Raw genomic sequence first — 57,671 nt, 5'->3', positions numbered from 1 at the left:
TAGAGTTATAAGCTGTTTTGCATACATGTATTCCAGCACAGACTGACTAATTATCGTCAAACTATCAGGCTAATAATATTTGTCAGCCATAACGTGATTGTATAGGAATAAAAACCCAAAAACGGTAAAAAAATTTGTCTAAATATCGCTAGGTGAATGTAGTCACATTTAAAAATATAGCTGTATATATCGCTGCTACGACAGTATTACTCGCGTAACTTATAATGAACTTGCACTGACTTATACCAAGGGTTTGTTATAATACGCAGCACTCAGGCAGCATTCAGACCGCGCTTACGCTCATGCCAATCCCTATAATGACAGTCAGCTGTATACAGAAATTGGACGCTTAGGAACAGATATTATGACCGATTTATCTCAAAATACGCATAACACCTCTGCGTCACCTCATGATGATCAGGTGCTGCTGCAACTGACTGGTCTAAAAAAAACCTATGATCAAACCGAAGTCCTAAAAGACATCAACCTTGATATCAAACATGGTGAGTTTTTGACGCTGCTTGGCCCATCAGGCTGTGGTAAGACGACATTACTACGCTTGATTGCAGGCTTTGAGCAGCCTAATGCTGGAGCGATATATTTGGATGGTGTACAGATGGCAGGCTTATCCGCTGATAAACGTCCGGTCAATACCGTATTTCAGCAATATGCATTGTTCCCTCATATGAGCGTCGCCCAAAACGTGGCTTATGGCCTAAAGCTAAAAAAAGTACCAAAAGATGAAATCCAAAGACGTGTTAGCGAGATGCTAGCGATGGTACAGCTAGAGCATTTGGCCAACCGCAAGCCGCAAGATTTGTCTGGTGGTCAGCAGCAGCGAGTTGCGATTGCACGCGCAGTGATTAACCGCCCTAAACTGCTATTACTTGATGAGCCATTATCCGCGCTCGATCATAAACTGCGCCTGCAAATGCAATCTGAACTCAAGCGTCTGCAACGTGAACTTGGCATTACCTTTGTTTTCGTGACTCATGACCAAGAAGAAGCGCTCTCGATGTCAGACCGTATTGCCGTGATGAAAGACGGCACGTTCCAACAAATCGGTACGCCTATCGGGATTTATGAAACCCCTGCCAACCTATTTACTGCAAAATTTATCGGCGAAACCAATCTGTTCAAAGCTGAGGTCAAAGGTGTCCATCCAGACCAGCCAGATCGCGATGGCAAAGTGACTAACGGACGCATCGAGGTCGAAGTCTGTGAAGCGCAAGCGCAAGAAGGGCCAACCACATTACGCAACTTACGTCGTCCCAATTTTGCCAATGATGTGCAAGTGGGCGATATCGTCAATTTACTACTTCGCCCCGAAGATTTACGAATATACGATCCAAAAGACAATGAGCATAGCGGACTGTTAGGCCGTGTCATCGAAAGTAACTATAAAGGTAGCACCTTAGATTCGATTATCGAACTGGCAAATGGTCATATCATTAAGGCTTCTGAGTTCTTTGACGAGGACGACCCAAGCTTCGATTACAAACTAAACGAAGGCGTCAAAGTCTCATGGGTAGATGGCTGGGAATGGGTATTGCCAGAAGACTCTGAAGCTACGTCAGACATAACTGCACAAAAGGATGGTAGCTGATGGCTCGCAACCACTTAGGCAGTAAAAGTCCATTTCGTACCGCCACGCTTTGGCTAATCTGGGGTTGGCTACTGATATTCGCACTATTGCCAAATATTCTAGTCATCGCTGTCAGTTTTTTGACCCGTGATAGCAGTGCCTTTATTAGCTTACCTGTCAGCATCGACAGTTATGTGCGGATGATTGACCCGTTGTATTTTGAGGTATTTGTCCACTCATTATGGATGGCAGGTATCACAACGGTTATCTGCCTACTGCTTGGCTATCCTTTTGCATGGCTGATTTCCAAAGCAAAAGTACGTTGGCAGCCGTTACTGATGCTACTACTGATACTGCCATTTTGGACCAACTCTTTGGTACGGACTTATGCACTAAAATTGCTATTTGCCAATAACGGTTTGATTAATAAAACCCTACTAGCGATAGGCGTCATCGATGCCCCTATTGATATTTTATACACTCAAGGCGCGGTGATAGCCGGCTTAACGTATTTGTTATTCCCGTTTATGGTGCTACCGCTATATGCAGTATTTACCGACTTACGCAATGATATGCTATTGGCCTCGCAAGATTTGGGCGCATCCAGAACACAAACCTTTTGGCATGTGGTATTGCCATTAACGACACCAGGGATTATCTCTGGTGTACTGCTCGTGCTATTGCCTGCGATGGGCATGTTTTATGTGGCAGACATCTTGGGTGGTTCTCGTAATTTATTGGTCGGTAATATTATTAAAAACCAATTTCTGGATGCGCGTGATTGGCCATTCGGTGCAGCAGCCAGCGTATTATTGACCCTTGCGATGGCCGTACTATTAATCGCCTATCGTGCCAGTAGCCGCCGTATTGGCAAGACCGACTTTAATGAGGTGGCCTAATGTCTTATAGTGCACCGACAAAAAAAGCTCGTACGCTTAAGATTGGCAGTATCGCCGCCAAAGGCTATCTTGGCCTGATTTATGCCCTACTGTATTTGCCCATCATCGTCTTGGTAGTGATGTCCTTTAACAAATCAAAAATTGGCTATAACTGGGGCGGTTTTAGCTTAAAGTGGTACGAATCATTATTCAATAACCAAGCGATGCTCGATGCATTTTGGCATTCTATTGTCTTGGGATTGGTGGCGGCCACTGTCTCGACTTTGATAGGTACACTCACTGCCCTAGCCTTACATCGTTATAATTTTCGTGGTAAAGGCTTATTAAATGGATTGCTATTTGTCCTGATGATGTCGCCTGAGATTGTACTCGCTATCTCATTATTAGCATTATTCTTACTGATTGGTTTGCAGCTGGGCTTCGTCTCGCTGCTATTGGCGCACATTACTTTTTGCCTACCCTTTGTTGTCATTACCGTCTTTGCACGATTGAGTAGTTTAGATGAACGTTTAATGGAAGCGGCACGCGACTTGGGTGCTAACGAATCAACCATGGTGCGTACAGTATTGATCCCAGTTATCTTGCCAGCAGTCATGGCGGGTTGGTTGCTTGCCTTTACCCTATCGCTAGATGATGTAGTGGTTTCGACCTTTGTCACAGGGCCTAGCTATGAGATTTTACCGCTGCGCATTTACTCTATGGTGCGCGTCGGTCTAAAACCAGAGGTCAATGCGATTGGTACGTTATTGTTGGTTGCTTCACTAGTATTGGTGGTTATCTCACAGCTGTTATTACGTAAGCGCTAAATGTTGATTGCTTATTAATTGCTCATTAATAATGGGCTGTGAGTGAAAGTCAGCGCTATATTGATTATAATGAATTTTTCTCACGATAGCGGTTGGGTAATATCATGCTTGAGTTGCGTCATCTTAATACATTAACCGCGCTGCGTGCGCATGGTTCACTTGCGGCAGCAGCAGACGAGCTACATGTCACCGCCTCTGCCGTTTCGCATCAGCTAAAAGAGCTTGAGAACTATTACGATATCAGCTTGGTCAATCGCCGAACTCGTCCGCTTAGCTTTACGCCAGCGGGCAAGGCGGTTTTATCATTAGCAGACAGTATTTTACCGCAAGTGACTCGCACCAAATCCAACCTCAAGCGCTTAGCACACGGTCAAGCAGGCAGGTTGCGACTGGCATCAGAGTGTCACAGTTGCTTTGATTGGCTCATGCCGATACTCAATCACTATCGCCGTGAGTGGTCGGATGTCGAGCTCGACTTTGCCACAGGGTTTGAGCCAGAGCCGCACCATTTGCTAATGGAAGGTGATATTGATCTACTCATTACGACCAGCGATTTGCCGCTCGATGGTATCAGCTATCAGCCATTGTTTGAGTACGAGAGTCGTTTGGTACTTTCACCAACACATGATTTAGCTACTCAAAAATTTATTGACCCCAATGATTTGATTAACGAGACATTGATTGCCTATCCCGTAGAGGCCAAGCGTCTCGACATCATTGCCAATTTTATGACGCCAGCACAAGTAAGCTTTGAAAGTGTTCGTACGACAGAGCTGACCGCGATGCTAATTCAGTTGGTCGCCAGTGAACGCGGCGTAGCAGCATTGCCTGATTGGGTGGTTGCTGAATATGAGAAAAAAGGCTGGGTCGTCTCGCGACCATTAGGTGATGGCGTACATTGTCAGTTGTATGCGGCGACGCGTACTTCTAGTCAAGACATTGCTTATATGCAGGGTTTTGCGAGTTTGTTAGAAGGGATTGTGAAGCCGGTTTAGAGCTTTATTTGTCATAACACTCGTTGTACGAACAAAGCATGGTTCCCTAGTGAGTGCTTGAAAATTTGGAAGTAGCCAATTAACTTCAATGCATGTGGGATTTTAGGTTGAATTAATGTCCATCTGAATGCGCTTAATTATCGGGTCAATTCACCGCTAATTAACCAGGATATTTTTTGCTGTCGTCAATCCAATAAAGACTCTAATTTACATTTGCATTGAAATGAAGTAGCATCTTATTTGCCCTATCATAGTTAGCTATGGCATGATCTTGGCGTAGACGTTTCGTCCGCTTAAAACTTGGATCATGCAGGTACTTGGAAAAACTCTAATCTACCTGCGGCAGATTGGAGATACGTAACTTCGATAGGGTTTTACATTATTTCGGTGGTATGAAATTTGAGGTGTAAATTTTGGCTAAAAAAGAAAAGGTTTATACTTATCGAAAAATAAAGTTATCTAAAAAAAATGGTAAGTTCAGAGACATATATATTCCTGATGAATCTTTTAAAAGACATCTTAATACTTTATTAAAACCTCTCGCATATATATATGAAAAAAAACATATTTATGACTGTGATCATGCTTTTTTTAAGGGTAGAAACTGTGTCACGAATGCTTCTTGTCACCTTAAAAACCGCTATATCTTAAGTTTAGATATCAAAGACTTCTTTGATAATATTACCTCAAAGCATCTAGAAAAATATATTTCAGAAGATATTTTATATTTTATTCTAATTAAGAGTAGGCTACCTCAAGGCTACCCTACAAGTCCCTATGCCGCTAACATTGCAGTAATAGAACTGGATCGCATGATTGTTGAAAACCTGAGATCTTTCGATAGTAATATTATTTACAGCCGATATGCAGATGACTTAACTTTTAGCTTTGATGAAAAAGAAAAAGTTCATTTTATAATCAGCGAGGTTATTAAAATATGCAACTACTTCAATTTTAAACTTAATACCAATAAAATCAGGCTGCAAGATAAAAATAATGGTCGCGCTGTTATTACAGGTGTAGGTGTATCATATTATAATGTACACCCAACTCGTAAAACGTTAAAAAGACTTAGAGCAGCAAGGCATCAAGGAAACGAAGCACAGGCTAGTGGATTAGCAGAGTGGGCAAGTTGCAAGCTGCCAAACACGTCTGGCACTAAATAGACAATCCACCATCTAGTCCCAATTCTTTGTTACGTCCCCCAGTAACACCCATTACTATCGTAGTCTGTTGGTACATATGGATCTGTAATTGCTCTTAGCCTCTCTTCTTCCTTTCGAGAAAAATAACCGTCAACGTCATAGCCCAACGGCTTTAGGTCATCGTATGAGGCACACCCGATTTTCTTTCTTAGTGCTTCAATACTATATATATTTCTAAGTGGTCTATCTTCTTTTTTAACCGTTTTTTGCTCAGTTATAAGTGGTCTATTTTTCATAACTAATCCTTGAATTACTTATTATTAAATGGAGAAACCCAAGTGGAGTCCCAGTTTAAACTTTCTGATAAATAATAAATATATTCATACTCCTTAAGATACTGTAATGCTATGGTTTCATTATCTATTAAAATAGCATTTTCTAAAGAGTACATTGACATTTCTGTTAAATTCGCTGATCCACTCCAAACTTTTTTAGGCTTTATTTTATTTGTATTAGTATCAAATTCGCAAAATATTAAGAATTTATTATGCATTTTCGGAGAGCAATGTTTCATTTTTTCAGTAAGAAGACCAAAACACCTTACAGGTTCAATATCAAAAATCTCATCATAGGATAATTCAAAGATTTTATTAGAAAAGCTTACAGATGTATATTCGAATGAAAGATTATTATAGGCTTCTCTTAACTTTAATTTCGAACTACGGCTTAATATTACTTCCATATCTGGTCGTAAAAAATCCTCTTTTTGCAGTACTATTTGACAAGGTTTTTTAGACATAGCTTCTAATAAATCATAATCCGTGAGCCATGCTACTGCGCCAAGAACCATCTCTGAATTGTTAATCTCAGATATTAACCTATCTTTTAACCCTCTAAAATAGACTGAAACATCACCGTCTTTAAAAGAGTGATTTGTTCCTATTAGTTCATTGAAATTGGCGATATTTTCAAGATCTATTTCATTGTAACTACTTTTATCAGCCACCTAAAAACCTCTACAATCGTCTTAAATTTGTTATGGATGCTATTAGATTTACCTTGCCTTAATGACGTAGCATCTGGTTTACCCAATCATACCCCAGCGGAACCAGTCATTATGCCCTCTAGACTCATTAACAGACCATTTAAAACAGACTGTATTTCGGTAACCACTTAAATCAGACCACTCATTAAGCAGGTGATATCGATACAAGCTCAAAGTACGCACTTAAAGAAATAAAAGCCAAGCGCGGTTGCTAATAATGTCAGTCCAACATGCAAGCCGATGAGCGCTAAGCCTGCCAGCAGCCGCCCGTCATGAATAAAGCCAAATACCTCTGCACTAAACGTACTAAAGGTAGTTAACCCGCCCAAAAAGCCAGTAATCACAAAGACACGCACATGATCAGATAAGTTGCTACCCATGCGCTCAAACCATACTAGCGCAAGCCCAATTAATAGTCCGCCAAGGATGTTTGCGCTCAAAGTACCGAGTGGCACCCAACCGTGCAAGGCATTAAAACGCGATAGCCAAGCTCGAAGACAAGCACCGAATGCTGCTCCCAGACCAATAGCAAGCCACTGCATAGACTGTCCTTAGTTCAAATAGGTTTGGTGGACAAAAGGCTCAATTATACGGCTGGTAATTCTGTCATTGGCCAGCGCGGAATACAGCTAACGGCCAGATCATCAGACTGTCCTGCTTGCAAGCGCTCAAAACCTGCATAAGCAATCATCGCGCCATTATCCGTACATAGCGCAGGCGGTGCATAATGAACCGTTGCATTGATCTTAGCCAGTTCAGCCTCTAACATCTCGCGCAGATGCGTGTTGGCACTGACGCCGCCTGCAATAACCAGACGGCTCATACCTACTTGCTTGAGTGCTTTGACACATTTTTTCACTAAGGTATCGACCACCGCATGCTGGAAGCTCGCGGCGATATCCGCGCGAACTTGCGGATCACTATCAGAGCCAGCAGTGTCTTTAATCAGGTTATGTACCGCTGTTTTCATACCGCTGAATGAAAAGTCCAAACCTCGATGAAGCATCGGTCTTGGCAGTGCGTAAGCATCAGGATTGCCAGCTTCTGCCAGTTTGGCAACATTAGGCCCACCGGGATAAGGTAAGCCTAGCATCTTAGCCGCTTTATCAAAGCACTCACCCGCCGCGTCATCGATCGACTCACCCAAGATTTCATACTGTCCCACACCGTGAGCAGCAATCAGTAGCGTGTGCCCACCAGATACTAGTAGCGAGACAAAAGGAAACGCCGGAGGGTTTGCACCCATAAGCGGTGCCAAAAGATGCCCTTCCATATGATGAATACCAATCGCTGGAATATCCAAACCATAAGCTAAGCTACGACCAAATAGTGCGCCTGTCATCAATGCACCAATAAGACCAGGCCCCTTGGTATAGGCAATCGCATCGATCTCGCTTTTCTTCATATCGCATTGTTCTAGCAGCTCGTTGAGTAATGGCACTAGCTTGCGAATATGATCGCGACTGGCAAGCTCAGGCACAACGCCACCATAGAGCGCATGCAGCTCAATCTGAGAGTACAGTACTTGCCCGACCAAACCTTGGTTGTCGCTATTTATTTGCTCACTATCAAAAATCGCCAGCCCCGTCTCATCACAAGAAGTCTCTAAGCCCAATACTTTCATACTTTTGCCTTTATACTTTCGTTTTCGTGCTATTTTTATCGCACTTTTATCTTACATCATTTTGAGAAATTGGATAACTATAGTCAAAGAACTCTAAAATGAGTACAAGGCAGCCGACTGCAGATTGTACAAGTAGTACATCTAAGGAGGGTAACGCCGTAGCGGTTTAGTAGTTCACCGACTATAATACAGTCAGCCACACACTATCTCGAATTCGCTTGATACAGCTGTATATTCTCAGACTGGCATGACAAAAAACGTGCATAAAAAAACCGTCATTGTCAGTCACAATGACGGCCAGTTTAGCAAATTTCAATAGCTGACATACTCTAATATAGCGTATCAGCTTACCGACGCTAGCATATAATCAACCGCTGCTTTAACTTGTGCTTCGGTCACACCATTCACCGCTTGTGCTGGCATTTTATTAAAGCCTTTAGCCGAGTGCATATATAGCGTCTCTTTATCTTTGGTTAGACGAGCTGACCAAGCCGCTGTATCACCATATTTTGGCGCATCGAGCAAACCTGCAGCATGACAAACCTGACAGTTTGATTCATACAGTTTAGCACCTGCATCTGCTGCCAACATTTCAGGCTCAGAATCAGTTTCAGGTGTTGCCACTGCGTCATCTACTATGTCAGCAGATTCTGTTGCTACTTTTGACTCTGTATCTGTTTCTGGATCAACCACAGACTCAGGTATCGTGCCTTCGGTTTCTGCTACAGCTGTTTCTTCTACAGCGGTAGCTGGTTCATTGGCTGCTGTCGACTCTTCCGTAGCTGTGTTATCACCGCTACAAGCACTCACTGCAAATACCACGCTCATGCTGATTACAGACAATTTCAGTTTGTTCATATACGGTTGTATATCAATCATGGTTTTACCCTTACTTAGTCAGTCTGCAATCAATTAGTGATACGTTATATCAGCTTAAATTACTTACATATACGACCAACGACTGTTTAATAGTCCATTGAGTTAATAGTCCATTAACCACTAAATTATTCAGCAATGGCTGCAGCTGTATCGTCAGTAGCCGCCATATCAGCGCTGTCAGTAGGAGCAGCGGTAGTATCCGCATTATCGGTAGCTGCTGCTTCTGCAGTATCAGCGTCAGCCGTTCCTGCTTCAGCAGTAGCTGTACCGTCAGCTTCTGTACCCGCTGCATCAGCCGCTGGCATTAGTGCTGTCTCTGGGAATTCCATTTCTTCAGCTGGTGGCGCATTTTTGATGGCAAGTTCAGCAGCTTCGTCAACGCGATCGATTGCCATTACTTCTTCATGCTCTTCGCCGCCACTACAAGCGCTCACGCTCACACCTAAAGCTACGATAAGTGCGGTGCTTAATGCCGTGTTAAATACTGTTTTTTTCATTCCAACATCCTCAATAAAATACACACAAAACGGTTCATAGGCTTACTAGGGTCTATTGAACTTTCAAATGGGGTGCTGGCAGTCACTATTTTTTAGACAAAATGCAGTAAAATTGTTGAAGCCTAGTCATTCTAGGTCAAACTATTTCGCCATATATTGACAAAAAAGAGTACTGCCCTGAAAGGCTGATGCTAAAATTACCCCAACCGTTGTTGAAAACCTAGCTAAGGTCTCGACATTATCGTCGGTTTTCGCCTAGTTTGGTGTAACTTTAGCCATCAGCAGTCCTAATATTTGAATGTTCAATAGACCCTATAATATGGGAATTATCATAGCATAAACTCCAATCAAACCGTTATAGACGGTAGGGATTTTTTATTGATAAAGCGTTGTATATATGTCGAATTCATAGTTTGAGAGCCAAATTCAAATAGCTATCTAATTGAATACCTTATCGGCAATAAACGCTTAAAATCATTGACTTTGTTGGTATTTTTTATTAAAATACCTGCCCTTACGCTAATGCGTGAGAATTGTCCTAGTTTGAGCTGATGCCTGTAATCTTGAGATATTACGGCTAAATACTAATACACAGCCAAACTAATGCCCTTATATCTCATCCTAATCGAGGAGTCTTCATGCCTGCAGTTAAGGTTAAAGAAAACGAACCAGTTGATATCGCTATCCGTCGTTTCAAACGTGCTTGTGAAAAAGCTGGTGTATTATCAGACGTACGTAAGCGTGAGTTTTATGAAAAACCAACGCAAGTACGTAAGCGTAAAAAAGCTGCTGCCGTAAAGCGTTATAAGAAGAAGTTACAACGCGAAACTATTCGTACCACTCGTATGTACTAATCAGTAATCTGATTAGCTAAGTACAAGCGCTACACTAACGCCACTGTTATCAATCGATATCAGTGGCGTTTTTTATGCTACAATTTTTGTTATTACTGCTGACATAATTTTTTATTAAAACCACTATCAGCAGGTTTTGTTCTAAAAATTTAACAAACGACCTCTAACGAATAGCATTTAACAGATCGATAAGGATAATAGCAGTGAGCCAACTTAAACAGACGTTATCAGATAATATCAAAGTTTCAATGAAAGCTCGTGAGCTTGAGCGCGTCAAAGTACTGCGCAACGTACAGTCAGTAGTGAAACAAATCGAGATTGACCGTCAAACAGAACTTGATGATGCCCAAGTATTAGAAGTTTTGCAAAAACAGCTAAAGCAGCGCCAAGAGTCACTAACTATTTTTACAGAAAATGGCCGTGATGACTTAGCCACCAAAGAGCAGTTTGAGATTGATATCATCAACGAGTTTATGCCGCAGCAAATGAATCAAGACGAGATCATGGCATTGGTAAATGCTGAAATCGCTGAGCAAGGTGCGACGTCTATGCGCGATATGGGCAGCGTCATGGGTGTGTTGAAGAATAAAACAGCTGGCCGTGCTGATCCTGCTTTGATTTCTAAAATGGTCAAAGAAGCGCTACAAGGCTAGCACTTGCTATTGATTGGCAGGCTAATCTGTACAAATAACCGTCTAAGGCTTAAAGTCTTGGGCGGTTTTTATTGCTTTGAGTTCTGCATTAATATTGGCCAATAACGGACGCGCACTATTGGCCTGATCTGTGGTTTGCAGATTTTCCGTCAATTGTTTGGCTTGCGTCAAAGAGGTCAGCGCACTCTCATAGCGTCCATTCCATAGCTGATCATAACTGCGATAGCGCAATGCATTAATCGTCGCGATATTGGCTAACTGTGGTGAGGTGGTTGTCTTAGCAAGTTTTTCATTGGCGAGTTGCAAGCTTTGCCATGCATAACGGTCGCTTGGCTGCTGTTCTGTTAGTGGCTTCAACAGCGCTTGTGCTTTTATCGGTTGATTACTATTAGTCAGCGCTTCGGCCAGATAAAGACGTAAATCACGGCGCTCAGGATATAGGCGCTGTTGGCTCTCCAATACATCTACGGTTTGTTGCCATTTACCTTGTTCACTCAATAGCTGACTGTGGGTAATCGACAATAAAGGTTCTAAATTTTGACGCTGCGTGCTTGATAACGCATTTATCTCGGCCAATACCTTGTTGGCATCTGTAAAACGCTGCTGCTCTCCATACCAATGCATTAGCGCAAGTTTGGCCCCAAGACTGTTTTTGGCGGCCGTTGTCAACGTCACTTCGGATGCGTGTTTACCAGTCACTTGCACACGCCAATACAGTAAATCAAACAATGCTTGATGGCGCTGCTGCTGGCTCAATGAGAGCGCTGGATGCTGCTGGGCGCGACTTTGTGACTCGCTCAACCTCTCGTTACTCAGAGGATGTGAGCGTACAAAACTCGGTAAGAATTGATTCTCAACTTGATTTAACTGACTCTGTTGATTCATCGTGGCAAAGAACCGTGGCATCGCCCGAGGATCATAACCCGCTTGGGTCATAATCTGCATCCCTACTCGGTCAGCCTCGCGTTCGTTACTACGGCTAAACGCCATGCTGCTATTCATAGAGGCTGTCTGACTGCCCATCATCACAGCCGCAGCGGCATCACCATCGACAGCTGAGGCAGCAATCGCAGCTAGCATACCGCCTAGCTGCATCAGCAAGGCTTTTTTACGTTCGTCAGCGCCGCTTTCGTAATGCCGTTGACTGATATGCGCAACTTCATGCGCGACAACGCTTGCCAGCTCATCCATGCTACTAGCTGACAGTATCGTCCCAGTATTGATACCGATTACGCCACCAGGCGCTGCAAAGGCATTAATACTAGGATTATCAATGATAACAACGCCAAGCGGTGCTTGCTGACGAGCTTGGGCATTGAGACGCCATGTCATGTCTTTTATCGTTTCTTGTACCCAAGGATCATGCTCCATTCTGACGCGGCCATTGATATTCTGTAATGACCATTCGCCAAGCATTTTATTCTGATATTGCTCAGCAAAGCTCAAGCCTTGCCCGCGCAGATTTGGTAGCTCTAGTGTTTGCGGATCTGTGACTTGCCACGAGCTATCAGCCAATGGCAGCATTTGGCTCTCACGACTATATGCACCGCTGGCCATGGCTAGCAGCATCATTGATAGTCCTACCTTGATACTATTTGGCAAAGCTAAACTCATGAAATGACGTTTACCTTTTTGCTTAGACAGCATAAGTGGCAAGCCTACAGATTTTTTGGCTACTAAAGAGCTGTTGCTGTTAGGTCGCTTCGTTCTATGAGCGTGGTACAAGTGCATATCCTATAAGATGGTTAACGACGTCTTTTCGACTATACGAGCTTGTTTATACAAGGTCAATTCTACAATGAACTTAACTACCAATAACTTAGCCACCCGTCACGATTGCGCAACATGGCTGTGTAATTATTCATTGGGCCATTATTTATGCAGTAAGTCTCAATCGTATAACTACTAATAGGCCAATTGCTAATCGTGCAACTCTTGGTTATATGATTCTAGTGAACCGAACACAGCGTTGATTATATTCAACTGCAACTATACATTATCTATTTGGTATAATAAGCAACAATGATAGTAGGTTTAGATGACTGTGATACCGACCTCCTAAGTTATGATTGATAGATTATGTTCGTACTCAGTATCAGAGCCTATTGCTAATAAAACAAATTAAAATATAGATATCTACAAGGTTTAAGTTATGCCCGCTGCTAGTAAATTAGTTATCGAACGTGTATCGCATTCTATACAGTTATCAGCGAATTTAACTGCTGCACAGCAGAACGATATTGCGGGTTTACTAGAGCTGCTACCGATTGAAAGTCATAACTCAGATAATGTAGCTACAGCGCAATCTGAACTAAATATAAAAGGTTTCGTTGATGGACGCGGTCTTGCATGCCCGATGCCATTGTTAAAAACTAAGGTCGCATTACGTGACGTAACAGTTGGCGAATCACTGTATGTGGTTGCAACTGACCCTAACTCGCAAGCTGATATCACAGCGTTCTGTCGACAAAGTCAGCAATCACAGTCGGCAGATTATTTAAAGCTAGTGGTCAATGAAGTTACTGACCACTCGTCAGTTGATGGCACATCATTACAGCGTTTCGCTACAATATATCACTTCATCATTACCAAAACTGATAGCAACTAAGCGCTGCTATCCTTTACAATTAAATCATAAAGATTTTTATCTGACTATTTGCTTAACTATTTAACCAAGGTCAAGAATATGGCTAATACTTCTACTGATGCTGTAAATACAAATAAAAAAGATGGCTCAGCTCCTACAAAAAATGATGCACGCGATGCTGCATTAAAGGCCGCTGCTCAGCGACCACCTTATGACGCGAGTACATTGGGCAATACCAGTACGCGCGATTTAGTACCAGCTATGCCAACTCACTTGTCAGCGCCAGGGGTCAACTTGGGTGCGTATATCAATACTGTCCATCAAATTCCTATTTTGACGCCGGTACAAGAGCAAGAGTTGGCGCATCGCTATTATGATGAAGGTGATGTTGAAGCCGCTCGTCTACTGGTGATGTCGCATTTACGTTTTGTGATTCATATCGCACGTAGTTACTCGGGCTATGGATTGCCGCAAGCAGATTTAATCCAAGAAGGTAACTTAGGATTGATGAAAGCCGTCAAACGTTTTGACCCGAATAAAGGCGTACGTCTAGTATCCTTTGCCGTACATTGGATTAAAGCTGAAATTCATGAGTTTGTGATTCGCAACTGGCGTATTGTGAAAGTTGCGACTACCAAGGCTCATCGTAAACTGTTCTTTAACTTGCGTAGCCTTAAGAAGACCAATAATCAGCTGACACTAGAAGAAGCGGACGCTATTGCTAATGACTTGAATGTTACGCGCAAGCAAGTGTTAGAGATGGAATCACGTCTGACTTCTTATGATGCTTCGTTTGAGGCGCAGTCAAGCGACGATGATGATGGCCGCTATGCCCCTCAGCTATTTTTGGAAGATGGGATTGATCCAGCTGAGCAGTTAGAGGAAGCGGATTGGGAAGAAAACAACTCATCAGCACTCATTGCGGCTATGGGCACTTTAGATGATCGTTCACGCGATATCGTCGAGCAGCGTTGGTTATCTGAGCAAAAATCCACCTTGCATGAGTTAGCTGCGGTTTACTCTATCTCAGCTGAGCGAGTCCGTCAGATTGAGAAAAATGCCATGGACAAGATTCGTGATGCGATGACTATTGATAGTGTGATTTTGCCAGATGATATTCAGTAGCCTTAAGATGATACGAGTTGTTCAATGTTAAATTGGATCGGTATTGCAGCAATTAATATGGCTATTGCTGTTGCTCTGGGCGCGTTTGGTGCGCATGGTTTAGAAGGCCGTGTCAGCATGCAGCAGATTGAATGGTGGCATACGGCAACGCTGTATTTGTTCGTACATGCGCTAGGATTATTGCTTGTTGGCTTACTGATTCGTTTGAAATATATTACTCAGACAACCGCCTGGTTACTACAAATTGGCATTGTCATTTTTGCTGGTAGCTTATATGCAATGACGCTTGGTGCACCGCGTTGGTTCGGTGCGATTACGCCTATTGGCGGCGTTCTTATGATTGCAGGTTGGCTATGGTTGGCCGTTTCCGCTTTTCGATTGAAGGACTCAGTTAACTGAGCTGTTCAATAGTCATTGTGGTTTTTAGCTCTTTGCATCAGCTGCAACGAACTATCAGTAATAAAGCAAAAGATACGTAGCGAATGAACAGGAATTTTAATTTAGTAGGGAGTATTTAATATGAGCACCATTACTGTCAATGGTAAAAGCTTGCAAACCACTCATCAGACTGTACAACTGGTTATCAATGAGCTTGGTCTTAGTCAGGGTCGTTACGCTGTAGAAGTCGACGGCGATCTGATGCCAAAAAGCGAGCTTGCTCAACTACGTATTGTAGAAGGTATGAATATAGAAGTAGTACAAGCCGTCGGCGGTGGTTAATAATGTTTAGACGGATAAGCTTGAGCTGACAGCTAGTTCATTTTCGTTCTAAGTTTACTAACTAAGTTTACTAATGATAAAAAAGACCTAAACGTATTACACGTTAAGGTCTTTTTTTACGTCAATTACAAACTAATGCAGTAGCTACTTATAAATTTTTTATTCTCTTAGTCTACTTTCACTAGATTGTAACGATAATGTTCAAAGTTTAGACTCGAACTATGCTGCTGGTACTGCTTCTGCAGGGGTTAGATCCTGATAGCGACTATCGCGTCCTGCACCCTGAGTCTTTTTGCGCTCTTGACGGGTTTTATATTTACGTACTTGTCTATCTAGCTTGTCTGCCATCTCGTTAATGGCTTTATACATATCATCTTCATACGCTTGGACAAACATTTCTTGACCCGAGACACGCATAATTGCTTCAGCTTTATGGCTCTTTTTACCGCCGTCGCTAGCACCGCTATTGTCTAACGATAAAATCACTTGAATACTTTGTATCTGATCGAAGTGACGCTCTACTTTTTCAAGCTTCTCGCGTACTGCTGTGTCCATAGCTTCTGTAACGCTGATATGATGACCACTGATAGAAACATTCATATTGTTGTCCTTTTATTTGTAACTTACAATCAACAGATGAGATAGCATTCTTGCTCTTGTCATCCTGCCTTACCACTAACTATCCCAACGCCTCTAGTAATGTGTCGACGTATCCTTTTATCGTCTCCTTTATTAGTTGTAAATAAATACTATAAATCGGCGTTTGGTGTTCGTTGTTGGTATGACTCTAATTTGTCATGAAAATCGCTCAGTAGCAAGCTGTTAAATTGTAATTAAGTGTAACAATACCTATTATTTCTACTTGGTTTCTATATAATCAAAAAATTTTATTTTTTATATCTGGTTTACACTATACAGACAGGTAGCCATTAACCTTGTAGAAAGATGATCTTAGATAATTAATATTTCTGTTTGCGCTGAGTAGACGAGCCAATATTCATTGCTTCACGATATTTGGCGACGGTTCTTCTGGCTATATCGATACCATCTGCTAACAGCTCATCTTTGATACGACTGTCTGATAATGGCTTTTTGGGGTCTTCGTCAGCGATGAGCTTTTTGATCATGGCACTGATAGCGGTCGATGAGATATCTCCATCAGCACTACTTACGTGAGAGGAGAAAAAGTGTTTCAAAGAAAACAATCCTTGCGGCGTCAAGATGGTTTTACTGGTGGTAAGGCGTGAGACTGTCGACTCATGCAAGTCAACTTCTTCAGCAATTGCCTTTAATATTAGGGGTTGCATGGCGGTTGCACCATGCTGCAGGAACTCTTGTTGATAGCGTACAATGCTAGTCGCTACTTTGAGTAAGTTTTGATTGCGCTCTTCGATACTACGAATAAACAGTCGAGCATCGGTGAGGTTTTCGCGCAGATATTGATTGTCAGGGCTGTCATCGCCGCGCTTGACTAGATTGGCATATTCTTGGTTTACGCGTAGCTTTGGTAGGGTGTCTGGATTGAGGCGTACATACCAACCATCTTCTTCTGCTTCAGAGTTACTTGTCGCCTTATTGTTTCTAATAGGTGTGACCAACACATCTGGAATATCATAGCTCTCAGGCGGCTGAGCATAGTCAGGCTGGCTAGACTGAAACAGCAGCCCTGGCGAAGCGTTCAAGGTACGTAGTAGCGTAAGTGCAGGTGTGATGTATTCTGGTACAAGCCCTGTGCGTTCAGTCAGTGCTTTAATATTATTACTGACTAAATGCTCGCTCGCTGATAGCAGCGCTTGGGCTTCTTGTAGGTATTCGGTGCGGGCATCTAGCTTAGATAGCTGAATCGATAAGCACTCGCTTAAATGACGCGCCCCTACGCCAACTGGATCACAGGACTGGATAATACGTAATACCGTCAAGACTTCTTCTTTTTCAACGCGCTCATCCCATTGATAGAAACTTGCCATCGTATCAAAGCTCTGTAGCAGCTCATCTATATCAATTCGAATAAAGCCCATGTCATCCATGGAGTCTATTAAATACTCTGCAATCAGCGTATCGGCCTCTGATAGACGCTTAAAGTTCAGCTGCCAGCGCACATGATCTTGAATGGTGGACGAAGTACCGCCTTGGTAACTATCAAAATCTTCATCACCCCTACTATTGCCAGAGCCCGTGGCGGTGGAGGCATAGTTACCCGTGTCAAAGCTACCTATATCAAAGCTATCGGCATCAGAACTGCTATAGCTATCTACATCTATTGCACTATCATCGATATTAGGCTGTTGTAACTTATCCAAACTATCACTGAAGCTATCGCTACTATCGCCGCTGTACTCTGTACTGGTAGTAGGTACTGAGTCAAATGAGTCACTGCTACTTTGATTCCAGCTATCAAGCGTCAACGGCTCGCTCCACTCCTCTATTTCATCGTCACCACTGTCGTATTCGTCATCGTTTTCGATACGTTCAAGTAATGGATTACTATCTAGCTTTGCCTGAACCTCTTGTGCGAGCTCAAGACTAGAGAGCTGCAGCAATTTTATGGCTTGCTGCATTTGCGGTGTTAGCTTTTGTGAGTTGCTCAGCGTGGTCGCCAATCCGAACGACATACTCATGGGCGGCTTATTGCACTCCGATCTTAGTGATATTGTGTTTATTCTGTCAGTAAAGGTAACGACATAAATCTTATCAGGACATGACGATAGCATTTTTTGCCACAATTTTGCTATGATAATTTATGTTTTGTCCGGATACGTTTGGTTTGCTATCGCTAGTAGACTACCATCTTGACAAGGATGAGCAATCCATAAATACGAGCAGTCTGTTCATTACCGCGAAAATATTATAATAAATAAATTACGGCAAATGACCAATACAGCTCATACCCAATAGGAATATTGTCATGAATTCAAGTAACCATCAACTTAACGTCGCTGCTATTCAAATGAACAGCCAGCAGAATGTTGAGGATAATTTAGCAGATATCAAAGCCGCTATCATAGATGCACAAGGCCGAGGGGCTGAGCTTGTTGTATTGCCTGAGAACTGCTGCAGCATGGGGCAGCAATCTGCTACTGCTGAGCGTTTTGACGACTTATCAGCGACGATAGCAGACTACGCCCGCACCGCTGGTATCCATGTACTAGCAGGCTCGTTACCCTGCCATTATCGCCCTAATGGTACTGTCGTTCCTGATGGTAGATTGCGCCAAGTGAGCCAGCTGTTTGCACCAGATGGTACCCGTGTCGCACGCTACGACAAGATTCATCTGTTTACCGCAACTGTGGCCGATAAGCATGGCAGCTATAACGAAGCGGCGACCTTTGAGCCGGGTACGCAGACCGTAATTGCGCCACTAGCAGTAGGCGATACAGTCTATCAACTCGGCATGATGGTATGTTTTGATTTGCGCTTCCCAGCATTGGCGCAGCGTCTGCGACAAGCAGGTGCTGAACTATTGAGTGCCCCTTCTGCCTTTACTTACTTAACTGGGCAAGCGCACTGGTCGCTGCTGTTACGAGCGCGTGCTCTAGATAGTCAATGTATGGTCATTGGCGCAGCGCAAGGTGGTGATCATCTCTATAAAGATGGTAGTACGCGTCAGACATGGGGACATGCAGCTATTACAGCGTTTGATAGTAGTGTTATCGCAAGCTATGACGATAGTGGACTGGATAAACAATATGCCGTCATCATGGCGTCATTAGACAAACAAGCGCAAGAGCAAGGCCGCCAAAAACTACCTATTTTTGATTGCCATCGTTTGGCATAGATTATGGAATTCAGTGGATTTCGTGCCTAATTGCTAGAGCGAGTCTTCATTTTGAGCATGAGTTGCTCGTGGATGGGCACGATCATAAACCTGCGTTAATTTTGCAAAGTCAACGTGGGTATAAATTTGCGTGGTGCTAATATCACTATGCCCGAGCATCTCTTGTACGGCGCGCAAGTCACCACTGCCTGACAGCATATGTGATGCAAAACAATGACGCAATAGATGGGGATACATATTCTGTGCGATACCTGCACGAGTGGCAGCGACTTTTAAACGCTGCTGCACTGCCCGTGTTGATAATCTGGTGCCAAGCTTTTCACTGATGAATAATGCGCTATCCATCTGCTCTACCCACAGGTTACGATGCGGTAGGTAGCGACTAATCGCTTCTGCAGCCTTTATCCCTAATGGCACTAGGCGTGTTTTATTTCCTTTACCCGTGACTCGTACCCGTAACTCAGACAAATCTACATCTGCCATATCGAGTGCGACCAATTCCCCAACACGCAAGCCGCTACTGTAAAGCAATTCAAACATGGCCTTGTCACGCAACCATAAGCGCGCTTGCTCTGGCGTATCAGGAATCTCTTGATCGAGTAGTTGAGTCAGTAAATCGACATCAGCGATAGAAGGCAGCGGTCTAGGACTACGTTTAAGTTGATAGCCAGTGGTTGGGTTGATACGTGCTAACTCTTCTTCAATCATCCAACCATAAAAATGCCGAATCGCAGACAACTCTTGCTGGACACTGGCAAGCGCTAACTTGTCTTCATCAAGACGTTGACTGATGTGCTGGGCAAGTTGCCGTTTATCACAGCGCGTCCATGTCAAACGCTTACCACGCAAAAATAACGCCAGTTGATTCAAACCAGCAAAATAAGCGGTCAGAGTATGCGGCGAATGGTTGCGCACAGACAATGTATTGAGCCAACGATGCACAGGTGCGAGTAGCTCTCGTAAGGCAGCGTCTGACTCTATATTGGCGGCCAGCTCAGTAGATAGCCAAGGTGCTGAGTTCGCTGCCTGATTGCCTTTATTATTAGACATAGCCATACTAGAACCATCCTTGGCATTTATACGATTGGCCTAACAACAGTTATCAGCCTTCAGCATTGGGTTTAAGTCCCGCTTGTGCCATCAGGCCATCTGGACTAAATACACCTTCATAGACGAAAGCGGTCGGACCCGTCATCGTGACTGAATAGCCTGGCTGCCATTTGATAATCATACTGCCACCATAGAGCTGCGCGCGAACTTCCTCACCCTCATCGAGCCAGCCTTCACGTATACCAACGGCTACTGCTGCACACGCGCCCGTTCCACAAGCTTGCGTCTCACCCACACCGCGCTCGTACACACGCAAACGAATATGGCGCTGATTCATCACTTGCATAAAGCCCACATTGACGCGCTCTGGAAATGCCGGATGCGACTCAATTGCCTTGCCTAGAGTCTCGACCTCAGCATCGAGTACGTCATCGACTTTTATCACAGCGTGCGGATTGCCCATATTGGCAACGTACAGCTGCACAGGCGTACCATTTACATCAAGATGATAGGTGTTTTGGATTTTGGTCGTCGCTCTTGGGCTAAATGGAATCTCATCTGGCTCAAATTTAGGTTTGCCCATATCGACATCTACCCAACCGTAACGATCAGTGGTCAGAGAAATAATACCGCTGGCCGTCTCAACGCGTAGACGCTGCTTAAATGACAGTTTACGTGCTTGCACAAAGCGTGCGAAACAACGCGCGCCATTGCCGCATTGTTCGACTTCGGTGCCATCAGTATTAAAGATACGATAACTGAAATCGACATCAGGGCGCATGGGTGGCTCAACCACGAGCAATTGATCAAAACCAATGCCTAGGTGACGATCGCCCAATAACTGCACCAAATCCTTGGTCAAATCTAAGCGCTGGGTCACTAAATCAATGACCATGAAATCATTACCCAACCCATGCATTTTAGTAAACTCTATTAGCATATCTTTGATGTCCTATCCTATTTTTATGTATGCCTTATATTAGCACGCTGTCAGATACAATCATAATAATACCAATCCCCAAAAATACGATTAGCGGTGTCAAACTTGTTTAGTCTACAGTGAGTAGTACTTGCACTCGTTTTCCTTGCTACTCTAATTTTTGGGATTGGTGTTGCCTTCAATTAAGAATCAGCTTTAATTAAAAAACACTTTCCTCAAAATCCAGTCATAAAAAAACCCATTGTCATTATCACAATAGGTTCTCTTCAATCAATAAAGCTATGAGCAAAAAGCTATTTAATTAAAACAGCCATCGATGACCATATCAACATCCATCAAAGCTTCTTATAATACTATTTACCCTGCCACAATGCTTCATCTGCATATAATGCTTCAATCGTTTCGCGCTTGCGAATAAGCTGATGACTATCGCCAGACACCATCACTTCGCTAGCACGTGGGCGTGAGTTATAGTTACTACTCATGGTAAAGCCGTAAGCACCTGCACCTGTGATGGCCAGTACATCGCCTGTAGCCAATGACAGTAGGCGGTCTTTTGCCAAGAAATCACCCGTCTCGCAAATCGCGCCAACGATATCCCACGGCTGTGTACCATCTGTATCGATACCGGCACTAGGTAGTACACTTGGAATCACCGCCATCTCAGCTTGATATAAAGCAGGACGAATCAAGTCATTCATAGCGGCATCAACGATAGCAAAGTTTTTATGCTCAGTCGGCTTGAGTACGTCAACTTGAGTCAATAGCACGCCAGCATTGGCAACGATACTACGACCTGGCTCAAAGAACACAGTCAAACCAAGCTCGCTAAGTTTTGGCAATAATGCTTGGGCAAACTCATCGATAGACACAGGCGTCTCATCAATATAGCGCACACCTAAACCACCACCCAAATCAACATGCTGCAACTCAATACCAGCGTCACGCAGGCTATGTATCAGCTCAATAACTTTATCTAACGCTGCAACAAATGGCTCTACCTCAGTCAACTGCGAGCCAATATGACAATCAATACCAACGATATCTATATGTGATAAATCGGCCGCTTGCTGATAGACCGCTAGTGCGTCTTCGTGAGTGATGCCGAACTTGTTGTCTTTAAGACCTGTTGAAATATATGGATGGGTTTTGGCATCGACGTTAGGGTTGACGCGTAACGAGATTGGCGCAGGCTTATCAAGTGACTTTGCCACTTCATTGATTAAAGTCAGCTCGCTAATAGACTCAACATTAAAACAGCCGATACCTTGAGTCAGCGCATACTCGATATCACTGTATGTTTTGCCAACGCCTGAGAATACCACACGTGATGCTGCGCCACCTGCCGCTAACACACGCATAAGCTCACCGCGAGAGACAATGTCAAACCCAGCGCCTGCCTGTGCCAAGACACCAAGCACGGCAAGGTTAGAGTTTGCTTTTACGGCATAGCATACTTGATGATTCAGACTGGCGAAGCTATCAGTATAAGCTTGATAAACATCCAATATTGCTTGCTTTGAATACACGTAGCATGGTGTGCCATATTGTTTTGCTAGCTCATCAATACTGACCTGCTCCATATACAATGCATCGCCGCGATAGCTTAGCGCTGGCAAGTGAGCACTCAACGCTTTCGGGTCAACATATAGCCCTTGCTCAGTTTGGATAGTAACGGATTCGCCAGTAGTAGAATCGGTTAAGTCAGCAGGTAGTTCAGAATGACTCATATAAACATCTCTAATATAATCAGATTAACAAGGGTGAAATTTAAATTTAGGTAGCAAAGCTGCTTAGCCAATTCAGTAGTAAATAATCGACCATTAGTTAAATTGTTAATTAACAAGCATCTAACCGCTAACTATTGGCTTAGCTTAGCAATTAATAGTCGTTGGGATCAGTACTAGGCTCAGGTAGCACCATTTGCTCTTCTAGGTAGCGGTTTTTTTGATAATTGTCATCGTCGATACCTGCAAAGGCTGCATCCTGTGGGTGGCTAGTACTATCAAGCACAGACGCACTGCCCTCTATCGTTTGATTACTAGCATCTGCCAGATATAGATCGCCTTTTTGCCCGCAGCCTGAGAATCCTAGCATAACTACACTGCCAATAAATAAGGTGGCAACAGCCTGACGACTGGTACGAGCAAACGAGCGAGCATGCTTAGCTGCTGAGGGACTGTGTATAGTAGACATATAATAGATAACCTATGAGCTTACGACGGCATAATGACGATAGTAAATCGTGATAAATAAAAAATAGATGGACAGCCAAACCAGCAACGAAAGCACTGTCGTTATGACCATTTTCATCATAGCATTATTACATAAAGCTGTACGAATACTGAATATGATTGGTGAATAAATTTGCGTGATGTTGGATATTTTCTAAAACATTAGTCGAATTTTTATAGTAATATCGTCTGCGAGCTTAGATATGAATGTATGACACATGAGTGTATCGACAACATTTCTTACAATTTCGTGAGTCATAGCCCTGCTATGTAGCCCATACAAGTTATCCACTTACAGTTCTATAACTCACTGAATATAATTGATTTATTTCATATTTAGCCATTTATTAATCATACATTTTAAACCTTACCCCTGTCGTGGTGTAGAAACAAAAATGTGTTACATTATATTCCCAGTTTGCGGCGGTAATAGGATGTTAGCCTGAGATGCATACGCATTACCTCATGAGCATGGATGCATAGCACTGTCAGAAACAGTAGCCCAAGTATAAACAAAATCGCCAATATATTTGCTTGATATTATCAGCATAGATATGGCTGATTTTCATTTACTCGGCGGTTATCAACTTCATCAATTCCATATAATAATGACATCATGTCTCAGTGACCTTTACTACAGCATTTGAGATATCAGCGATGTAGCATTTGATGATAATAAAACAGGACGTGGCAATAGACGTCTTTTTTGTATCGAACGAACGATATAATTGATTTGCCCTTTATAAAAACCAATCTAAGGATAGAGTATGAGCGCCAACCTAAGTACCACTTTTGATGATAAGAACAGCGAAACATCAACCCTAACTAGCCCCACTTTAGTCCTCAACTGCGGTTCGTCTTCTATCAAATACGCGTTGATCAGCGATGACAACTCTACTCGTATCACCGGTCTTGCCGAAAACTTAGGTCTTGATACAGCGCGTATCAAACACACCACGCTAAATGGCGATAAGTTAGAGATCTCTATTCCTGGTGGTAGTCACAAACTCGCCTTACAAAAAATTCTAGAGCTACTAGAGCAATATCACTTTATCGCAGTCGGGCACCGCGTGGTACATGGCGGCCGTGAATACTCTCAAGCTGTTCGTGTTGATCAACATGCGTTAGAGGAAGTAAAACGTCTAAAGATATTGGCTCCACTGCATAACCCTGCAAATGCTTTGGGTATTGAAGCGGTGCAAGCTATTTATCCTGACATTCCACAAGTTGTGGTATTTGATACCGCCTTTCACCAAACTATGCCACCGGTCGCCTTCCGCTATGCGTTACCAAAATATCTATACGAAGAGCACAAAATCCGTCGTTATGGCTTCCATGGTACGTCTCATGCTTATGTCTCAGAACGTGCTAGCAAAATCACTGAAGCGAAAGGTCCTCATGGTTGGATTACCGCGCATCTAGGCAATGGTTGCTCAGCAACTGCCGTATATGATGGCAAAAGTCTCGATACCAGCATGGGCCTGACCCCGCTTGAGGGACTGATGATGGGCACACGTAGCGGCGATGTCGACCCAAGCTTACATATGCATCTGAAACGTCAGCTCGGTATTAGTCTAGAAGAAACGGATAAGATGCTGAATAGTGAAAGCGGTCTGCTTGGTATTTCTGGCCTATCAAATGATTTGCGTACTATTGAGCAAGCCGCGAGCGAAGGCCATAAAGATGCGCAGCTCGCCATCGAGATGTTTTGCTACCGCGCTGGTAAATACCTCGCCAGCTTAAGCTGTGCACTGCCTGAATTTACCGGTATTGTATTCACTGGTGGTATCGGCGAAAACTCTGTCACCACGCGCGCAAGTATTTTAGCCGTCATGCGTCATTTCGGTATCAAGATGGACGCTGAAAAGAACACTGGATTGTACGGTGGTCAAGAAGGCAGCTTCCAAGCAGAAGGTAGCAGTGTCGAGCTGTGGGTTATTCCTACAGATGAAGAATACCGTATCGCTCAAGAGACTCGTCAAGCATTGAAATTAGTATAAGACGATTGATTATAATGCCTAGCGCTTATCGTTCTAAACGCTTTTAAAAAGCTGAAAACAAATAAGATAAAGCGCTTGGCATTTCTATACTGCATTGCTTATGCTGCTCAAAATGACTCGACGTCTAAAATAAAATAAATTGTAGGACACATTATGCAAACCATTTTACTTGTTCCCATTAGTCGCGGTATCGGTGTGACATCAGCCGCGCTAGGGCTAATTCGTGCCTTTGATTATAACGGTATCAAAGCGGGCTTTATGAAGCCGTTTTTGCAAGATGATACGCTAGACAAACAGCACAGCTTAGACAGCTCAAGCGCATTGACCATGCACGCATTTGGACTAAATCCGCCTGACTCTATCAGCCGTCAACACGTCGAGCGTATGCTAGGCGATGACAATCTTGATGACTTGATGGAAGAAGTGATTGCCAATTTTCATACGATCGATGATGGTCATGACGTGATTATCTGTGAAGGTCTGGTGCCAACCACTGAGACCTCTTATGCTTCACAAATCAACCGTGCACTTGCTCACGCGCTAGACGCCAAGATTATATTTGTCAGTACCGCTGATATCAGCAAACCTGCTTATTTAGCAGACAAACTGGATGTCCATGCCCGTGAGTTTGGCGGTGTCATCGATTCACGTACATTGGGTGTGATATTGATGCGGGTACAAGACGTGCCGAACACGTTTGATAATCAACCTGTCGCGCCGGGTGAGGCCGTTGTCAGCTTAGATCCAAACTTCCTGCAAGAGGTTCAGCGTCTATCGCCTTCGTTTAATACCGAAGTATTCCGTCTTATCGGGGTAGTGCCTTTTAGTAACTCTCTATCTGTGCCACGCACATGGGATATCGCAACAGAGCTCGATGCGACTTGGCTAAATGTTGGCGAAGCGAAGACACGACGTATCAATCGTATCAGCCTAACCGCTCGTTCAGTGGCGCGCGTCAATGAAGTCTTTAAGCGTGGTACGTTAATGGTCGTGCCTGGCGATCGTGATGACTTGCTATTAGCCGCTGGATTGGCCTGTATCAATGGAATTCCATTGGCAGGTCTAGTATTGACAGGTGGCATTACCCCAAGCGATACAGTTGCTGAGCTTTGGCAGTCAGCGCTCAAAACTGGCATCCCTGTCATGAGTGTCGAAAGCGACAGCTACGAGACAGTACAGAGTCTGATGCACATGAGCTCTGAGATTCCGAGTGATGATACAGAACGTGCTGATGAAGTGGCTCGTTATGTGGCAGCGCATTTGGATCTGAGCTGGATTAAAGAATACTTCAGCCGCAATCATGAGCCGCGTCTGTCACCATCAGCATTTCGCCATCAGTTGGTCAAAAAATCACAGCACGCCAAAAAACGTATTGTGCTGCCAGAAGGCGCGGAACCACGTACGGTCGAAGCGGCCTGTATCTGTCAGAGTCGTGGTATCGCCAACTGCGTATTACTTGCTAAACGTAGTGACGTTGAGCAAGTGGCCAAAAACCGTGATCTAACGCTGCCTGAAGGGTTAGAAATTATCGATCCTGACAACCTCGATATGAGCAAATATATCGCTGCTGTCGTAGAGCGCCGTAAAGGCAAAACCACTGCAGAAGTCGCTGCTGAATACCTAAAAGACACGGTCTATCTAGGTACTATCATGCTCCAACTAGACGAAGTCGACGGTCTGGTCTCAGGTGCGATTCATACCACTGCCAATACAGTACGCCCAGCATTCCAGCTAATCAAGACCGCACCGCAATACTCACTCGTGTCATCAGTGTTCTTTATGCTGTTGCCTGAGCAAGTGGTCGTCTATGGTGACTGTGCGATTAATCCAGATCCTAACGCTGAAGAGCTGGCTGAGATTGCTATTCAATCAGCACAGTCTGCTGCTGCCTTTGGTATCGATCCAAAAGTTGCGATGATCAGCTACTCTACTGGCTCATCAGGCGCAGGCGCAGATGTCGAAAAAGTCGCCCGTGCAACCCAAATAGTTCGTGAGCGCGCACCCGACCTCAAGGTCGATGGCCCGCTACAGTATGATGCGGCGTCTGTCATGAGCGTCGGTAAGCAAAAAGCACCTGACTCACCTGTCGCTGGACAAGCCAACGTCTTTATCTTCCCTGACCTCAATACTGGTAACACGACGTATAAAGCAGTACAGCGTAGTGCCAACGTCGTCAGTGTCGGCCCTATGCTACAGGGTCTGAATAAACCTGTGAATGATTTATCACGTGGTGCCTTGGTCGACGATATTGTCTATACCATCGCGTTAACCGCTATCCAAGCGTATAGCGATCTAATTTAATTGCTGTAATACTTACCCGTTAAAGTCCTATACCAAGCCGACTATCATTATGATGGTCGGTTTTTTATTGGTACTGGAGGGTCAGACAATGATGACAGATGCTCGTCTGCCCTCTACAATAGCGCTATCATCAAGTTATTTACCCTAAAAAGGCCAGCCAGTAAAAGAGCAAAGTGCATCAACGACTACTTGCGCCATACCTACTTTTATACATTTATTTATGCCAAATATGAGCAACAGCCCTCAAGAAAAAACACCTGAACCTGCCATTCGTGCCTATCTTGGCGGCTCGTTCGATCCCGTACATAATGGTCATTTAGAAGTCGCAATGTTTGTCTATAAGCACCTACTACCAATAGCCAAGCAGCTACAGCGCACACTGCATGTGTCCTTATTACCCAATGCACGCTCGCCATTTAAGACGCAAAGTACAGACCCTAACCATCGTTTAGCGATGTTAAAGCTGGCGACAGAGAATACACCGATACAGATTAATGAGCTGGAGCTATGGCAAGCGCCGCCTGTCTATACGATCGACAGCGTACGCACATTAAGACAGCAATATCCTAATGACAGTTTGATATTTATCATGGGTATGGACAGCGCCCATAGTTTGGATAAATGGAAAGATGGATTGCGTCTCACTGACCATGTCAATCTATGGGTATTTAATCGTCAGAGCAGTACCGATGTGAGTGATGGCATTAGCGATAAATTTTCTGACAGTATTATATCTTCTAAAAATAGTACAGCGACTACGGAAGATGTTAATTTCTTAAAATCGCAATTGCCTTTGTCATTGCAGTCCCATATAACAGACTCACCTATCGAGCTGTTAACTCCACCTATTCATCACTCGACAAATAGCTTAAACTCAAATAACACTGATCCGACTAGCCCTGACCCAAATAACACTGACCCAAATAACACTGACTTGAAAAACGCCAATCAAGGACGCATTTATATAGATTCGCGACCTATTACTGCGGTATCAAGCACACAAATACGCGAGCAGCTACTGAAATTAGACGATCAAACAAATAAAATGCCAGTCGCTCAACGGCAAATCGCATCTATAGCATCAATAAATGATATCATTAGCAATACTGAATCTAATCCATTAGCTAAATGGCTAAATCCTGCTGTTTATCAATATATTATCGCCCATCAGCTATATTCTGCTGCTCAATTCCGTTAAAATCGCCTTATCTATGTCATTTTGCCTATCCTGTCTCTATGCGTGACTGACGACATATGATCAGTCGGATAAGACAAATTGACGTTTTACCCCTTTATTTTACATATTTACGATTCAAGAGATTAAAATTTATGACCAACACCATGACTGCAGAACGCCTAACAGAATGCTTGACCCTAGTACAAAGCGCTCTAGATGATATGAAAGCAAAGAACATCACTGTAATGAATGTAGAAGATTTGACTGACGTAACAGAGCGCATCATCATCGCTGATGGTACCTCAAAGCGTCATGTACGTGCGATGGCTGATAGCGTCGGCGCTGAAGCTAAGCAAGCTGGTTTTATGCCACTTGGCCGTGAAGGCGGCATCGACTCTGATTGGACGTTGATCGATTTGGGCGCGGTTGTCGTCCATATGATGACGCCGCAAGCACGCGAGTTTTATGACCTAGAAGGCCTATGGTCATCACCTGAGCAATTGGCTGAACTAGTTGCTACGCCGCGCGAAAAGAAAACTGCGGGTCGTCGTAACAAAAACAAATAAGATTGTCAGTGACGATATTCGTTCAACATTGAAAAACGTACCGCCAAAAAGACCAGAATACTTATCCTGGTCTTTTTTTATGTAAATTTTATGGTGATGAACCAGTATAATCAAATACATCATTGAGTACAGATAAGCTCATTTCGTATCAATATTTATTAGCCACTAAAATTAAACCGTCAAAATTAAGCCGCCTTAGCCTATTCATTTTACCTATTAGGAAACCTTATGAGCGCAGAATCGAACACGTCATCACCTGAGCAAACCTTAACAAAATCGCCTGAGCAAACCCTAACAGACTTTAACCAAGACTTGCCCTTACATATCGCTACCCTCACTTGTGTTCGCGCTGGCAAATCTATGCCATTTGCCCGTGAGGAAATGAGCGCCATTGATAAAGCACCTATCAAATCTCCTGTCACCGTCAACTTTATGGGCTTAACCACTGATGAACAAGCTGACCGTAAGCATCATGGTGGCCCATTAAAAGCCGTGCATCAGCTAGCGCCTGCGACGTATGCAAAAATCAATGCAGAGTTTGGCCTGAAAGTGCGCGTCGGTACGCTAGGAGAAAACCTAACGACTGAAGCTATTAATGGTCTGCCTGAAATGACCGAATCTACGGTTTGTATTGGTGATGTTTTTCAATACGGTGGGGATTTTGAAAGTGTTCAAGACACTAGTAATGATGATGCTAGCGTTCAGTTACGTATCGTCCAACCACGACGCCCCTGCTACAAAATCAATGACCAAATCGGCCAATTTACCAAAGTACCAAATATCGCGGCATGGGTCAGCAAGCAAGGTATCTCTGGCTGGTATTTCCAAGTCGTCCGTGATGGCATTATAGAAGCTGATTTACCCGTATATTTGATTGAGCGCCCTTATCCGTTTGCGACATTAAAGACGTTATGGCAATTGGCCAATTCTAAAGAGAAATATGATGCAGATACTATTGAACCGTGGCTCGCGATTGACTGTTTAGAGGACAGTTGGAAAAAGGTTCTGGCTAAAAAAATCCAACAGGATTGAAAAGGTAACACTCAACAAAAACCTTTAATATGACTTTTCTATTTATAAAAGATAGCCACTACCCTGCGTAATGGCGTCACAAGGTTTTTCATGTTCTATGTCAGTTCCATAATAAACACTCTCTCCTTCTACATCTTTGATCGTGAAGGAGCACTCCATGAGTGAACAGACAGGAAGTATCAGCTACCTACAAGCGATAGCGATTAGCGTTGGTGCGATCATCGGCTGGGGCGCTTATGTCATGCCAGGCGATTTGTTTTTGCCACAGTCACAGCTATTAGGCTCTTCTGTTGCTATTATTATCGGTACTTTAGCCATCTATATGGTTGCGCGTGCCTATATTAATTTGCTGACTCAAACGCCAGAGAACGAGTCAGGCGGTATCTATTGGATTGAAAAATACATCAATCGCAAGCATGCCTATATCTATGGTTGGGGCGTCACGATAGGCTATATCTCTATTATCGCGCTCAATATATCAGCCGTCGCTTTGCTACTGCGCTATCTGTTACCTAGCGGCTTACAATTAGGCTATCTGTATACGATTGCTGGTTGGGAAGTCTACGCCAGTGAAGTGTCTCTATGCAGCGCGGCTATTATTTTATTCAGTTATATCAATCTAAAAGGTGTACGAGTCGGCGCAAAAATCCAACTCTATATCGCCCTCTTTATGATTCTATCAGTCACCGCGCTGTTTTTTGCCTCACTTTGGATGACACCAACGAACCAAGCGTTTCTGCCAACTGATATGTCTAGCGGCTCTATTACCAGTCTGGCATGGTTACCTATCTTGGCCGTTATACCGTGGGCGTATGTTGGTTTTGAGACCACACCGCAGATTTCAAAAGCGATTAGTGATTCAAAAACCAAGACCAAAAGTATTATCCTAGTTTCACTCATCGCTGGTGTGTTGTTTTACTTTTTAATCAACTACTTTACCGCGCTAAACATGAGCTTTGACTATCAAGCGATCAAAGACAGCCACTGGGCGACAGGTGAAGGCATAGACAATCGGATTGGTAGCATTGGCATCTGGCTGCTATCGATCGCTATGATTGGCTCGATAATGAGCGGTATCAACGGCTTTATATTGTCATCGGTTAAACTCTTAGAGTCTATGGGCGACACGTCATTATTGCCCAGCGTATTTACAGATAAACACAACCAATTCAGTAAGCAGAAGACCGTTATATTGATATGCTTGGTGTGCCTACTCTCTCCTTGGCTGGGTAGAAACTACCTACTCGATATCGTGACAATGGCGTCTTTGGGTATAACCGTTGGCTTCGCTTACGTCACGACCGCTGACCTCATCAATGAGCGAAAAAAGAAACAGGCAAGTTTGCTAAATTATCTCTCTGTATTAATCAGTGTGGTCTTTATATCGTTATTACTGCTACCATTTTCACCAGCAGCGCTGTCATTTAATGCTTATGTCTTGCTAGGATTCTTTATTCTGCTTGGGGCAATTGGTTATAAAAAAATCGCAGTCAATTCCAACGTTGATTCTGTCATTAATTAACGGCAAATAGCATTTACCTGTCGAGAGAGATAGACACCAGTAGCATCAAACGCAAACGCAAACGCAAACGAAGCTATAACCGCAACTCTTCCTATATAGAGCATTTCATGGCAAAAAACATTTCCTCGATTGCATTGGCATCAGTATTAATATCATCCTCTATGCTATCGCTCGTTGGCTGCGTAACGACGTCAACGCCGCAGTATGTAATCGATAGCGATAGCTACCAAGCAACTGGCAAAAGCGAGCGCATCAAAACCATCGTCCTGCACTATACAGTCTCTGATAATGAGCGCTCGATAAAGACATTGACCACAGGCAATGTGAGCGCGCACTATTTAGTATTAGACAACGATGACAATAGAATCTATAACCTCGTACCAGAGAGCGAGCGCGCATGGCATGCAGGTGATGGCGGCTTTGCAGGACGGACGATATTAAATGATACCTCTATCGGTATCGAGATCGTCAATAGCGGTATCAAGCCTGAATATCGAGACGCACTAAAAAATGGCACGCTCGACTATCACCCTTATGAGCACTATGTGGCATTTGATGAGTTGCAGATTAAAAAAGTCGCACAACTGGTGCAAGATATCACCACGCGCTATGACATCTCACCGAAGAATATCATTGGTCACTCCGATATGGCACCCTCGCGCAAGATAGACCCTGGTGCAAAGTTCCCGTGGGAGCGACTGTATTTCGATTACGGTATCGGCGCTTGGTATGATGAATTTGATAAGCAATTCTTTATGAATCAAGATGGATTTGCGTCGGCCACGATACCTGAAATCAAGCAAGCGTTTCGCAAGTATGGCTATCAAATCAACGATACTGATACGTGGGACAAAGCCAGTCGCGATGTCGTCTATGCGTTTCAGCTGCACTTTAGGGCTCAGCAGCCAACGGGTAATATGGATAGCGAGACCTATGCGATATTGCAGGCGCTAAATAAGAAGTATGCTGGTCGGGATGATTTTTATTAAAGAATACAGACTATCAGGAGACATAAGCCATGAATAACTCTCAAAAAAATGAGCAAGACGATCTACAAAAGTATCTAGAAGAAAAAGCCAAGCAAGAGCAGGAGGAGGAATGTAAGCAAGAACCTGAGCCACTTTCTGCCTATGATGCTTGTGTGCTAAAAGAAAGCGCTAAGATTCATGAGTTGATCGCTGAGGCTCAGAAGCGCCCCAAAGATGAATAACTGGATAGACAGTACTTACCAATCAAGTATATAAAAATGCGCAAGTTGATTTCTTATGTTTTGAGACATAGCTAAGCCGCTATGAATCCAATATCACAACTAAACAATGCTATATCACTTTATAAAAGAAGGCTTATCTACCAGCTATTTAGGCTATTTATTGCGATAGGCTAATGATAAAATCACCGCTCACAGGGTTATAGATAGTATCACTGTTCGCACCATCTCGTTGGCTTCCCGCATTGTTGTTTTTATCGTTGATTTTAATGATGGCTAGGATGCTGCATGGCTTTGATAACTTGGCTTTGATAGCCTAGTTCTATGACCAGTCTCAATATTTTTATTATCAAACGAACACCAATAATACTAAAAAAGGAATATTTATGTATCAAGCCTTTCAAAAACACCTACAACAAGAAATCAGCGATATACGCGAGGCAGGCCTGTATAAAAACGAGCGCGTTATTACTTCTCCGCAAGATGCACTCATCAAGATTGCCGATGGTCGTGAGATGCTTAACTTCTGTGCCAATAATTATCTTGGATTGTCTGACCATCCTGAGATTAAAAAGGCGGCGATCAAAGCCATTGAAAACTCAGGTTACGGCATGTCATCAGTGCGGTTTATTTGTGGTACGCAAGATTTGCATAAGCAATTAGAGGCAGCAATTTCTAAGTTTTTTAATACCGAAGATACGATTCTTTATGCGGCCTGTTTCGATGCCAATGGTGGTGCCTTTGAGCCACTGCTGACCAGTGAAGATGCGATTATTTCTGATTCGTTAAATCATGCTTCAATCATCGACGGTGTGCGCCTGTGTAAAGCCGCGCGTTATCGCTATGCCAATGCGGATATGCAAGATTTAGAAACGCAATTACAAGCGGCGCAAGCGCAGCGTTTTCGTTTGATTGTCACCGATGGTGTGTTTTCAATGGATGGTAACGTGGCGCCAATGGATGAGATTTATGCGTTGGCACAAAAATATGATGCCATGGTCATGATTGACGAATCGCATTCAGCAGGTGTGGTCGGTCGCACTGGTGGCGGCGTGACTGAATTGTTTGATCTGCGTGGCGATGTTGAGCTGATCACTGGTACCTTGGGCAAGGCATTTGGCGGTGCTATTGGCGGCTTTACCACGGGCAAAAAAGAAATGATTGAGATGCTGCGTCAACGCTCACGCCCGTATCTGTTTTCAAACTCTATTCCTCCTATGGTGGCTGCCGCTGGGGTAAAAGCGTTTGACATGCTATCGCAAGACAATGCCTTACAAGACCAATTGCATGAAAATACCGCCTATTTTGTGAAGCAAATGCAAGATGCAGGCTTCGATATCAAGCCTACTGAATCAGCTATTTGTGCGGTGATGCTCTATGATGCCAATGTCTCCCAGCAAATGGCAGAGGCGCTGCTTAGCGAGGGCATTTATGTGATTGGCTTCTTCTATCCTGTCGTACCCAAAAATGAAGCTCGCATTCGTGTGCAGCTCTCTGCTGCTCATACTCGCGCGCAGCTCGACCAGTGTATCGCCGCCTTTATCAAAGTCGCCAAGCAAATGAAGGTGATTGATTAAGCGTCGTTCGGTATTTATCTAGGGCGTGTCCTCAATTCAAACGAGTGTTCTCTAAATGGGCTAAAAATAGCTAAATTTTGCCAAACATCGTCAAATAGTTGGTCAATATCTCGATATTATCTGCACTATTTTCCTCGTTTGACGGCAATTTATCTCATTTTTATCACCATTTTTAAAATGAGGACACACCCTAGATTCAATAATTAAGTACAACACAGCTAAATAAGAGAAAACTATGAAAGCACTGGTTAAAGCTCATGCCGAAAAAGGCATCTGGATGCAAGACATACCAGAACCTACGGTCGGCATCAATGACGTTAAAATTAAAATTAAAAAAACTGCCATCTGTGGGACAGATTTACACATTTATAAGTGGGATGAGTGGTCACAAAAGACCATAAACACGCCGATGATTATCGGACATGAATACGTCGGTGCCATTAGTGAAATGGGCGATGGCGTCAAGCATCTTGAAATAGGTGACCGAGTCACAGGCGAAGGCCATATCGCTTGCGGGCATTGCCGTAACTGCCGCCGTGGTAAGCTGCATGTGTGCGAAAATACTATAGGCGTAGGCGTTGACCGCGATGGCGCGTTTGCCGAATATTTGGTGATACCTGCCGATAATGTCATCAAACTCGATGAGCGTATCAGTGATGAGATGGCAGCCATCATGGATCCCTTTGGCAATGCCACGCATACGGCCCTTTCATTTCCTGTCCTTGGTGAGGATGTGCTGATTACGGGTGCGGGGCTGATTGGTTCTATGGCGACAGCGATTTGCCGCTTCGCAGGGGCGCGTAATATTGTGGTCAGTGATATCAGTGACTATCGCTTGGAGCTTGCCAAAAAAATGGGTGCGACGATGACCATCAACCCAGCCAAAGGTGAAACCATCGAAGGCGCTATCGATACCTTGAAAATGCACGGCTTCGATATCGGACTTGAGATGTCAGGCTCGCCTCAGGCCTTTGATTCGATGATTACGAACATGTATAACGGCTCTAAAATCGCGCTCTTGGGTATTTTGCCTAACACCACCACGGTGGATTGGAGCAAGATTATTTTTAAGGCGCTAACCCTAAAAGGTATTTATGGGCGTGAGATGTGGGAGACGTGGTATCAGATGGAGCAAATGCTGATTAGCGGTATTGATCTGTCGCCAATCATTACCCATCGCATGCACATTGATGAGTTTCAAGAAGGCTTTGATATCATGGAAAGTGGACAATGCGGTAAGGTAATTTTAAGCTGGGATTGATTTTGGCGATTTAGCATTTGAAGAGTCGTGGTTAGGGTTTACATTATCACGGCTGATAAAACGGTACTGATTTCAGTGCCGTTTTTTTTGGGTAATGGAAAGTGATAAGATTTATGAGTTGACTGCTGAAGTGTGAAGAGCATTTAGAGGATAAGTAATTTTGATTAAATCATTCTGTATAAAAAAATGATCTTAATCGATATTTTTATTTTTTAACACATCATATGATGTTATAATTTATAAAAATTACATGGATGAAACTAATATGTACCAAGCACCACAGTATGAAATCTTCAGCGACCTAGATAGCCGCAACACAGATGGTGAGCTTATAAACAATAGCGAAGCTGTGGAAATTTTGAAGAATAAATTCGGTTTTACTCCTCAAGTCATTTTCGATGCTATTCAAAAAGCTGATCAAAATTTCAATATGAAAACTAAGGTAAACTGTGCAAGCGGTATAGCACGTTGGGGTGACATTGGGGAAAACATAGCCCTACAATTAATTTCTAACGAAATCGAATTTAGCCGAGGTCAAGGACAACCTACATTAACCATCGTTGATAACAATATTCAAATTATTATCATGTCCAGTAATGACGCTTTAGGTAATATGAATTTGCCGATTTCCTCCAACTGTTCAAAAGGTATTGAGACGAAACACAAAATTGATATAAATAAATATAGAAATATGACTAGCGAGAAACTAGAAACTTGGGTTCTATATTATCCTTCAAGAAAACACGAAATTTATCAGGATGATGCTCCAAGTCTAATTTATGAACTTGCAAGACCAATGTCTTATATAGTAATGGATGATGGAAAAATTTTTCCAACTGACCATGATTGTAGATTGATGTTTTCTTCAGATTCAGAAAATGAGGTTCAGTCATATATGAGTGAGTTTGCTGATGAATCAGTGAACGAGGACTCGTTTGAAATTGGGTATAAAAATGCGAGCAATGAAGAGTAACTCTGAATTCAATAAGCGCCGTCTAAAAATAGCTAAAGACTTAAAGGGGAAAACAAATAAAGATCTAGCAAATATACTGTCATGTACCGAAGCTACAATTTCAAATTATTTGAACGAAAATAAACCTTCAGTACCTGATTTCGAAAAAGTAGTTAAGTTAAGTGAGTCATTAAACCTACCTTTTGACTTCTTTAACTCCACTTTCAAAACACAAGTAGTAGATGAGCAAATTTTCTTTCGTTCATATAGCCGTATAAAAGCTCAGTACAGAAACTCTGCACTTGCTTACAGTGAGTTTGCAATTCAAACCTTGGAGTATTTTGACAAAACAATATCTAATCTTCCCATTTTCCAAGGCTTCGATATTGATACTTTGGTTAATGAGCCTGAAAAAGCTGCTTTAACACTTCGTGGCGATTGGCAATTAGGTATTCTACCGATTAAAAACATTATTGCCCTACTCGAATCACATGGTATTGCAGTATTCCGTTTGCCAATGGAAGTAAAAGAAGTTGATGCATTCTCTTTTTATCATGATGGGCGACCTATAGTATTTTTGAATACAGCGAAGTCAGCAGAAAGAATGCGCTTCGATGCTGCTCATGAACTTGGTCACTTAGTTCTGCACAGTGATGATAAAAATGTACTTGAAAATATGAAGGACAAAGAGCACGAAGCTGATAGGTTTGCTTCCAGTTTTTTAATGCCGAAAGAAGCATTTGTAGTTATGGCTCCAAACAATCTAAATCTGCCGAATCTAATCAGCTATAAAAAATACTGGAAAGTGTCTCTTGCAGCTATGAACTATAACTTACACACTAATGGATTATTAACTGATTGGCTTTATCGTTCTAATTGTATCGAGTTTAGTAAACAAGGATATAATAAGTTAGAACCTGAACCTATTGAACGTGAACGACCGATTCTACTTAATAAGATTATTAAGGTTCTCTTAGAAAAAGAAGGTAGGAATTTTTATGAGAATATTGATTTTGGCTATCAAATTTTAGATGATATAACGTTCAAGTTAATTAGTGAAAATACTAAGCCTAGACTGAAGTTACTCTAAAAGCATTACTCAAAACACAAAAAAGGTGAGCATTACGCCCACCTTTTTTTATGCTTACAATAATATTCTAAACTAACTTAGCCTATCTAAACCAAGCACGAGCGTTACGGAACATACGCATCCACGCGCCGTCCTCATCCCACTCTTCTGGTTTCCAGCTGTGGTTATACGCTTTTAGGTTACGCTCAGGATGCGGCATCATGATAGTGACGCGACCATCGGTGCTACATAGACCCGTGACACCGCCGAGCGAACCGTTTGGATTGAGCGGATAGGTCTCGGTTGGATGACCTTGGCTATCGACATAACGCATGGCGAGCTGACCGTGGTTTGCCATACCGTCGATTTCGGTATTATTCAGCGTAGCATAGCCTTCACCATGCGCCACCGCGATTGGCAAGATACTGTCTTGCATACCTTTGAACAGGATCGACTTGGTACGCTCAACTTTTACGTTGACCGTACGCGCTTCAAATCGAGCCGATTGGTTGGCGACGAAACGTGGGAAGTTTTCTGCACCTGGGATGAGGTCTTTTAACTGAGCCATCATCTGACAGCCGTTACAGACACCTAGTGAGAAGGTATCAGGACGGGCAAAGAAGCGGACAAACTGCATGCGTAGCTCGTCATGGAACAAGATAGAGTTCGCCCAACCAGAGCCAGCGCCCAGTACGTCACCATAACTAAAGCCACCACAAGCGACCAGACCGTCGAAGTCACGTAGATTGATGCGACCACTCAGTAGATCGCTCATGTGTACATCGACCGCTTCAAAGCCAGCTTGGGTAAAGCCTGCTGCCATTTCTGTCTGACCATTGACGCCTTGCTCGCGCAAGATAGCGACTCTTGGTTTATTCTCGCGACTGTTGAGGTAAGGCTCTTCAACTTTCTGATTGAGATCAAAGTTTGGCGCAGCGATCAGACCTTGATGGCTAGCATCGCTAATCAAGTCATATTCTTGCTGTACGCAAGCTGGATTGTCACGACGACGCGCGATTTGATAGCTGACCTGACTCCATTCTTGTTGTAATTCGCTACGGCTAAAGCTTAGAGTTTCATTACCCATGTGCAAAGGCGTTTGGATAATTAAGCTGTCTTCTTCCGAGCTTTGACCAACTAGGCTGAGCATATCGCTGACGTTAAATTCTTCTGCCAATTGCATTAATGCGGCGACGTTTTCAGGCAAGACTTGGATGACCGCACCCAGCTCTTCACTGAACAGCTGACCGAGTAAGTTATCATCAGTTAATGACAGCTTGATACCTTGGCGGCTGGTGAATTGCATCTCAGCGATAGTTGCTAATAGCCCACCATCACCAATATCGTGATAAGCGCTAATGACGCCTTGCGCATTGCCCGCTTGGATAAAGTTAAAGAAATCGATTAAATCGCTCGGCTGCGCTAAATCTGGGCAGTCGTTACCTAGTTGGCTAAGCGTTTGCGCAAGGATCGAACCGCCTAGACGTAGCTTGCCTTTAGACAAATCGATACGGTAGAACGCGCTGTCGCCATTGATTAGCTCAGGGGTTAGCGTTTTTGCGACGTCAACGACAGGGGCAAATGCCGTCACGACCAAACTCATTGGCGACACGACTGATTTGTCTTGGTTTTCACCATTATCATTATCTGTCCAGTTAGCACGCATCGATAGCGAGTCTTTACCGACTGGGATAGCGATACCGAGTGCTGGGCATAGCTCTTCGCCAACGGCATGTACCGCGTCAAACAACGCCGCATCTTCCGCGTCTTCACCACAGGCGGCCATCCAGTTCGCTGACATCGTGATATCTGATAGCTGATTAATACGTGCGCCCGCGATGTTAGTAATCGCTTCACCGACTGCTAGACGCGCAGAAGCTTTTGGACTAATCAGCGCAACAGGCGTACGCTCGCCGACACTCATGGCTTCACCAGTCATTGGCTGACCATCTAGCGCAACCAAGCCTGACGCCGTTACTGCGCAATCTGACACAGGCACTTGATAGCGACCCACATACTGATCACGCACGACCATACCCGTGATAGAGCGGTCACCAATGCTAATCAAGAACGATTTGCTCGCCACGGTTGGGTGACGCAATACATCGGTGATTGACTCGGCTAAGTTGACATCGCCAAGCTCTAATGCTGGTAACGTGCTCTCGGTACGCTCAAAGCTGCGTTGCATTTTCGGTGTACCGCCGAGCAGTACTTGCATCGGCATATCGACTGGTTGCTCAGTTAATAGCTCATCATCAACGATTAGCTGACGGATATCCGTCGCCTCGCCCAAGATGGCATATGGGCAGCGCTCACGGGCACAGATAGCATCGAACTGATCTTTGCTCTCTGGGCGAATTGCTAGCACATAACGCTCTTGCGCTTCGTTTGACCAGATGGCCATTGGCGACATGCCAGCTTCTAACGATGGAATCTTACGCAAGTTCAGATGCGCGCCCATTTCATGGTCATTGACCAGCTCTGGCATAGCATTAGACAGACCACCTGCCCCTACATCATGTAATGAAACGATTGGGTTGCCGTCTTTACTGTTATTACTTACATCGACATCATCGCCCGCTAGTGCCCAACAGCGATCAAGGACTTCTTGGCAACGACGCTCCATCTCAGCGTTATCGCGCTGAACTGAGGCAAAGTCTAAACCTTCATCAAGGTCACCACTATCGACTGACGATGCGGCACCGCCGCCCAGACCGATTTGCATCGCAGGGCCACCAAGGACGATTAGCAAATCGCCTTTTGTGATTGCATTTTTTTCAATCAGATTGCGTTTGATATTGCCGTAACCGCCTGCCAGCATGATTGGCTTATGATAGCCGCGCATTTGGCTACCGTCTTTTGCCGCTGAAGTATCCAATTGGAAACTGCGGAAATAACCGCATAGGTTTGGACGACCAAATTCGTTTGAGAAGTTGGCTGAACCTAGTGGCGCTTCCGTCATAATCTCAAGGCTAGTGGCCATACGATCCGGCGTACCATAATCCTGCGTACTTAATTGACCTGACTGCTCCCACTTCTCAGCAAGCTCTGGAATATGTAAATGTGAAACGTGGAAACCTGTGAGACCTGCTTTGGGCTTACCGCCACGACCCGTTGCGCCTTCATCACGAATCTCACCGCCCGCGCCCGTCGCCGCACCCGCATAAGGAGCAATCGCGGTTGGATGGTTATGGGTTTCGACTTTCATTAAGATATCGATTTCTTCTTGATGGAAATCGTAAGGATGGGCAGAATTAGCATCTTGGGCGTCGGTAGGAATCGAGTAAAAACGCATTCCCTCTGCTCCAGCCATTACCGCAGCGTTGTCTTTATAAGCCGACAAGATGCCTTGCGGATTGGCTTTATAAGTATTCTTAATCATTTGGAACAGTGATTTTGGCTGTACTGCACCATCCACCGTCCACTCAGCGTTAAAAATTTTATGACGGCAATGCTCTGAGTTGGCCTGAGCAAACATCATTAGCTCAACGTCCGTTGGATTACGCTTGAGCTCATTGACGTACGCATTCATCAGATAATCAATGTCTTCGCTCGATAGCGCAAAACCAAACTCTGTATTGGCCGATTCTAATGCTGACTGACCTTGACCAATCACGTCGATATGATTGAGTGATGCTGGCTGCTCATCATCGAACAGTTTATTCACATCGTTTAAATCGTAAACCAAGCTTTGGGTCATACGATCAAACAATAATTGCTCAGCGGCTTTAGGTAGCGTTGCACCCACTTTGCCGTCTGCTTTTTCATCGATGGTTAGGGTATAAACAATGACACGCTCGACACGGTTAATCTTAATATCACAGTTATTAAAGATATCGGTCGCTTTACTTGCCCATGGCGAAATCGTCCCAAAACGCGGGCTCACGATGACTTGTAATTGGTTGTCTTGCGGGGCGGCAAGTTGGGTATCTTCTTTAATACCAAACAAGTCCAGCGCTTTTTTATGCTCATCACCTTTTAGTTCTCGTGATAGCACATAAACTTGCTGAGTATGGATGTGGCTGACATTTAGCTCGGTTTTTTGCTGAAACTGACTGATGAGTTGCTGCGTCTGAAAATCGGTAAGAAACGGTTGTCCGGCGATGGTCATCATAAAGGCATAATCCGTAAGATCAAGGCATCTCTGCCATGCAAAGTAAATGGTCCGCGTATTATAACAAGAAGCCCCATAATAAGCAGGTCAAAACCAAATAAATTGCTGAAAAGTACAGTTAGTTACTTAGTTAATCAGTCAGTTATCAAGCTAACAATAGCTATAAATAGCAGTTACTAGATAACTGTTCTGAGTTATTTTAAGTCACGTTTTAAGCAGCGTTTTTAACTACCCTTACAATTACCTTGCTAACAGCCCTTTTAGTCCTGCTTATCAAATTGCAGACATTACACAATCGCTTTTTATAATAGAAAAACTTGGCACTTAGTGTCACAATTTTTACGCAACCCTTATAGTCCTTACAAACACTCACATCGCATTACGGGCAATCTATATAAATTGCCTACGGCTAATCGTTACTCTAGATAGCAGTTGCCGGCGAGTTAAATGCTTACTCGTCTAAACTAGAGATTCAATGAAATAAAAACTGAGTCAATAACAATAATCAATGAGCATAAACTCAATCACTATAATGAAAAAGGACACTTATTATGAGTAGACAAGACCACATCGATAAAGTTCAAGAGTTGGTAAAAGACGTTAAATTCGCCATGATGACCACTCGTACCCACGAAGACCATTTGCATGCCTGCCCCATGACCACTAGCGAAACCAGTTTGGGTGCAAAAGAGATTTGGTTTATCGGTGATAAAACCACAGAAACTGTCAAAGATATCGAGAGAAATCCCCAAGTGAACTTGGCTTATGTCAGTCAAGATGCCAAAAACTATGTCTCAATCAACGGTAAAGCCGAGCTGGTTGAAGACCAAGAGAAGTTAGATGAGCTATGGTCGCCAGTTTATAATGCTTTTTATGAGCAAGGTAAAGAAGATCCAAATGTACAGTTAATCAAAGTTGTCCCACATGGTGCCGAATACTGGCTAAGCGGTAGCTCAGTAGTCAATATGTTTAAGATGACCACTGCTGCAGTAATGGATGGCAAAAAAGCGACTAACTTAGGCGAAAACAACTCGGTCACACTATAAGTTGTCTGATTTATAATCAGTAAAAACAAAAACGCCAGTGGCTAATGCGACTGGCGTTTTTTATTGTCTAAGTTTTACGCTGATTACTTTTGTCTTATGGAGTTAACCGCTTTGCTTTAAATAAGGCCAAGCAGCTTTTAGATAAATCATCATCGACCATAAGGTAAGTATCACAGCGGCGACCATTAATACATAACCGATGGTTTCAAGCGACTGCCAATTAAGCAGTAGTACGGTAATCGCTACCATCTGAAACGTGGTCTTTAGTTTGCCCACATAAGATACCGCGACGCTAGTGCTTTTACCCAACTCTGCCATCCACTCACGTAACGCTGATACTGCGATTTCACGCGAGATAATGACGATAGCCGCTATCGCCATAATGATATTGGGATGCCACTGTACAAGGACAATGAGCGCTACAGCTACCATCAATTTATCAGCAACAGGGTCCAAAAAGCGACCAAAGGCTGACATGACATTAAGTTTACGAGCAAAATATCCATCAAGCCAATCGGTAATTGCGGCAATAATAAAGACGCCAGTCAATAATAAATGGCGCAACAAACTATCGCTAAACTCGCTCATCCCAACGCGCGCAATGACATTGTCTGAAATCGCAGGCATACCAATACCCATAGCTGGCGGCCAATAGGCAATCGCGACAAATAGCGGAATCATCAAGATACGCGCAATCGTAAGGTTGTTAGGCAAGTTAAAAATACTCTTGGTATTTTGCGAACTTGGCGGTTCTTCCTGCGTATGCAAATGCGTGCTGTCAGTCATGGCAAACCCAGTTTAATATGAACATAATAATGGCAGATAGCTTAGCATTTTTCGGACAAGGCGTCATGCCATCTCTGCAGCGATTGAGTTATCAAAGGTATCAAGAAAGATATCAAGAAAGGTATCAAGGCTGACTAGATGACCTTCTATCGACATAAGGTATTGAAATTATTGAGAGCCTTTATGAATGATTGCATCATAAAGCTCCGCTACTTGCTCTAAATATCAGTGCTTCATACCAGTCTTTGCGTCTTTTGGATTTTTACAACGTAATATACTGTAACCAAAACCGCCAGACAGCACTCAATTGCGCTATCATAGCGACTGTACCAGAACACTTGTACACTTAAATCAGTAGATGTAAATAGCTAAGTAAATATCTCCACCTATTGTATTGATAATTATTACCCTTATAAATAACAGTAGAGAGCACCAATAATTACAACAACTCTTGACCACGGCCTGTGTAGCTAATACATGACCCGTTTTCCTCAGCCCACAGTACCTCCTCTGTGGGCCTTTTTTTGCCTAAGTTTTGCTAAACCTAAATATCGTTAAACAATGCAAAATAATGAGCATAGATATTACGCTTGCCGAGTTTACATGATTGCCTTAACAGTTTGCTGCGCCATTCGATAGCAGCTTTCTATATTACCTTTTGCACACCAATCACCACTGACGATCCATTGTTTGGTTGCATCGATTAAGATGCCTAGCTCTTCAGCATCCTTATTTACGATAGTAGCTGCATAGCGCCAACGATGACAATCTGTTTGGCTAGGTGCGCTGTCTTCATTCCAATTTAATGCTTGTTTTGCCGCCTGTAATAATTGTTCTTTTACCAACTCAATATCGTCATCGACGTGGGCTTCTGACCAGTCATTACGTGCATGAATGGTGACACTTGGTAGTAGCTCATCACGAGCAGGTTTTTGATGCTCAATAAATATCCTATCGAGAACAGCGCTATTTAAATAAGCGACATCCCATTGCGGTACTAGCTGACCCTTTAATGTCTCAGGTAGCTTTTGGACATCATCCCAACCAAGCATCAACGTATAGCAGGCTTGCATTTGCGGTTTAGTAATTTTGTCTTGCTGACTAAACTTACTATCTGCCATCAACTCTACCGCCTGACCATTTGGCGCTGTGCAAATAACCCAATCAAACCAGCCCAGACTGGCGCCAGTTTCGTCAAATAGCTCAGTTTGCTTGCTGTCTTGATTATGAGTCTGGTTCTGGATCTGATGCTGAGACTGCTGCGGGTTTTGATGGTGCAAATACTGAGCGAGCGGTGCGACACGGGTCTTAAATACTATGGTCGTATACTTGAGCGCGGCGGCCAATTCACGGCCCCAACTGGTCATTTTTGGTGTGCTAATGTAGCGTGCATGCACTGCATCCCATTGCTCTTTGCTTTTGATATTAGGTGACTGACCATTGTCACTTTCTGGCGTTAACTCAACCACTTCGGCACACCACGGCTGTAGCAACCCTGTATCTAACCAAGGCGCGATAAATTGTTGAAAGTCAGCAGTTTTCGCAGTAAAAAACTGTGCGCCGAACGACCATTGCCAGTTTTTACCAGTCTCACTATCGCTGCGATAGCGGGTCGCTAAACGGCCTACACTACGTGATTTTTCAAAGATAGTGATTTGCGGGCTGTTAGATGACGAGCCTGTCTGGTTTGACGCGCGCTCTAATAGTGTTGCGGTAAGCAATCCCGTTAGGCCACCACCGATGATAGCGATTTTTGGGGCAGATAGAACAGTTGAGCACGAAGTATGATTAGTCATGATGACAGTAGACCTTATGAAGTATTTATGAATCGCTACTATATTAATTAGCTAGCCTAGTAAGTACTGAGTGTCTCACCAATTAATATAATAATAATATTGTTTTGTTAGCATTATTGAACCTTCAAAATAAGCCAATATCAATATCGTCTACGTAAAAAAGCCATGCTATTCTCGATAACATGGCCTTTATTCAACTTCGATATGCAAATATCAATGGCTAGTACTGAATAACTATCCTTAAAACTACAGGGTCGTTAGCAGACTTACTCTCCACGGCCCGCTTTGACTTCTTCAACCAAGTCATTAATCACTGAGCTATCGGCAAGCGTAGATAGGTCGCCCAGTCCTACATATTGACCTGCTGCAAGGTTACGCAAGATACGGCGCATGATTTTTCCTGAGCGCGTTTTTGGTAGTGCATCAACCATATAGATGGCATCTAACGTCGCAATTGGTCCAATCTCGGCACGCACATGGCGTTTTAATTCTGCTTTTAGATCGTCGGTCTTTTCTTCACCTGACTTTAGAATGATAAATGCACAGATGCCGGTACCGCGTATCTCATGCGGCATACCGACAATCGCAGCTTCAGCAGTTGCAGGGTGCGCAACCACGGCGCTCTCGATCTCTGCTGTGCCCAAGCGATGCCCTGCCACGTTGAGTACATCGTCGACACGACCAGTAATCCAGTAATGCCCATCTTCATCACGTTGAGCGCCATCACCCGTGAAATAATGACCCGGATAATCGCTAAAGTAGGTCTTTAAGAAACGTGGATGGTCATTGTAGATAGTACGCATCTGCCCTGGCCAGCCGCTACTGATCACCAAATTGCCTTCTGCAGGGCCTTCTAAAATCGCACCATCACTATCGACGACTTCTGGTTTGACGCCATATAGTGGTGTCATTGCCGCGCCCGGTTTGAGATCGACCGTGCCTGGTATTGGTGCCATTAAGATGCCACCAGTCTCGGTCTGCCACCATGTATCGACGATAGGACATTTACCATCACCGACGACATTGTAGTACCAGTCCCACGCTTCTGGGTTGATCGGCTCACCGACCGACCCTAGCAGACGCAAACTAGAACGATCCGACTCTCGAACGAAAGCGTCGCCCTCTTTCATCATCGCGCGAATGGCTGTCGGTGCAGTGTATAAAATAGTCACGTCATGCTTATCAATGATATGACCGATACGCGCCCATGTTGGATGCTCTGGTACACCTTCAAACATTACCGTTGTCGTGCCATTGGCCAATGGTGCATAGGTTGAGTACGTGTGGCCAGTAATCCAGCCTACATCTGCCGTACACCAGTAGACGTCATCTTCTTTGATATCAAAAACATCACGGAACGTTGAGATAGCATAGGTGATATAGCCGCCTGTAGTATGCACTACACCTTTTGGCTTACCAGTCGAGCCAGAAGTATATAATAAAAATAGTGGGTCTTCGGCATTCATAACTTCAGGCTCGCAGATCTCTGATTGACCATCGACCAAATTGTGATACCACACATCACGGCGCCCACTCATCGGTATAGAGTTACCCGTACGATGAACGACAATGACTTTTTCGACACTCTCAGTGCCATCCATGTCGAGTGCGTGATCGACATTGGCTTTGAGCGGTGTGTGCTTGCCGCCGCGTAAACCTTCGTCAGCGGTAATAACAACTTTTGAGCGACTGTCTATCAAGCGATTACCCAAACTCTCGGCAGAAAAACCACCAAACACCACTGAATGTACCGCACCGATACGCGCACATGCCAGCATCGCTACCATGGCTTCCGGTATCATCGGCATATATAAAGTTACGCGGTCACCTTTTACAACGCCAAGCTTGCGCAATGAATTACCTAAGCGGCAGACAGCTTCGTGCAATTCTTTAAAAGAAATAATTTTGTGCAACGAAGGGTGATCGCCTTCCCAGATGATAGCAGGCTTGTATGGGTTTTCTTCGAGGTGACGGTCGAGACAGTTGACTGAAATATTCAGCTCACCATCCTCAAACCATTTAATGCTAAAATCGTCTAAGTCATAATTGACATTACTGACTTTGGTCGGTTTCTTTATCCAATCGATTAGCTCAGCGCGCTTCGCCCAAAAAGCATCACTTGCTTCTGTTGATTCGATGGATTGTCCGTAGTCTTTGAGGTACTGTTCAGGTGTGGTATTGGCAGCAGCCATAAACTCGGCTGAGATAGGAAATGATTTCTGAGTCATAGTGTTGGGTCCCTTTTAATTATTATGACCTACACGGATAAACGTCTATGACGCGCCCCATGTAAGCGATAAGAGTCATCTTCCATAATGTGTGACGCTCATCGTTAGTTTGACAAATAAGCGTGACCGTTGCAAGACATCAAAAGCCAAACATAACAATTTCACTGTACATCTGTATGTTTAGATAATTATATTAGTACTTATACTGGTACGTATAATGCTATTTATAGGGGCAGCTATCATAACGATAGTACTAAAATGACAGCTGGTTGTGATCACACGGTAACAGCGTATGGCTTAGGGCATTTAATCCTTGTAACCTTTAGTGAAATATGGACAATAGCTACACTAAACATACTGCTTCATTTAACAAAATGTCAGCCGCGTTTTTAATAAAAACAATGCTTGGCCTGGTTATACTTTTTTCACCCCATCGTTTTACGAGACCGCAATGACTAATCAACGCAATGCACAAAACCATACTCACTATGATGTCGTTATTATTGGTGCTGGCGCTTCAGGGTTGTACTGTGCACTGACTGCCGGACGGCGCGGTCGCCGCGTATTGGTTTTGGATCATGCCAATAAAGCTGGTAAAAAGATTTTGATGTCAGGTGGTGGTCGCTGCAACTTCACCAATTACTTTGTAGAGCCTGAGCACTTTATTGGTGCCAATCCCCACTTCTGCAAATCAGCGCTAAGTCGTTACCCAAGTTGGGAGTTTATCGGCATGGTAGAGTCGCATAAGATTGCCTACCATGAACGCGAACACGGTCAGCTGTTCTGTGACGACTCGGCACAAGATATCTTGTCTATGCTGCTAGATGAATGCACGGCTGTAGGCGTACAAGTAAAGCTTAATGCTCAGATTGATCACGTTAAAACTGCTGCTCATGATAAAGGCGAACGCTTTTATCTAACGACGAGTAAAAAGCTTGGTAAAAAAGACATTGCGAACGGCACTCAATCTTCGCAAACAGGCTATAGCTGTGAGTCTTTAGTCATCGCCACTGGTGGACTATCTATCCCGACCATGGGAGCAAGTGGTATCGGCTATGAGTTGGCGCAGCAGTTCGGGCATACTCTTGTGCCAACTGACGCTAGCCTTGTACCCTTTACCTTCACTGACAAAACAGGCGATCTTATTCGTGCTTTGGCTGGTATCAGTTTGCCAGTTATTGCCAGTAATGAGCGTATCTCTTTTAAATTGCCCGTCCTATTTACCCATCGTGGTCTCTCTGGCCCTGCCATGCTACAGCTCTCCAACTATTGGCAGACTGGGGAAACCATCAGTATCAATTTGTTGCCTGAAATAGACGTCACTGAGCTTTTACTTGCTCGCAAAAAGTCACATCCACGCCAGCTTATTCGTACCGTATTGGCAGAAAACACAGATAATGCATTACCCAAGAAGCTATTAGCAGCACTACAGACGCATCTGTGGGAAGACATCAAAGATACGGAGCTTGCTAATATTAAAGACGAACGTCTCACAGAGCTTGGTATTACCCTTAATGGTTGGCAGCTCAAACCTTCTGGCACGGAAGGCTACCGTACCGCTGAGGTCACACGCGGCGGCGTCAAAACTGATGAGGTTTCTTCAAAAACGATGCAAAGCAATTTACAAGACGGCTTATACTTTATCGGTGAAGTGCTTGATGTGACCGGCTGGCTTGGTGGTTATAATTTTCAGTGGGCATGGGCAAGTGGTTTTGTGAGTGGTGAGACCGTCTAATCATGGACACTTATAAGTGTTTAACATTTGCTTAATCGCTGCTGACAGCCCTAGGAATGAAATAGTAATAAAAACTCATACAATCTACTCTTATATTCATAGTAGTATTACTTAATAATAGCTTTTCTATTGATAGTAATTCTAATTAGACTAATGAGGTGACCCATGCGTTCAATTAAACACATTCACGGTGAAAAAGAGTCGCACTGGGTAGGTGACGGCTTTTTTGTAAAAACTCTGATCAGTCATCTAGATGACAATCCAGACCTTGATTATAGCCGTACTGATCCTTTCTTATTATTAGACTATGCCAAGCCAACAACGTTTTCACCCAACCCCGCTTATAAAATGCAGCCACATGGCGTTGGTCAACACCCACATAAAGGTTTTGAAACTGTCACCATTGCTTATGCAGGTGAGATTAGTCATGTAGATTCGACAGGTGGGCGCGGTGATATTTTAGAAGGTGATGTACAGTGGATGACTGCTGGACGCGGTATCTTGCATGAAGAGTTTCACTCTGAGGCATTTGGGCAGCGCGGTGGCATCTTCAGTATGGTGCAGCTGTGGGTCAATCTGCCAAGTAAGCACAAGCTGACTGACCCCAAATATCAGTCTATCAAACGGGCCGACATACCTATCATCGAGTTGATAGACGATCAAGATATCAATGATCAAGACGCTCAGAAACAAACCATTATAGGCCAAGTTGCTATCATTGCCGGTGACTGGCACGGTATAACAGGTGCGGCAACGACATTTACCCCGATTAATATGTGGGATGTCGCGCTACATACCGCAGGCACGACCTCGATACAAGTTCCAAATACACACAATACGCTGCTACTGATACAAGAAGGTCAGCTACTGGTCAATGGCACAGCCGTCAGTGCGGGCGACTTGATTCAGTTTTCAGCGCCTATCCATATCAATACAGAATCTAAAACTCCCTCTCATTCGACTACTGATAGCATTGAGCTCACCTACTCTAGAGACGCGCAGGGAGGTGTCAAACTGCTACTGCTAAGCGGCGAGCCTATTGGAGAACCCGTCGCAGGTTATGGCCCCTTTGTGATGAATACGCAGGAAGAGCTACGACAGACTTTTCGCGATTATCAGATCGGCAACTTTGGTAAGTAAAAAACCAATGTGAATAAACATTTCTACTAAATAAGACGTTCTGATAAACCTTAACGCTTACGCAAAAAGAAGCCACCTAACGGCTATCGTCAGGTGGCTTCTTTTATACGTCAGTAATTACTTAATCATCAAAACTGATGACTAGATTACTGCGCCTGCTTTAGAAACGGATAATCAGTGTAGCCAACCGTGCTGCCACCATAGAAGCTCTCTGGATGCTGCTCGTTGAGCGGTGCGCCCTCTTGAATACGTTCAGCGAGATCAGGGTTGGCAATATAATCACGACCGAATGCTACCGCATCGATATAGCCTGCTTTGATGTTCTTCTCAGCTTTGTCCGCATCATAGCCACCCGCCGCGATGATGGTCTGATCAAAAGCAGCACGCACACGCTTACGGAAGTCTTCGCTATACGGCGTACCCCCTGCCCAGTCTGGCTCTGACAGATGCAAATACATTAGACCACGCTTATTGATTTGTTCAATCAGCCAAATGTTATCGTCTTCTTCGTAGCCTCCCTCAACATTGTTGAACGTGCCAAGTGGTGAAATACGAATACCCACGTGATCAGCATCCCATGCCTCTACGCAAGCATCAATCACGTCCAAGGTTAGACGCGCGCGGTTTTCGCGGCTACCACCGTACTCATCGTCACGCTGATTGGTATGCTCGGCCCAAAACTGATGCAGCAAATAACCATGCGCGCCATGAATCTCAATACCATCAAACCCCGCTTCCTGCGCGCACTTGGTTGCATGCGCAAAGTCAGTAACCACTTGCTGAATCTCATCAAGACTGGCTGGGCGCGGCGGCGTGGCATCCGCGCGAATGGCTTGGTTGTCACTATCACGCAATGAGGTACGGATACCTACATCGACATCTGAGGCTGAAATTGGCGCACGGCGTTCAGGTTGTACGCTTTCATGTGAGACAAGTCCTGTGTGCCATAGCTGGACGACGATCTTGCCACCTTTGGCATGGACATTGTCAACGATGGCTTTCCATGCAGTGACTTGATCTTGAGTATGTAGCCCTGGTGCGCCTGCATAGCCTTTTGCTTGAAACGATACTTGCGTTGCCTCAGTGATGACAAGGCCCGCCCCTGCACGCTGCGAGTAGTACTCTGCTGCCCATGTGATAGGGACATCGCCTGGCTCAACGGCACGCAGACGTGTCAGTGGGGCCATCATAATGCGGTTTTTTAGCGTTTGTGTGCCCATTTTTACAGGCTCAAATAAAATATCGTGTGCCATAATCTGTCCTATTGGTTATTGTCGCTATTTATGATCTTTAGTTATAGCAACCATCATTCATACTGATTATTATCGAATGCTGTTTAGAAAAACTTATAATATCATTAGTAAATCTACGTTTAGCGCCTACATTTATAGGGGATAGATTTCATTATTCCAAGCAATATTTACAAACAGATACAACAATATTCACCTATACAAATATTCGTATCTGTTTACTACGAAGACTGTTTACTAAGCCTTAAATACTGTTCGTCTGGGTCTTGTCTTTTGGCTTTAGCATTTTCTTAATTGATAGCTCTAATGACAGATATGTGCCGATCAATATCACAATCGAACCAATGATAGCTTGTATATTTAGCGCCTCGCCAAGCAATAGATACCCTAAAATAATAGCAAAAATTGGGATGACTAAAGTAATACTGGTGGCGCGCGTCGGGCCAATATTTTTAATCAGCTGATTCATAAAGATAAGCGCAATGGCGGTCGAAAATACACCGATACAGATCACGGATACCCACGCCTTTATGCTGACATCTTTACCATAAGGGAACTCATTAAAAGCCACAGGCAGCATAATAATACTACCGATAATGAGCGAGCCTGCAGTGATAGCGACTGGCGATACTTCGTACAGATAGTTCTTGGTGATGTTGGCCCCAAGCGCATAACCTACACAGGCTAGTAGCGCGTAGCCCATCGGTAGGAGTCCTTCGATCAATCCTTTGCCTGGCTCGCCGCCACCAAACAAGCTTTCGCTCATCAGTACGATTACCCCAATCACCCCAATGACCAAACCGAGTGCTTGTTTTTTTGATAGCCTATCTTTAAAGAAGACTCTAGCGATAAAACCACTCATCATCGGTACAGAAGCATTTAGCACGGCTAGCACGCCTGCGTTCACTGATTGCGCGGAAAACGAGAACAACACAAAAGGCAGCGCTGCTGAAAACAAGCCAACGAGCGCCAGCATTTTCCAATGCTCCTTGATGCCGACTCTGTTTTTCTTATTTAATAATACAAAGACCAACATGACCAATCCGGCGAATATCACACGCAAACTGGCGAATGCCAATGAGCCAAACTCAGGCACGCCGATACGATAAAAAACGAAGGAGAGTGACCACATAAAAGAGAGTGTCACAAAGATGATGAGATCACGGTTGGTCATTGGGTAATCCTATTAAGCGCTTAGACTGCGTTTGCCAACTCGTGTCGGTCATAAGCGTCTGATGCGTTGTAAAAACTATCATGTGATTAAAAATTCATGATGATAACTTTTTAATTGTTTGATGGGTAATTTTTTATAAAATTTATAGTGAGTTTTTATCCGCTTATTAATTTTTCTAGCACAGCTTTAAGACTTTCACCTTTTTGATAATCTGTAAATTTGGACAAATCCCTTTTATTGAGCACCATGCAGTAAGCAGCGCCTATCCTATATTTCTTATACTTTAGCCTATCCCAGCACCTTTCTATTCACATACTAAAGAACTCCAAAGTCACCCTTAAGTAAGTCATCCGTTCAATACCTATAAAAACAGATTCACGATCATAGCAAATCCTGCTTATAGCACTACCTTATAACAGCTACTCTTAATAATACTGATGTTAAAAGTAGCTCTGATAAATCAATTCAAGATTTTCTCAAAATATATTAGTTGATATTTGTTTACTAATTTTCTACTATCTAAAAGGTATTGGTTAGTATTTGGCAATACAAAAAATAGATGGCAAACATCATTAGTAGGATTTATAAATTATTGAGGAATGATTATGAAAAGGATAGCGTTATTTGTCGGTATGATGTCAGTTGCAACGGCAGGTTTTTGCGGGGTTGGTCAGTTCTCAGATGAGACCACCTGCTATGTTTATAAACAAGATAAACTGCAAAAAAAGCTAAACTGTCAGTATGAGGGCGCTGAGGGTGCAGCGATGAGTTATAGTTTTAGACAGGTCTCCTATAACCTGCCAGGATTTGGCAAAATGGCAACCTCTACCAGTGCAAATTATAATGACCGTAATGAAGTGACTGGATGGACGACCACCGTCAATGACGAGCCAGCAATCATCAGATATCGTCTGCCAACCAATCAGCGTATCGTCAGTGATGCCTATGCGCAGTCTGGTAAAGCGGTTATGCAATGTTATCTTAGTACAAAATCGCAGTGGGAGATTTGTGCTAAATAGAACAAAATACTCTGGCAATTTATAGTGCAATAAAGCTGAGCGTTTTGCTTGGCTTTTATTGCCGCCTGCTAAAAACTGAAGCATCAACCTTAGCCCCATCCTCTATAAAATTTTTTCACCGTTTTCTCTATATGCTCAACGTCTTCACTACTGTCAAAGCCACTGATAAAATCAACCTTCCTGTTAGACAGCCATTGAATTACAACCCTGCATCGGTAAGAATGATGCTACCTATTCATAAAACCTACTCACCAACCCAGTTTATTAAAGAGTCAAATACATGAAACTGCGCATCCTAAAATCTGCTGTGACCAATCCTTGGTTTAATCTTGCCACCGAAGATTGGATATTTAATACGCTCAATCCCGACTCACATACCCTATTTTTATGGCGTAACTCTGAGACCGTGGTCATTGGACGCTCACAAAATCCATGGGTAGAGTGCAAAACCGATAAGATGGACGCAGACGATGTATTTTTAGCACGGCGTCAGAGCGGCGGCGGCGCAGTATTCCATGACTTGGGTAACACCAACTTTACCTTTTTATCGCCCAGTGATGCTTACGATCAAGAAGCAAACTTCACTATCATCATCAATGCACTTAAAAAACTCGGCATAGACGCCACGCTGTCTGGTCGTAACGATATGCAGGTCGGCGACCGCAAAATATCGGGCAGCGCATTTAGACATGCCGCCGATCGCAGCTTTCATCATGGCACATTGCTGGTCAATGCCAACATGCAAAAGCTTGGCGACTATCTAAACCCGCATCCGCTAAAGCTAAAAGCGAAAGGCATCAAATCTGTGCGCGCTCGTGTGGCAAACTTGGTAGATTTTAATGAGGCTATCAATCACGAGACATTGTCTGAGGCGATTATCGAAGCGTTTTGTGAATATCATGGAGAGACTACACAGGTCGAGCAATTAGATGAGGCTAGCCTTGCTAAGCAACCGACGCTAAACGCTTACTATCAACAAATGGCGGATTGGGATTGGCGCTTTGGTAAAACGCCTGAATTTACTCATCATATTGAGACGCGCTTTGATTGGGGCATGATGGATGTGCATATGGATGTGAAGCAAGCCGTGATTACCGAAGTTGTCATCTTCTCTGATGCGCTAAATATTGAGCTTATCGACCTGCTTAAAAATACATTGACTGGTGTTAAATATAATAAGCATGAGATAAAACATGCGCTCGCTGAACTAGCAAAAGCGCAATCTGAATTGGCAGCGCAGGTGAATGATTTTGAACAGTGGTTGGTTGGTGAGATGGAAGGTTAACTTTTAGTCTGCTGATATCTTGATCTTGTGTAGATATTTGCATCTTAGCCTTAGCATTTTAGAGGTAGCTATTTAAAGTTGATCCGTTAAAAAAGTAGAGTAACTCATGGAACAAATCGCCATTATTTTCTTTGCACTGACTTCTTTTTTGGGAATGGAAAACAATACCATTGCGGCCGATAAAACGACTGTGACGGTATACCCTCGGCGCCAAATAATAGAAATCACTCAATAAGACTTATTTGCTATTGTCCACTCGGATATAGATGCAACCTACGTCAGACAACAGTGGGCTAGCGTATCTGCTCACTCACAGCAGGGTACTGGCTGGGCAAAAGCATTAGCGCCTTTTCCTAGTAAGACGATAACGCTAGCAACGGTAAACAACCAAATTCAGCCACAGCTAACGCTAAGTTATAACGATGAGAAAGATTTGCGCGCGATGGGTATCTGGTATAACGCTGATAAAAATCATTTCTCTATCAACCATGTACCACGAGATAATCTGCAAACGACAGATGGTAAATTAATAGGAAATTATTGGGTGTTTAACGTAGATCAGCCTTTTAGCTTTACCCTTGAGCCAATTCACACGTTGCCTCAACCATGCCAAAAATCAAAACGCACTCTTAGTAAGCTCTTGACGGATAGCCGATAATGAACAAACACCCCTTTATGATACGAGCAAACCACCTAAAAAATCTTTCACTTCAGTGACATACTGTCTCAAATCCAGCCCTAAATGAAAGCCTTCTACTGGAGTCAGCAGTCCTTTCTTGCTTACCCAACCTAACGATGATGGGATTTTCTTAGTAGCATGATCAGTCGTAGGCTGAGCTTTTAGTCCAGCGAATTAATGAGGTAAATGTAAAAACCAAAGCTGTATTTAGCTATACTAAATTAAGGTAATTTAGTGACTAAGGTTTTTGTGTTTGGTAATTAAATAGAGTAGAACTAATTAGGAGCTAAAAAACGTGATGACATTACCGAATGATATAGATATTTTAAAAAATAAAATTCAAAAAATTCTTAACCCTATTGATTGTGCTGTTGAAAAAGGCACTAAAGCAGATAAGGACTTTCTTTTTAAGGCTGTTCGAGCAGACGTAGGAGATGACTTACCTCCTTACTACTTAATATACTTTCTTTTCGTTGACTTACTGGGTTTCAAAAACTTAGGTCGATTTGAAAAAGTTGCTTGGTCGATACCAATTGATTATAACGGAGTTGCTTATGTTTTAGAACATAGGAAACTAGGGATGGGACTCTTTGTAGCAGACAAGGAAAGTCAAAAAAAGGAATGCCAAGAGATTGTTAGAAAAATAAATAATGCTGTGAAAGTAGCTAAACCATATTTCGATTGGGTTGCAAATGAAGCTGCAAAGGACTCTCAGCTCAACGTGTTAAATCATAGTCTGAAGTTATATGATAGATATACCTTTCTTATTGAAGAGTACAAAAGAAAAGAGCAAGAAAGTATATCTCATAACAACACAGTACAAGAGTCATGGAATTTTGAAAACTACTTCAGTGTGTATTCAGATTCTCAAAAGCTTAAAAAGGAGAAACAGTGGTTAGCGTTATCAGCCATTGATGCGTTCTATAGTTTTACTGAACATATATTTATTCATGCTGCAATATTAAAAGGTTCTTTATTAACAGGAGAAGATGTAGAACGACTTGCTCAAGATAACTGGGCAAACAAATTTAAAGCTTGTTTAGATGTTCAAAACAAGTTGATTAGACCACATTATGATAAGTTAGGTTTGATTAAAAAGCAGGTAAGAAACTACATGGCGCATGGAGCATTTGGTAAAAATGGTGAAGCATTTCAGATTCACTCTAAAGTGGGTGCTGTTCCACTACTTATGACTAACCAGAAAAGTGGTTCACGATTTTCTATCCAACCTGATACCGAATTTGAGGAAAAGGAAGCGATAAAAGGGGAGTTTCCTAAAAACTGTGTAACTGCTTATAATCCATTAACAGGAGAATAAGCAATGACTACTCAATCTGACATT

General features: G+C 43.5%; 50 protein-coding genes. 31 read left to right on the top strand and 19 right to left on the bottom strand.

The features are described from left to right. Positions 1–364 precede the first annotated feature (364 nt). From potA to QO187_RS06865, 5 genes are all read left to right on the top strand, one after another. Positions 365–1,606, top strand: a complete 1,242-nt coding sequence (gene potA / locus QO187_RS06885; RefSeq protein WP_102094683.1) for a spermidine/putrescine ABC transporter ATP-binding protein PotA — start codon at positions 365–367, stop codon at positions 1,604–1,606. Beyond that, entirely contained in the window at positions 1,606–2,484 is an 879-nt protein-coding gene (potB, locus tag QO187_RS06880) for a spermidine/putrescine ABC transporter permease PotB (RefSeq protein WP_102094682.1), read from the top strand. The genes potA and potB overlap by 1 nt, the downstream gene beginning before the upstream one ends. Further along, positions 2,484–3,290 (top strand): spermidine/putrescine ABC transporter permease PotC, encoded by an 807-nt coding sequence (gene potC, locus QO187_RS06875; RefSeq protein WP_102094681.1) that lies wholly within the window; start codon positions 2,484–2,486, stop codon positions 3,288–3,290. The genes potB and potC overlap by 1 nt, the downstream gene beginning before the upstream one ends. Before the next feature lie 104 nt (positions 3,291–3,394). Beyond that, positions 3,395–4,285, top strand: a complete 891-nt coding sequence (locus tag QO187_RS06870; RefSeq protein ID WP_102094680.1) for a LysR family transcriptional regulator — start codon at positions 3,395–3,397, stop codon at positions 4,283–4,285. Between the two features lie 413 nt (positions 4,286–4,698). Next, complete coding sequence (locus QO187_RS06865) at positions 4,699–5,451, top strand: reverse transcriptase family protein (RefSeq protein WP_102094679.1); 753 nt, start codon at positions 4,699–4,701, stop codon at positions 5,449–5,451. Between the two features lie 29 nt (positions 5,452–5,480). On the opposite strand, the gene QO187_RS06860 is transcribed toward QO187_RS06865, so the two are convergent. The 6 genes from QO187_RS06860 to QO187_RS06835 all read right to left on the bottom strand — a co-directional run bounded on the left by QO187_RS06860 (position 5,481) and on the right by QO187_RS06835 (position 9,475). Continuing rightward, a complete protein-coding gene (locus QO187_RS06860; RefSeq protein WP_102094678.1) occupies positions 5,481–5,726 on the bottom strand; it encodes a hypothetical protein in 246 nt (81 codons plus the stop codon). Positions 5,727–5,740: 14 nt separating this feature from the next. Continuing rightward, positions 5,741–6,436, bottom strand: coding sequence for a phospholipase D-like domain-containing protein (locus QO187_RS06855; RefSeq protein WP_102094677.1), 696 nt, complete (start codon positions 6,434–6,436; stop codon positions 5,741–5,743). 209 nt (positions 6,437–6,645) lie between these two features. Next, positions 6,646–7,017: a fluoride efflux transporter CrcB gene (crcB, locus tag QO187_RS06850; protein WP_101205094.1), complete on the bottom strand. Its 372-nt coding sequence runs from the start codon at positions 7,015–7,017 to the stop codon at positions 6,646–6,648. Between the two features lie 44 nt (positions 7,018–7,061). Then, positions 7,062–8,099, bottom strand: coding sequence for a tRNA (adenosine(37)-N6)-threonylcarbamoyltransferase complex transferase subunit TsaD (gene tsaD / locus QO187_RS06845; RefSeq protein WP_102094676.1), 1,038 nt, complete (start codon positions 8,097–8,099; stop codon positions 7,062–7,064). A gap of 342 nt (positions 8,100–8,441) precedes the next feature. Beyond that, complete coding sequence (locus tag QO187_RS06840; RefSeq protein ID WP_102094675.1) at positions 8,442–8,978, bottom strand: cytochrome c5 family protein; 537 nt, start codon at positions 8,976–8,978, stop codon at positions 8,442–8,444. Positions 8,979–9,103: 125 nt separating this feature from the next. After that, a complete protein-coding gene (locus QO187_RS06835; protein ID WP_102094674.1) occupies positions 9,104–9,475 on the bottom strand; it encodes a hypothetical protein in 372 nt (123 codons plus the stop codon). A 638-nt stretch (positions 9,476–10,113) separates the two neighbouring features. On the opposite strand from QO187_RS06835, the gene rpsU reads away from it, so the two are divergent. Then, positions 10,114–10,329, top strand: coding sequence for a 30S ribosomal protein S21 (gene rpsU, locus QO187_RS06830; protein WP_010195908.1), 216 nt, complete (start codon positions 10,114–10,116; stop codon positions 10,327–10,329). A gap of 203 nt (positions 10,330–10,532) precedes the next feature. Beyond that, positions 10,533–10,982, top strand: coding sequence for a GatB/YqeY domain-containing protein (locus QO187_RS06825; protein ID WP_102094673.1), 450 nt, complete (start codon positions 10,533–10,535; stop codon positions 10,980–10,982). A 42-nt stretch (positions 10,983–11,024) separates the two neighbouring features. Here the strand turns inward: QO187_RS06825 and QO187_RS06820 are convergent, their stop codons facing one another. Further along, the gene (locus QO187_RS06820; protein ID WP_228153241.1) at positions 11,025–12,707 is read right to left on the bottom strand and encodes a M48 family metalloprotease; all 1,683 of its coding nucleotides are present in this window, start codon (positions 12,705–12,707) and stop codon (positions 11,025–11,027) included. 427 nt (positions 12,708–13,134) lie between these two features. Here QO187_RS06820 and QO187_RS06815 point away from each other — a divergent pair, with 427 nt between their 5' ends. From QO187_RS06815 to thiS, 4 genes are all read left to right on the top strand, one after another. Then, the gene (locus QO187_RS06815) at positions 13,135–13,590 is read left to right on the top strand and encodes a sulfurtransferase TusA family protein (RefSeq protein WP_102094671.1); all 456 of its coding nucleotides are present in this window, start codon (positions 13,135–13,137) and stop codon (positions 13,588–13,590) included. A 240-nt stretch (positions 13,591–13,830) separates the two neighbouring features. Next, positions 13,831–14,694: an RNA polymerase sigma factor RpoH gene (gene rpoH, locus QO187_RS06810; protein ID WP_197099889.1), complete on the top strand. Its 864-nt coding sequence runs from the start codon at positions 13,831–13,833 to the stop codon at positions 14,692–14,694. 24 nt (positions 14,695–14,718) lie between these two features. Next, positions 14,719–15,093, top strand: coding sequence for a DUF423 domain-containing protein (locus tag QO187_RS06805; protein ID WP_102094670.1), 375 nt, complete (start codon positions 14,719–14,721; stop codon positions 15,091–15,093). Between the two features lie 120 nt (positions 15,094–15,213). After that, positions 15,214–15,414: a sulfur carrier protein ThiS gene (gene thiS, locus QO187_RS06800; protein WP_102090834.1), complete on the top strand. Its 201-nt coding sequence runs from the start codon at positions 15,214–15,216 to the stop codon at positions 15,412–15,414. Positions 15,415–15,633: 219 nt separating this feature from the next. Here thiS and hpf read toward each other — a convergent pair whose 3' ends face one another. Then, entirely contained in the window at positions 15,634–16,014 is a 381-nt protein-coding gene (gene hpf / locus QO187_RS06795) for a ribosome hibernation-promoting factor, HPF/YfiA family (protein WP_057758130.1), read from the bottom strand. Positions 16,015–16,373: 359 nt separating this feature from the next. Next, on the bottom strand, positions 16,374–18,032 hold the full coding sequence (gene rpoN, locus QO187_RS06790; protein WP_102094669.1) for an RNA polymerase factor sigma-54: 1,659 nt from the start codon (positions 18,030–18,032) through the stop codon (positions 16,374–16,376). A gap of 287 nt (positions 18,033–18,319) precedes the next feature. Between rpoN and QO187_RS06785 the strand changes: the two genes are divergently transcribed. Next, positions 18,320–19,189 carry a nitrilase-related carbon-nitrogen hydrolase gene (locus tag QO187_RS06785; protein ID WP_102094668.1) on the top strand — a complete coding sequence of 290 codons (870 nt, stop codon included), beginning with the start codon at positions 18,320–18,322 and terminating at the stop codon, positions 19,187–19,189. A gap of 33 nt (positions 19,190–19,222) precedes the next feature. On the opposite strand, the gene QO187_RS06780 is transcribed toward QO187_RS06785, so the two are convergent. From QO187_RS06780 to QO187_RS06765, 4 genes are all read right to left on the bottom strand, one after another. Beyond that, the gene (locus tag QO187_RS06780; RefSeq protein ID WP_102094667.1) at positions 19,223–20,245 is read right to left on the bottom strand and encodes a tyrosine recombinase XerC; all 1,023 of its coding nucleotides are present in this window, start codon (positions 20,243–20,245) and stop codon (positions 19,223–19,225) included. A gap of 46 nt (positions 20,246–20,291) precedes the next feature. Next, entirely contained in the window at positions 20,292–21,179 is an 888-nt protein-coding gene (gene dapF / locus QO187_RS06775) for a diaminopimelate epimerase (protein WP_102094666.1), read from the bottom strand. A 353-nt stretch (positions 21,180–21,532) separates the two neighbouring features. Beyond that, complete coding sequence (gene lysA / locus QO187_RS06770) at positions 21,533–22,762, bottom strand: diaminopimelate decarboxylase (protein ID WP_185156662.1); 1,230 nt, start codon at positions 22,760–22,762, stop codon at positions 21,533–21,535. A 298-nt stretch (positions 22,763–23,060) separates the two neighbouring features. After that, positions 23,061–23,375 carry a lipoprotein gene (locus tag QO187_RS06765; protein ID WP_102094664.1) on the bottom strand — a complete coding sequence of 105 codons (315 nt, stop codon included), beginning with the start codon at positions 23,373–23,375 and terminating at the stop codon, positions 23,061–23,063. An 805-nt stretch (positions 23,376–24,180) separates the two neighbouring features. Here QO187_RS06765 and QO187_RS06760 point away from each other — a divergent pair. From QO187_RS06760 to QO187_RS06705, 12 genes are all read left to right on the top strand, one after another. Then, entirely contained in the window at positions 24,181–25,413 is a 1,233-nt protein-coding gene (locus tag QO187_RS06760; protein WP_102094663.1) for an acetate/propionate family kinase, read from the top strand. Positions 25,414–25,566: 153 nt separating this feature from the next. Further along, positions 25,567–27,714, top strand: coding sequence for a phosphate acetyltransferase (gene pta, locus QO187_RS06755; RefSeq protein ID WP_102094662.1), 2,148 nt, complete (start codon positions 25,567–25,569; stop codon positions 27,712–27,714). 229 nt (positions 27,715–27,943) lie between these two features. Beyond that, entirely contained in the window at positions 27,944–28,912 is a 969-nt protein-coding gene (locus tag QO187_RS06750) for a nicotinate-nicotinamide nucleotide adenylyltransferase (RefSeq protein WP_228153240.1), read from the top strand. A gap of 131 nt (positions 28,913–29,043) precedes the next feature. Then, complete coding sequence (gene rsfS, locus QO187_RS06745) at positions 29,044–29,457, top strand: ribosome silencing factor (protein ID WP_102094660.1); 414 nt, start codon at positions 29,044–29,046, stop codon at positions 29,455–29,457. Between the two features lie 360 nt (positions 29,458–29,817). Then, entirely contained in the window at positions 29,818–30,489 is a 672-nt protein-coding gene (locus tag QO187_RS06740) for an MOSC domain-containing protein (RefSeq protein ID WP_228153248.1), read from the top strand. A 157-nt stretch (positions 30,490–30,646) separates the two neighbouring features. After that, complete coding sequence (locus QO187_RS06735) at positions 30,647–32,011, top strand: APC family permease (RefSeq protein ID WP_102094658.1); 1,365 nt, start codon at positions 30,647–30,649, stop codon at positions 32,009–32,011. A 107-nt stretch (positions 32,012–32,118) separates the two neighbouring features. Beyond that, positions 32,119–33,000 carry an N-acetylmuramoyl-L-alanine amidase gene (locus QO187_RS06730; protein WP_102094657.1) on the top strand — a complete coding sequence of 294 codons (882 nt, stop codon included), beginning with the start codon at positions 32,119–32,121 and terminating at the stop codon, positions 32,998–33,000. A 29-nt stretch (positions 33,001–33,029) separates the two neighbouring features. Continuing rightward, complete coding sequence (locus QO187_RS06725; RefSeq protein WP_102094656.1) at positions 33,030–33,221, top strand: hypothetical protein; 192 nt, start codon at positions 33,030–33,032, stop codon at positions 33,219–33,221. 383 nt (positions 33,222–33,604) lie between these two features. Next, positions 33,605–34,795, top strand: coding sequence for a glycine C-acetyltransferase (kbl, locus tag QO187_RS06720; RefSeq protein WP_102094655.1), 1,191 nt, complete (start codon positions 33,605–33,607; stop codon positions 34,793–34,795). Between the two features lie 235 nt (positions 34,796–35,030). After that, positions 35,031–36,056 carry an L-threonine 3-dehydrogenase gene (tdh, locus tag QO187_RS06715; RefSeq protein ID WP_102094654.1) on the top strand — a complete coding sequence of 342 codons (1,026 nt, stop codon included), beginning with the start codon at positions 35,031–35,033 and terminating at the stop codon, positions 36,054–36,056. A gap of 265 nt (positions 36,057–36,321) precedes the next feature. Further along, positions 36,322–37,029 (top strand): hypothetical protein, encoded by a 708-nt coding sequence (locus tag QO187_RS06710; RefSeq protein ID WP_087814541.1) that lies wholly within the window; start codon positions 36,322–36,324, stop codon positions 37,027–37,029. After that, a complete protein-coding gene (locus QO187_RS06705; RefSeq protein ID WP_371547815.1) occupies positions 36,992–38,098 on the top strand; it encodes an XRE family transcriptional regulator in 1,107 nt (368 codons plus the stop codon). The genes QO187_RS06710 and QO187_RS06705 overlap by 38 nt, the downstream gene beginning before the upstream one ends. A gap of 82 nt (positions 38,099–38,180) precedes the next feature. On the opposite strand, the gene purL is transcribed toward QO187_RS06705, so the two are convergent. Continuing rightward, entirely contained in the window at positions 38,181–42,191 is a 4,011-nt protein-coding gene (gene purL, locus QO187_RS06700) for a phosphoribosylformylglycinamidine synthase (protein ID WP_102094652.1), read from the bottom strand. A gap of 551 nt (positions 42,192–42,742) precedes the next feature. Between purL and QO187_RS06695 the strand changes: the two genes are divergently transcribed. Then, the gene (locus tag QO187_RS06695) at positions 42,743–43,237 is read left to right on the top strand and encodes a pyridoxamine 5'-phosphate oxidase family protein (protein ID WP_102094651.1); all 495 of its coding nucleotides are present in this window, start codon (positions 42,743–42,745) and stop codon (positions 43,235–43,237) included. 102 nt (positions 43,238–43,339) lie between these two features. Here the strand turns inward: QO187_RS06695 and pgsA are convergent, their stop codons facing one another. The 3 genes from pgsA to acs form a co-directional block, all read right to left on the bottom strand. Next, on the bottom strand, positions 43,340–44,023 hold the full coding sequence (gene pgsA, locus QO187_RS06690; RefSeq protein ID WP_057758088.1) for a CDP-diacylglycerol--glycerol-3-phosphate 3-phosphatidyltransferase: 684 nt from the start codon (positions 44,021–44,023) through the stop codon (positions 43,340–43,342). Between the two features lie 599 nt (positions 44,024–44,622). Then, positions 44,623–45,819, bottom strand: coding sequence for an NAD(P)/FAD-dependent oxidoreductase (locus QO187_RS06685; protein WP_102094650.1), 1,197 nt, complete (start codon positions 45,817–45,819; stop codon positions 44,623–44,625). 266 nt (positions 45,820–46,085) lie between these two features. After that, entirely contained in the window at positions 46,086–48,047 is a 1,962-nt protein-coding gene (acs, locus tag QO187_RS06680) for an acetate--CoA ligase (protein ID WP_102094649.1), read from the bottom strand. Positions 48,048–48,498: 451 nt separating this feature from the next. On the opposite strand from acs, the gene QO187_RS06675 reads away from it, so the two are divergent. Further along, complete coding sequence (locus QO187_RS06675; RefSeq protein ID WP_102094648.1) at positions 48,499–49,782, top strand: NAD(P)/FAD-dependent oxidoreductase; 1,284 nt, start codon at positions 48,499–48,501, stop codon at positions 49,780–49,782. Positions 49,783–49,947: 165 nt separating this feature from the next. After that, a complete protein-coding gene (locus QO187_RS06670) occupies positions 49,948–50,922 on the top strand; it encodes a pirin family protein (RefSeq protein WP_102094647.1) in 975 nt (324 codons plus the stop codon). Positions 50,923–51,068: 146 nt separating this feature from the next. On the opposite strand, the gene QO187_RS06665 is transcribed toward QO187_RS06670, so the two are convergent. Then, positions 51,069–52,175, bottom strand: a complete 1,107-nt coding sequence (locus QO187_RS06665; RefSeq protein ID WP_102094646.1) for an alkene reductase — start codon at positions 52,173–52,175, stop codon at positions 51,069–51,071. A 241-nt stretch (positions 52,176–52,416) separates the two neighbouring features. Further along, on the bottom strand, positions 52,417–53,346 hold the full coding sequence (locus tag QO187_RS06660; protein WP_102094645.1) for a DMT family transporter: 930 nt from the start codon (positions 53,344–53,346) through the stop codon (positions 52,417–52,419). 605 nt (positions 53,347–53,951) lie between these two features. Here QO187_RS06660 and QO187_RS06655 point away from each other — a divergent pair. The 4 genes from QO187_RS06655 (at position 53,952) to QO187_RS06640 (ending at position 57,647) form a co-directional block, all read left to right on the top strand. Then, entirely contained in the window at positions 53,952–54,365 is a 414-nt protein-coding gene (locus QO187_RS06655) for a hypothetical protein (protein ID WP_102094644.1), read from the top strand. 280 nt (positions 54,366–54,645) lie between these two features. Next, a complete protein-coding gene (locus QO187_RS06650; protein WP_102094643.1) occupies positions 54,646–55,650 on the top strand; it encodes a lipoate--protein ligase in 1,005 nt (334 codons plus the stop codon). Positions 55,651–55,756: 106 nt separating this feature from the next. Further along, a complete protein-coding gene (locus QO187_RS06645; RefSeq protein WP_265734918.1) occupies positions 55,757–55,885 on the top strand; it encodes a hypothetical protein in 129 nt (42 codons plus the stop codon). A gap of 742 nt (positions 55,886–56,627) precedes the next feature. Then, positions 56,628–57,647 carry a hypothetical protein gene (locus QO187_RS06640; RefSeq protein WP_371547845.1) on the top strand — a complete coding sequence of 340 codons (1,020 nt, stop codon included), beginning with the start codon at positions 56,628–56,630 and terminating at the stop codon, positions 57,645–57,647. Positions 57,648–57,671: the final 24 nt, after the last annotated feature.

This window comes from Psychrobacter sp. Arc9 (genome assembly GCF_041431295.1).
Taxonomy (GTDB): Bacteria; Pseudomonadota; Gammaproteobacteria; order Pseudomonadales; family Moraxellaceae; genus Psychrobacter.
This window is presented reverse-complemented; position numbering and strand designations above follow the sequence as displayed.

What these genes read in the sequence shown, in the direction of transcription:
- potA (WP_102094683.1), top strand. Translation starts at nt 365, where the DNA reads ATGACCGATTTATCTCAAAATACGCATAACACCTCTGCGTCACCTCAT.
- potB (WP_102094682.1), top strand. Translation starts at nt 1,606, where the DNA reads ATGGCTCGCAACCACTTAGGCAGTAAAAGTCCATTTCGTACCGCCACG.
- potC (WP_102094681.1), top strand. Translation starts at nt 2,484, where the DNA reads ATGTCTTATAGTGCACCGACAAAAAAAGCTCGTACGCTTAAGATTGGC.
- QO187_RS06870 (WP_102094680.1), top strand. Translation starts at nt 3,395, where the DNA reads ATGCTTGAGTTGCGTCATCTTAATACATTAACCGCGCTGCGTGCGCAT.
- QO187_RS06860 (WP_102094678.1), bottom strand. Translation starts at nt 5,726, where the DNA reads ATGAAAAATAGACCACTTATAACTGAGCAAAAAACGGTTAAAAAAGAA.
- crcB (WP_101205094.1), bottom strand. Translation starts at nt 7,017, where the DNA reads ATGCAGTGGCTTGCTATTGGTCTGGGAGCAGCATTCGGTGCTTGTCTT.
- tsaD (WP_102094676.1), bottom strand. Translation starts at nt 8,099, where the DNA reads ATGAAAGTATTGGGCTTAGAGACTTCTTGTGATGAGACGGGGCTGGCG.
- QO187_RS06840 (WP_102094675.1), bottom strand. Translation starts at nt 8,978, where the DNA reads ATGATTGATATACAACCGTATATGAACAAACTGAAATTGTCTGTAATC.
- QO187_RS06835 (WP_102094674.1), bottom strand. Translation starts at nt 9,475, where the DNA reads ATGAAAAAAACAGTATTTAACACGGCATTAAGCACCGCACTTATCGTA.
- rpsU (WP_010195908.1), top strand. Translation starts at nt 10,114, where the DNA reads ATGCCTGCAGTTAAGGTTAAAGAAAACGAACCAGTTGATATCGCTATC.
- QO187_RS06815 (WP_102094671.1), top strand. Translation starts at nt 13,135, where the DNA reads ATGCCCGCTGCTAGTAAATTAGTTATCGAACGTGTATCGCATTCTATA.
- rpoH (WP_197099889.1), top strand. Translation starts at nt 13,831, where the DNA reads ATGCCAACTCACTTGTCAGCGCCAGGGGTCAACTTGGGTGCGTATATC.
- QO187_RS06805 (WP_102094670.1), top strand. Translation starts at nt 14,719, where the DNA reads ATGTTAAATTGGATCGGTATTGCAGCAATTAATATGGCTATTGCTGTT.
- thiS (WP_102090834.1), top strand. Translation starts at nt 15,214, where the DNA reads ATGAGCACCATTACTGTCAATGGTAAAAGCTTGCAAACCACTCATCAG.
- hpf (WP_057758130.1), bottom strand. Translation starts at nt 16,014, where the DNA reads ATGAATGTTTCTATCAGTGGTCATCATATCAGCGTTACAGAAGCTATG.
- rpoN (WP_102094669.1), bottom strand. Translation starts at nt 18,032, where the DNA reads ATGAGTATGTCGTTCGGATTGGCGACCACGCTGAGCAACTCACAAAAG.
- QO187_RS06785 (WP_102094668.1), top strand. Translation starts at nt 18,320, where the DNA reads ATGAATTCAAGTAACCATCAACTTAACGTCGCTGCTATTCAAATGAAC.
- QO187_RS06780 (WP_102094667.1), bottom strand. Translation starts at nt 20,245, where the DNA reads ATGGCTATGTCTAATAATAAAGGCAATCAGGCAGCGAACTCAGCACCT.
- dapF (WP_102094666.1), bottom strand. Translation starts at nt 21,179, where the DNA reads ATGCTAATAGAGTTTACTAAAATGCATGGGTTGGGTAATGATTTCATG.
- lysA (WP_185156662.1), bottom strand. Translation starts at nt 22,762, where the DNA reads ATGGAGCAGGTCAGTATTGATGAGCTAGCAAAACAATATGGCACACCA.
- QO187_RS06765 (WP_102094664.1), bottom strand. Translation starts at nt 23,375, where the DNA reads ATGTCTACTATACACAGTCCCTCAGCAGCTAAGCATGCTCGCTCGTTT.
- QO187_RS06760 (WP_102094663.1), top strand. Translation starts at nt 24,181, where the DNA reads ATGAGCGCCAACCTAAGTACCACTTTTGATGATAAGAACAGCGAAACA.
- pta (WP_102094662.1), top strand. Translation starts at nt 25,567, where the DNA reads ATGCAAACCATTTTACTTGTTCCCATTAGTCGCGGTATCGGTGTGACA.
- QO187_RS06750 (WP_228153240.1), top strand. Translation starts at nt 27,944, where the DNA reads ATGAGCAACAGCCCTCAAGAAAAAACACCTGAACCTGCCATTCGTGCC.
- rsfS (WP_102094660.1), top strand. Translation starts at nt 29,044, where the DNA reads ATGACCAACACCATGACTGCAGAACGCCTAACAGAATGCTTGACCCTA.
- QO187_RS06740 (WP_228153248.1), top strand. Translation starts at nt 29,818, where the DNA reads ATGCCATTTGCCCGTGAGGAAATGAGCGCCATTGATAAAGCACCTATC.
- QO187_RS06735 (WP_102094658.1), top strand. Translation starts at nt 30,647, where the DNA reads ATGAGTGAACAGACAGGAAGTATCAGCTACCTACAAGCGATAGCGATT.
- QO187_RS06730 (WP_102094657.1), top strand. Translation starts at nt 32,119, where the DNA reads ATGGCAAAAAACATTTCCTCGATTGCATTGGCATCAGTATTAATATCA.
- QO187_RS06725 (WP_102094656.1), top strand. Translation starts at nt 33,030, where the DNA reads ATGAATAACTCTCAAAAAAATGAGCAAGACGATCTACAAAAGTATCTA.
- kbl (WP_102094655.1), top strand. Translation starts at nt 33,605, where the DNA reads ATGTATCAAGCCTTTCAAAAACACCTACAACAAGAAATCAGCGATATA.
- tdh (WP_102094654.1), top strand. Translation starts at nt 35,031, where the DNA reads ATGAAAGCACTGGTTAAAGCTCATGCCGAAAAAGGCATCTGGATGCAA.
- QO187_RS06710 (WP_087814541.1), top strand. Translation starts at nt 36,322, where the DNA reads ATGTACCAAGCACCACAGTATGAAATCTTCAGCGACCTAGATAGCCGC.
- purL (WP_102094652.1), bottom strand. Translation starts at nt 42,191, where the DNA reads ATGATGACCATCGCCGGACAACCGTTTCTTACCGATTTTCAGACGCAG.
- QO187_RS06695 (WP_102094651.1), top strand. Translation starts at nt 42,743, where the DNA reads ATGAGTAGACAAGACCACATCGATAAAGTTCAAGAGTTGGTAAAAGAC.
- pgsA (WP_057758088.1), bottom strand. Translation starts at nt 44,023, where the DNA reads ATGACTGACAGCACGCATTTGCATACGCAGGAAGAACCGCCAAGTTCG.
- QO187_RS06685 (WP_102094650.1), bottom strand. Translation starts at nt 45,819, where the DNA reads ATGACTAATCATACTTCGTGCTCAACTGTTCTATCTGCCCCAAAAATC.
- acs (WP_102094649.1), bottom strand. Translation starts at nt 48,047, where the DNA reads ATGACTCAGAAATCATTTCCTATCTCAGCCGAGTTTATGGCTGCTGCC.
- QO187_RS06675 (WP_102094648.1), top strand. Translation starts at nt 48,499, where the DNA reads ATGACTAATCAACGCAATGCACAAAACCATACTCACTATGATGTCGTT.
- QO187_RS06670 (WP_102094647.1), top strand. Translation starts at nt 49,948, where the DNA reads ATGCGTTCAATTAAACACATTCACGGTGAAAAAGAGTCGCACTGGGTA.
- QO187_RS06665 (WP_102094646.1), bottom strand. Translation starts at nt 52,175, where the DNA reads ATGGCACACGATATTTTATTTGAGCCTGTAAAAATGGGCACACAAACG.
- QO187_RS06660 (WP_102094645.1), bottom strand. Translation starts at nt 53,346, where the DNA reads ATGACCAACCGTGATCTCATCATCTTTGTGACACTCTCTTTTATGTGG.
- QO187_RS06655 (WP_102094644.1), top strand. Translation starts at nt 53,952, where the DNA reads ATGAAAAGGATAGCGTTATTTGTCGGTATGATGTCAGTTGCAACGGCA.
- QO187_RS06650 (WP_102094643.1), top strand. Translation starts at nt 54,646, where the DNA reads ATGAAACTGCGCATCCTAAAATCTGCTGTGACCAATCCTTGGTTTAAT.
- QO187_RS06645 (WP_265734918.1), top strand. Translation starts at nt 55,757, where the DNA reads ATGGAACAAATCGCCATTATTTTCTTTGCACTGACTTCTTTTTTGGGA.
- QO187_RS06640 (WP_371547845.1), top strand. Translation starts at nt 56,628, where the DNA reads ATGACATTACCGAATGATATAGATATTTTAAAAAATAAAATTCAAAAA.